The sequence below is a fragment of the Paenibacillus dendritiformis genome (genome assembly GCF_021654795.1).
Classification (GTDB): domain Bacteria; phylum Bacillota; class Bacilli; order Paenibacillales; family Paenibacillaceae; genus Paenibacillus_B.
This window is the reverse complement of the sequence record NZ_AP025344.1, coordinates 1,307,121-1,364,791: the sequence shown is the minus strand read 5'-3', so window position 1 is coordinate 1,364,791 and position 57,671 is coordinate 1,307,121. Positions and strand designations below refer to the sequence as shown.

The following is a 57,671-nucleotide window of genomic DNA, read 5'->3' as shown; positions in this document are numbered from 1 at the left end:
AAAGCCGGCGCCGCCAGCCTTGCCTATTGTATTCGTTCCCGCCGGCTTCTTCATTTCTCCTGACCGCTATAATTCATTCCGGTACTGCTTCGGAGTGATGCCGGTATATTTTTTGAAGATATGCGCGAAATATTTATAGTCATTATAGCCTACCCGCTCGGCAACCTCGTATACCTTGAGCCCGACATCCTTCAGCAGCTGCTTCGCCTTCTCCACCCGCAGCTTGTTCAACCATTCCGAGAAATGCTCCCCGGTCTCTTCCTTGAAGACGCGGCTGAAATAGTTCGGAGTGACGTATACTTGGCCCGCCACGTCCTCCAGCTTCAGATCCTGGGCATAATGCTCCTGCATATACTGAATCGCCACCGCGACGATATTACGGTAGCGTCCGGTCTTGTGGCGGGTAAGATGATCGACGAAGGAATCGAAGATTCGGCCGACCCAGCTTCGCAGATCGAAGATCGTCTCGTACTTGTGAACCTCCTCGTACGGCCGCAGCAGGACCGGCTCCAGTTCGCCGCGCTGGACCCCCATCTGCTCCACATGATTCGTCGCCAGCACGATCAGCTTCACGCACAGCGATCGGACATGCGGATAGGATGCGCCCGCTTCCGCAAAATGCCGGAACCAGGTGTCGAGCCGTTCCTGTATGCCGGCGGTATCCAACGCCGTCAGACATTGAAGCAGCTCGGCTTCCTCTTTGGCGGAGACGAACACCGGTTCATCCTTGTCCGCGTGCTTCTCCGGCTGGAAGAGGATGACCTGCCCTTTGCCGCGGTACGCCTTGCCCGACAGGGCGCTAAGCGCCTCGTTCATGCTCTCGTTCACCTGATGAAGCGAAGGAACGACGCCTCCGACGCCAATGGTGACAGATACTTTGACGAAGCGGCGAATGCAGTCGCTCAGTTCCTCGCACACGGGGAGGATACGGTGCCTGTTCATCCGGTCGACGTTAAGCAAAATCGCGATCGAGCTTTCGTCCATCTGGCAGATAGCGCTCGGATACCGCTCCGCCAGCAGCTCGTCCGCTACATTATATAATGCGAACATCAGCAGTTCCTTCTCCCGGTCGGACGATTGCCCCATCAAGAGCAAATAATCGTCAATATCGACGACGGCGACCGCATATTCCGGGCCTTCGAGCGTAATCTGAAGCTGGCGCGCCCGATCCGCCAGTTCTTCATCCAGCTTCGCCTCGCCCTGCAGAAGCCGGAGCAGCCATTTGCTCTGGATGAACGGCAGGCTCTCGCGCAGCAGCATGCCCTTGTTCCGCTCGTCATCCGATCGGTCCCGCTCCTCATGTATCTGATCGCCCAGCTTGAGCATCAGCCTCGTCAGCTCGTCGGCGCCGACCGGCTTGGTCAGATATTCGCTGACGCCGATCTTGAGCGCCTGCCGCGCATAATCAAAATCATCATAGCCCGATACGATGATAATCTTCATATGCGGCTGCCGTTCGCGCAGCACCGCGGCCAGGGCGAGCCCATCCATGACCGGCATCCGGATATCCGTCATGACGATGTCGGGCTCCAGACGGCCGGACATCTCCAGGGCCTCCTGCCCGTTCTTCGCTTCGCCGACGATCTCGATGCCGAGCTGCTCCCAATCGATGGAAGTTCGAATCCCTTTGCGGATAATCAACTCATCGTCCACGATCAACACTTTAATCCTATCCCTGTTCATGCTGGCTTGCCCTCCCCGTAGCGCCAAGGCTGGATGATCTCTGCGATCGTTCCGCCTTCCTTCCTGTTCATGAAGGTTACCCCGTAATCCTGACCGTAATAGAGCTGGATGCGGTCGTTCACGTTCTTGATCGCGAACCCGCGGTTATTGCCGCCGCTCTCGCGCATCAGCCGTTCCATCTCCGCGATATCGACCCCGGTGCCGGTATCCTCGATGCGGAAGACGAGCTGCTCGTCCCGCCGGAAGATGCGTACCCGAATCGTTCCCGGCTCGCCCAGCTTCTCGATGCCGTGAACGATCGCGTTCTCCACGAACGGCTGCAAAATAAGCTTCACGGTCATCCCGTTCAGTGTATCTTCTTCATCGACTTCCAACGCGAAATCGATTAGTTCTTCATAGCGCTTGCGTTGAATAATCATATAATTCGTTACGTGATTCACTTCATCCCTCACCGTGGACAGCTCCTTGCCGCTGTTCAGGCTGAGACGGAACAGCTTGGAGAGCGCCTCGACGAGCTGCGCCGTGTCGTACGCCTTCTCCATGCGGCTCATCCAGTAGATCGTATCGAGCGTATTATAGAGAAAATGCGGGTTAATCTGCGCCTGGAACGCCTTGAGCTCGGCTTCCTTCTTTTTCAGCTCCGCCTCATAGACAAGCTTGATCATCTGATGGAGCCGCTCGTTCATGCGGTTGAAGCTGCGTCCGAGCAGCGCGATCTCATCATTGCTCCCGATCTCGACCCGCCCCTGGAACTGGCCCCGCTCAACCTTCAGCATCAGGCTGCGAAGCTGCCGAATCGGGCGGATTATGCGCCGGGAGAACAGAAGGGCCGTAATGACGCAGAGGACGAAGGAGATCACCATCGCCAACAGCATCAGCTGCGGAATCGCGCTATTCTCCTGGAGCACTTCATTCAGCGGCACCGCATGGACGATCTGCCATCCCGATTTGCCCATGCCGGCGTACGTTACCAGATACCGTTGACCGTCCATGGCGACCGTATAGTATCCGTGCCCGCCCTGGGCCTGGTTGTCATAGTCGAATGCCGCCGGAAGCCGGGAATAGACATGCGCGTCCCCGGTCGAGGCGAGCACAAGCCCCTCTTCATTGAGCAAATAATAGTTGTCCTGCGTGCCGATGCGCTGCTGCTTCATCAGTTCGCGCACATACGGCAGATCGATGTTGATCTGAACCATGCCCAGCCGGCGGCCGACATTATTCACATCGCGGATCTCGCGGATGAAGGACAGCGTCTCATGTCCGCCCCGTCTCTGCACGAACCAGAGCGGCTTCCCCCGCAGCCGCTTCACCTCGTCAAGCATCAGCCCGTCCAGACCGACGGCTTCGGGCGAGGTGGAGAAGGTCATCCCATTCTCCCCCCGCAAATATATGGAATGAATAAAATCCTTCATATTGATAAGATGCAGGAAAAAGCGTTCCATGACCGCCTGCTCCTTCGCAATATTGTCCTCCGAGCGGTTGGCGCTGAGCAGGAAACGCCGCACCTCATCCGATTGAATCAGAAATAACGATGTATCATGCACATAGTCCGTCATGAATTGAATATTCAGCCCGACCTGGGTAACGGCATTCAGATCCGATGCCGATACTTTTTGCTCGACGATTTCGGACGATTTCCAATAGGAGAACAGACCGATGAGCAGAATGGGAATACAGACGAGCAAGACGGTAAATCGCAATATTTTCGACTGCAGACTGACAAAGGGCCTGATCCGCCCCATATGCATCGTCTCCTTTTCCTGGCTTGCGCCCGAGCCGCCTCCTTCTTCGGCGGCCCGGGATACGCATCAACGGTTCCCATTATACAAAAAGGTTGACAACTTTGCCTAGAAAGCGTCATCTTGAACGTAACGCTGAACTGATAAAGGAGATCATATCGATGCCGAATGTGTGGGCGCATTTGCTGTTCGGCCAGGAGGCGCTCGCCGCGGCGGGCCTTGGCCGTTCCATTGAAGAGGACCGGAGCCGGAGGCTGTTCAATCTCGGCTGCCAGGGACCTGATTTTTTATTCTACCATCAATTTTTCCCGTGGCAGCCCGTGAGCGTCATGAACGAATTGGGAAGCGCGATGCATAATGAGCACTGCGGCCCGTTCCTTGCCGGTCTGATCCGCGCGGCCAGCCCGGACCTCACCGCCGGGGAAGACAGCCGCTTATACGCGCTCGGCTTCCTGCTTCATCATGTCCTGGATCGGAATATACATCCGTATGTGTTCTCCCGCTCCGGGTTCCGGAAATGGGATCACCAGCGGTTCGAAGTCTTGATGGATACGCATGTGCTGCGGGAAAAAAGGGGCCTCCCCTCGTGGAAGATTCCCGTATGGAAGGAGATTGAGGCAGGCCGCGCCTTGCCGGCGGATATCATACGCCATCTGTCCGGGCTGTCGCGGACCTATTATCCGAAGCTGGCCGCAGACGTCGCGCCCTCTTCGTGGAACGCCGCTTACCGGGCGATGATTCGCGCGCAGAAGCTGTTCCATGATCCGACCGGCCTGAAGCGCCGCCTCGCCGGCAAGCATCTTGATCCGTTCGTCTACCGCAAGGCGACGCCGCCTTACGACGTGATGAATCTTGCCCGCCGCCCCTGGCTTGACCCGACGGGAAGCGGCGAGCGCTATGCGACGACGGTATGGGAGATGTGGGATGCCGCCCGGACCGATGCGGCCTCCGCCTTGGAGGCCGTGAACAACTATTGGCAGGCCCGCAGGACGGAGGGGGCCGACAGCGCCGGCGCACGCCAGGCGGATGCCGCGCTGACGGCAGCCATCGGCAACCGCTCCTACGAGACCGGGCTTCCGCTGGATCAGAACCGGGCAATTACCGTCGAGGATCCGATATGGGATGACGACGGCCGCGGATGAGGGGCGATCGCATACATATTTTACCGCATGTTCTCTCACACTAGCCTTGATAGGAGCTGAGGAACATGAAGAAGGAAGAAGAACATCAAGCGGCCGCTTTTCATACCTTGACCGCCGAAGCGGCCCTGCAGCGGCTCGGTTCGCGCCGGGAAGGCCTGACCGGGCAGGAGGCGGAGCAGCGGCGGCAGCAATACGGGCGCAATCTGCTTCAGGAAGCCGCCGGCCCGTCCGTGCTGGCGAAGCTGCTGGCCCAATTCAAGGACGTCATGATTCTCATCCTGCTGGCGGCCGCCATCGTCTCCGGCCTGCTGGGCGAATGGACCGACTCTATCATCATTCTCGTTGTCGTCGTCCTGAACGCCGTCCTTGGCGTCATTCAGGAGCATAAGGCGGAGCAGGCGTTGAGCGCCCTGAAGCAGATGTCCACTCCCCATGCCCGCGTCATGCGCGGGGGGCAGGCCCTCGATATTAAGGCCGAGGAGCTTGTCCCCGGCGACATCGTCCTGCTGGAGGCCGGCAATGTCGTGCCTGCCGATATGCGAATAATCGAATCCGCCTCGCTGAAGATTGAAGAAGCCGCCTTGACCGGAGAGTCGGTCCCGGTCGAAAAAGGGACCGAGCCGCTGGACGAAGCCGATCTCGTCATCGGGGATCGCATCAATATGGCGTATATGACGAGCCAAGTCTCCTACGGCCGCGGCCTCGGCGTCGTGACGGCCACCGGCGGCGCCACCGAGGTCGGTTCGATCGCGGGATATCTGTCGCAGGAAGAGGACGAGGTTACGCCGCTTCAGCGCAAGCTGAATGAGCTGGGCAAAACATTCACTATCATTATTGTCGCCGTCGCGCTCGTCATGTTCGCCGTCGGTCTTATCGAAGGCAGAGAGCTGTTCGACATGCTGCTCACCTCCATCTCGCTCGCGGTCGCGGCCATTCCGGAAGGCTTGCCTGCCATCGTCACGATTATTCTGGCGCTTGGCGTGCAGACGATGGCCCGGCGCAAAGCGATTATCCGCAAGCTGCCTGCGGTGGAGACGCTCGGCAGCACGGATATCATCTGCTCGGACAAGACAGGCACCTTGACGCAGAACCGGATGACCGTCAAGGAGATCTATGCCGAGGATGCCCTCCGTTCGTCCGAGGAGGATTGGATTCGGACTCCCGCGGCCGAACGGCTCATGCAAGTGATGGTGCTGTGCAATGACGCCCGGCTGGCGGAAGCCGGCGGCGGGCAGTCGGCCGGGGCGATCGGCGATCCGACCGAGACCGCGCTTATCGACTATGCGCTCGTGAACGGCATCGACAAACGCGAGGCCGAACGGCGCTTCCCGCGCATCGCCGAGCTGCCGTTCGATTCGGACCGCAAGCGGATGACGACCGTCCATCAGCTTCCCGCGGAAGAGAATGGGGAGGACGGAAGCCAATGCCGCATTATGACGAAGGGCGCCCCTGACGTGCTGACGGCCCGGTGCACCCATATTCTCCGGGACGGCCGGGTCGAGCCGATGACAGAGGAGCACCACCGGAACATCGCCGCCGCCAATCAAGCGATGGCCGGGAAGGCGCTGCGCGTGCTGGCCCTCGCCTACCGGGATGCGGAGCGGGTGCCGGACAGCCTGACGGCAGATGCGCTCGAGAACGATCTCGTCTTCGCCGGCCTCGTCGGCATGATCGATCCGCCGCGCGAAGAGGTGAAGGAAGCGGTGCGCATCTGCAAGCTCGCCGGCATTCGCCCGGTGATGATTACGGGCGATCACGGGGACACGGCCGCCGCGATCGCGAAGGAACTGGGCATCATCGACAAGGAAGGCGCCGTGCTGACCGGAGCAGATCTAAGCCGCCTCGATGACGCAGAGTTCGAGGCGAAGGTGGAGCAATATTCCGTCTACGCGCGCGTGTCGCCCGAGCATAAGGTCCGGATCGTGAAGGCGTGGAAGAAGAAGGGCAAAATCGTAGCCATGACGGGGGACGGGGTGAATGATGCTCCGGCCTTGAAGGCGGCCGATATCGGCGTCGGAATGGGCATCACCGGCACCGATGTGGCGAAGGGCGCTTCCGATATGGTGCTGGCGGACGACAACTTCTCGACGATCGTTATCGCCGTCGAGGAAGGGCGTAAGGTCTACAGCAACATCCGCAAGACGATTCAATATTTGCTGTCTGCCAACCTCGGCGAAGTCGTCACTCTGTTCGTGGCGACGATGCTGAACTGGAAAATTCTCTTTCCGATCCATATTTTATGGGTCAATCTCGTCACCGACACGCTGCCCGCGCTGGCGCTCGGCTTCGAACGGGCCGAGGAGGACCTGATGAAGCAGGCGCCGCGCCAGGCCTCGGCCAGCATCTTCGCCGGAGGAATCGGCATCAGCCTCGTGTATCAGGGGCTGCTTGAAGCCATACTGACGCTTCTCACCTATTACTGGGGGCATACGCATTATCACGAGGATGCCGCCATTACGATGGCCTTCGCCACGCTCGGCTTGATCCAGCTTACGCATGCGTTCAATGTCCGTTCCGCCAAGCAGTCGCTGTTCCAAATCGGATGGTTCACGAACAGGAAATTGAATGCCGCCGTGATAATATCCGGGCTGCTTATCGTGCTCGTCATCGCGCTTCCGTTCCTGCGCGATCTGTTCAGCGTCGTAGCGTTGAACGGCGAGCAGTGGCTTATCGTCATCGCCGCATCGCTGTCCATGATTCCGATCGTGGAGATCGTGAAGCTGTTCTCCCGCAGACGGACAGACACAGCGAACCGGGCGTAATCCCGCCTCCCGCCAGTTCCCGGTGTCCGAAGCGGCCGGCCCGCATCGTCAGGCCGACAGGACGCGGCCGCCCGGCATCAGGAACGCCGCCAAGGGCGTCTGCCGCACCCGCGGCATGACGCCCTTCTCTTTTGTCCTCGCAAGGCAGTCCCTTACCGTTACGGCCACCCGGCCCGCTCCGGCTCAATTCACCGGAATGCCGGCGGAATTGACGGGGCCGCCCGTGAACAGGCTCTCTTCTTTTTCCGCCTCTCTGCGTCCTTTCTCGATATCGACAAAGACGAGGAGCAGAATGCCGATGACGAAGAACGCGAGAATCGATAGGATCGCCAAGCGGGTGGAACCGGTAAGCAGGCCGACCATCCCGAACACGTCCGGGCCGATGGAGGCGGATACTTTGCTGGACAGGCTCAGGAAGCCGAAGAACTCGGACGCCCGGCTTCGCGGAACCATCTGGCTGAAGACGGAGCGGGCCACGGCCTGGCTTCCCCCTTGAACCATGCCGACGAGGAAGGCCAAAATATAAAAATGGAGCGCCGAAGTCATAAAGTAGCCGAGGAACACGATGACGATATACGTGCTGAGCGAAAGATAGAGCGAACGCTTCGAGCCGAGCTGTCTGGCGAACTTCGCGAACAGGAAGGTGAACGGAATGCCCACGAATTGCGTAATGAGCAGAGCAATAATCAGATGGCTCGTCTCGATGCCGATCTCGGCGCCATAGATGGCCGACATGGCGATGATCGTCGAGATTCCGTCATTGAAGAACCAGAAGGACAAAATATATTTCATCAGCTCCGGATAATGCTTCACCCGCTTCAAAGTGTAGTAAATGCGGCCAAACCCATGCTTCGTGTAGTAGAGTGCCGAGCGCCGTTCGGTTCGGGCCGGATCGCGCAGCGTGCGGAACAACGGCAGCGAGAACAGGAGCCACCAGACACCTACCGTGAGGAACACCGCCTGGGTCGCCGCCACCTTGCTGGCGAAGCCGAACGTCTCCCACATTTCCAGCATTGCGATATTGACGGCCAACAGGGCTCCGCCGCCGATATAGCCGTACATATAGCCTTTGGCGGAGATCTCGTCCCGCGCTTCGGGCGGAGCGATATCCGGAAGGAGCGAGTCATAGAATGTATTGCCGCCGGAAAAGCCAAGCGTGGCGAAGACGAACAGCACCGATACATACAGCCAATCTCCCTCACCCGCGAATACCATCAAAAGGCAGGCCAAGGCCCCCATCCAGGCAAATACGCGGAGGAACGCCATCTTCCGCTGCGAGAGATCGGCCACCGCCCCCAGTATCGGCGAGAGCACCGCGACGAGAATCATGCCCGCCGTCTGCGTGAAGGCCCAATAGCTGGTCGCCTGATGTCCGGGCAGATTCGAGGCGGCGACGGTCTGATAAAAAATCGGCAGCACCGCCGCCAGCATCGTGGTCGCAAAAGCGGAATTCGCCCAATCGTACATCATCCAGCTGCGAACTTCTTTCGTACGCATTGCGTGTCCCCCTAGTTTCAACTTATCTTCTCCGTATTCTCCGCTCCGATGAGAGCGTCTTCATTCATTGTGAGGCATCGCAGGCCGGCGGGTCAACGGTTTCAAATATTAAGTTTTCGCAACAGAATCGGCGCCTGAGCGGCAGGCCTCATATTTTTTTGCCCGGCTGGTTGTATTCCATGCTCTCGCACTGCCTATATAGATGAAGGCCTGAGAACATAGAAGCCAAGGAAATGGAATTGGGCGTTCGAATCCCCCTGCAGCCTGCCGCAGCCTTGCATTGAGTCTAGACCGCAGCAGCCCGTTCCATGGACTGGAACGGGCTTTTTGACTCGTGCCGCAACAGAGATGGCGCTAGGCCGGAACGCCATACCGCCATACTTTTCCGGCAGAATCATAATGCGCGTTATGGGGAAAAATTCGGACATACCTTCTTGCGCCAGCATGGGAACAGGAGCAAACATTGCTCCGGCCCGCCGCTTCCTCTATAATCTAAATTATATAATGACAAAACAAATTTATTGGTCTGTTATTATTGATAAATATTTTTATAATTGCGGCAATTGTGATTCATCTCATTGCACGGGAAAGGAGAGCTTCAATGAATTTGAGCCAATTGGAAACGCTCATCACGATTTCCAAGACAATGAGCTTCCGCAAAGCCGGCGAATTGCTGAACCTGACACAGCCCGCCGTATCCGCGCAGATCAAAAGCTTGGAAGATGAGTTCAAAACCATTCTCATTGATCGCAATCAGCCGGTTACGCTGACGGACAGCGGCCGATTGTTTCTGGAACATGCCGAACGCATACTCCAAATCGTCGATGATTTGAAGCAGAAGCTGACCGATTTGCAGCAGATTCCACAGGGACATATCGTGCTCGGAACGACGACATCGATAGCCATTCAAATTCTCCCGCGGGTGCTTTCCTATTTCCAGGATCAGTTCCCGCTTATCAAGACCACCATCTTGTCCATGTCCTCCACCCAGATCATGAGCCAAATCGAAAACGGCACCGTGGATATCGGAATCGGGTATTTGAATGAGCAGAATCCGAATCTTGTCTCATCCGTTCTCTACTACGATACGTTCGAACTTGTGGTCAATCCGAACCATCCGCTTGCAAGGCATAAGCACGGCACGATGGATCTGCTGCGGGATATCCCTCTCATTATGCTGTCCACTGACACGCTTGGCCGCCGGTTCGCGGATGAGACGTTCCGCCGTCACGGTATTCAACCTCATATTGTCATGGAATTGAACAGCAGCGAGGAAGTGAAGCGGATGGTGGAGTTGAACCTGGGCGCGGCCATTATTTCGAAGCTGTCCGTGAGCAACGAGCTGAAGCGGGGGACGCTTCAGATTGTACATATCCATGAGCTGGAGATCGCCCACCCGGTCGGCGTCATGTACCGTACGGGCCGATATTTGAATTCCGCGATGCAGCAGTTCCTGAATGACCTGAAAGGCATGCCGGAAACGCAATTCATCGGGTCTGAATAGGAGGAAAAGAAGATGAAATTTGACTTGCATACCCATCATTTCCGCTGCGGGCATGCGGACGGCAATATCCGCGATTATATCGAAGCGGGGATCGCGAACGGGCTGAACGTGATCGGAATCTCCGATCATACCCCGTACTTCGGCAGGGAGGAAGATCAGGCCTTTCCCAATATCGCGATGGCCAAGAGCGACTTCGAGAACTACGTGAACGAAGTGCTGGAGCTGAAACGGGAATATGAAGGACGCATCGACGTGCTGCTCGGCATCGAGTCCGACTATTTCCCTCCGCATGCGGAGACCTACCGGCGGATGCTCGACCGGTATCCGTTCGATTATATAATCGGATCCGTTCATTATACGAATGGAATCAGCATTTTCAACAAAAACCGGTGGAAGAAGCTGACCGAGGAAGAGCGCGTCGCCCAAAAGATTGCGTACTATGAACTCATCCGAGATTCGGCCCGCACCGGCATGTTCCAGATTCTCGGACATATCGACGCGATGAAAGGCAATTATCCGGAATTCTCGGATATCGTTGCCGCCGAGGCGATCGATGAGACGCTGTCCGTCATTGCCGATTGCGGCGTGGCGATCGAGATCAATACGTCCGGCAAGACGAAGCTGAGCGGCGGCTGGTATCCGTCCGACGATATTCTGGAACGGGCCCTTCACTACGGCGTCGATGTCACGTTCGGCTCCGATGCCCACACGCCATCCCGCGTCGGCGACGAATGGGAGCAAGTTCGCAAGCGGCTCCTTGAGCTCGGCTTCACGTCCTGGGTCTATTACAAGCAGAAAAAGAAACATGAAGTGCCGCTCGCGTAGAGCGGCTTTTTCGTTCCGGCCGCTTCTGTCACCCGAAGGCAAAAAAAAGAGGACCTGAATATTCAGGTCCGACTCAAGGGATATATATTCATCAAAAGGGGGTCTTGTTATCAATATACCCTCTCAACATTAACCTCCGTTAACAGAAATATTACCGTTGTGTAACAAATGATGAAAATTCGATGATCAAACCGCTTTTCACACAGAGTTGACGGTCCCTGAGTCCCTCTCTCACTCCTCGCTCCAGCGAAATTCATGGGCCCAATCGAACGAGGCCGATTCCTCCAGGCTTTGCGGCCAGTGAGCGCACCAATTCGGCACACGCGGGGTCTCCACCCTGTCGAGGCTTGGAGTATAAGGCTTCAGATCAAGGACCGGGCTGCCTTCATGCGCGTCAAGATACGCAAGCTGAATGATCCCGTTCTTCTCGTCAATCGACAGGATTCGAGCGGTCGACAGGCCGATTGGATTCGGTCTGTACGGGGAGCGGGTCGCAAAGATTCCAAGCGTGTCAGGCCCTTTTTGGTAGGGCTTCTCCGTTTCCAGCGTAGTTCTGGCACTTGCGTTGTCGCAGCCGTCGAACCACCACAGCATTTGTAGATGGCTGAATCCACACAGTTCCTTTAACGCCGGGGTATATTTCGGTTCTGTTTCGACAAACATTCCCTCACGGCCGATACGGATTTTTCCTACCGGATTCAACGTCAATGGCTTCATAGCATGTCCTCCTCGTTATATGATGCCACTTTACGTTATGCCCTCACATCGTGTGAGAGTCAACCCTGAGCATCGCCGGCGGGAGAAGCAAAATTTATTTCCCTTTCCGCATGACAGGCGTTTGAACTTCGGTGAGGTAATTTGCGGGATTCGGTTCGTTGAACGGGCCTTTATGGCAGATTTGCCGGGTCAATCCCGCCATTTCATACTGCTGGTGCTGTTCCAGCCAATGCGCGAAGGAATGATACGCTCGCGCGATGTTGCCGAACGGGCCATATACCATGACGCAAGCCATCATATCGATCGCTTCGGTCTCCCTGTATTGGAATCCGTCTCTCCCTTCGCCCAGTTGATTGACGATCAAGCCTACTTCCACATCAACATCGGCGTCCCTATGATCCGGGTCATGAAAAATGGCGATATTGCCTGCTCCTTTTGGTATGTCGATCCGTTCTTCCTCAATAAACGCAAATAGCTCCTTCCACAACTCGCCCTCCCGACAATGGTTGGGAATGACTCTTCGCAGGGACAAGATTTTGAAGCTCGGCACTCTCTTTAGCGTTACATTATAATGAACCGCCAGGTTTTCTTCCCGGATATCCCTCATCGCGGCGTCGATGTGGGCGATTCGCTCCAATTCCTGCCGGATTGCGGCTTGAATCTGTTTCTTTTTATTTTCCAACAGCCCGAGAATGAGGGTATCGTCCCAGTTGGCGAGGGCGAAGGCGATTTCAGCCACACTGAACTCCATATCCCGCAACAGGATAATTTGCTGCACCATCGGGATTTGTTCGATGGAATAGAGCCGATAGCCTGTAAGCTTGTCAACCCGGGCCGGCTTCAACAGGCCGACTTCATCGTAATATCGCAGCATTCGGATGGACACTTGTGTTAATTTTGAAAATTCTCCGATTCGGAACATAGATATCACCGCTACACAGCATAACATGCTCTGGAAAATGCGTCCATATCCTCGGGCGGGGCACGGCAAACAGGACAGGCCGTTCCGGGCTGTCCTCATCGTCCGATTCAGGCTCACGTATGGCTGGTGCCGCCGCCGGTTCCGCGGTCTAGGCTTCTCCGCTCTGAAGCCCCCGGTACACGCCGGTCCGCAGCTCCCGCACGTACGGCTGAAGGCCTGGAATATCCGCCTCCTGGGCAGCCCGAACGGCCCGTTCGATATCATAGGGCACCCGGTGAAAATGAATCGAAAATTCAGTTGTCGCCACCTGACCCAAGCTGCCTTGCAGCATAATATAGGACGCTTGGGTAATATCGAGCGGATTGCCCACGCTGCCGCAATTGACCAGCGTGCGGCCATGAAGATGCTGCAAATAAGCATTATGAATATCCCCGTATATGACCACATCCGGTGATTGGCACGGATGAAGAGGCTCGTTGAGGGAGGAGGTGAACTCGAACATGCCGAGTCTTCTCTCCTCCGCATCCCACGGCTGTACCCGATGATAGACGCTCTGCGGAGATGCGTGAACGAGACGGATATGCCGTCCGCTCATGATGAAGTCGTGAGAGAACGGCAGCGCGGCCAGCATGCTCCGGCGCTTCTCGCCCAGCCGTTCGGCATGCCAGCGGAATTGAATGTCCTCGTCCATCTTCAGGACCAGTTCATCCCAATTGCCGCGCACGATGACATCGCAATGGTCCCATATGAGATCGACAACCTCCGCCGGATTCGGGCCCTTCCCGACGACATCGCCCAGACAGTAGATCCGGTCGGCGCCTTGGCGCTCCACATCCTGCAGCACCGCTTCCAATGCCTGCAAATTCCCATGTATATCTGAAATGATGGCGATGGATTGCATAATGTTATTGTCTCCTCTCTAGACTATGAATGTCGGTGTCTTGTTCTGTGTTATGCACGGGCAATCCGAGTTATGATACCCTTTCTCGCTCCACAGTAAGCAGCCCACCCTCCCGGGGAACAGAACAAGCGGATCGGCAGCGGCGACGTCCCGACGCCGCGTATCCCTAACGAGCCGGGAGGAGGCAGGCGTTGCCTCGCCGCGCTGCAGTCATGATGAGACAACCAATCGACATATCATGTTATGTACTTTTATTATGAATCAGCCAGAAGTTCAATGCAAACCGCAATAAAATATGATGTAATAAGATCATAAAGCAATGGGTTTGGGAAGAGGAGGCGTCATTTCATGACAGATCCGGGTCTGCTTGACATGCAAAAAATGTATTACCGTGAAGGGCGCACTCGTGACGTGAAAGAGCGGCGCGCGGCCCTCGCCCGGCTCGCCGACCGCGTGCGGGAGATGGAACAGGATATTACCGCCGCGCTTCGGCGGGATTTGGGGAAAAGCGCGGCCGAAGCGTACATGACCGAAATCGGCATCGTTCTGGAGGAAGCGCGGCTTGCTGCGCGGCGCGTCAGCCGCTGGGCGAAACCGCGCCGCGCCAAAACGGCTCTCACCCATCTCGGGAGCCGGGGCATCATCATGCCTGAGCCGTACGGCAGCGCGCTCATCATCGCGCCCTGGAATTATCCGTTCCAGTTGGCCCTCGCTCCGCTTATCGGCGCCGTGGCGGCCGGCAATACGGCGGTGCTGAAGCCGTCTGAGCTGACGCCGCATACCGGCGCCGTGCTGGAACGGCTTGTCCGGAAGACGTTCGATCCGGGGCATGTCACCGTCGTGCAAGGCGACGCCGAGACGGCTCGGGAGCTGTTGACCTGGCCGTTCGATTATATTTTCTTCACCGGCAGCGTACCGGTCGGCAAGCTGGTCATGGAGGCGGCGGCCTCCCGGCTGATTCCGGTCACGCTTGAGCTTGGCGGCAAGAGCCCCTGCATCGTCCATCATGATGCCGATATGAAGCTCGCGGCCAGACGAATAGCCTTCGGCAAATGGACCAACGCCGGGCAGACCTGCGTCGCGCCGGATTACGTCTATGTCCATCAATCCCGCCGCGAGGAGCTCATCCGCGAGCTGGAGCAGGCGGTCCGCCAATTCTTCGGGCCGCGGCCGCTCGACAGCGAAGAGTACGCCTCCATCGTAAGCGAGCGGCACTGGGAACGGCTGCACGGCTTCCTGGACAACGGCCGCATCGCCTTCGGCGGCGAATCCGACCGGCAGCGGCTCCGCATGGCCCCGACCGTCATGACGGAGGCGGATTGGTCGTCGCCGGTCATGCAGGAGGAAATATTCGGGCCGATCCTGCCCATTCTCACTTACGAAGCATACGAGGAAGCCGAGCAAGCGATCCTTGATCGGCCGAAGCCGCTCGCGCTCTATCTGTTCACGGCCGATCGGGCCTTGCAGCAGCGCGTCGTCCGGCAGATCTCCTTCGGCGGCGGCTGCATCAATGATACGCTCATGCACCTGGCTACGCCGTATCTCCCGTTCGGCGGGGTCGGCGAGAGCGGAATCGGCAGCTATCACGGCGTTCACAGCTTCGAGACGTTCAGCCATCGGAAGAGCGTCCTCTATCAGACGACCGCCTTCGATTTCTCCTTCCGCTACCCGAGTGCCGCCCGGAGGCTGAATATCCTCAAGCGGCTCTTCCGCTGACCGGAGAGCCGGCATGCGCGCCCTGCCCCCCGATGCCGGTCACCGGCCGGGGGGCAGAGGTCTTGCCTCAACTCGAGACAGGCGGGCCCGCTGCCGTCAGCACACCTCGGTCGTATGACCGTGTCCGCGGTGAAGCCGCCAATCCTCATACCGCTCGTACAGCCATTCATCTTCAAGTAAGCGCTGACAAAATGTCCGGATGCCTCGCGTCCACACTTCTGCGCGCTCTGGCGGCATGGCTGCCGGACCTAGGCCGAATTGCTCCTCCATGTATCGCTCCAATTGCGCAGCCATGCCATCCGGCTCCGGACGCTTTGCGTACAGCAGCATAATATGCAAGGACAGGCTGTCGTACTCGTCAGATGGGGCGCCCAGCGCCAGCAGGCCGATAGGATCCCACTGATCGACCGCTTCCTTAATGTACGGGAAGAACATCCGGAAGCATGCCGTAGCGCCGCTTTCGCAGTTCGCATATGATTTACGCAATGAAGTTCCCTCCTGTCTCCGGTCTGTTCCAGACTCAAGGTGATCCCCAGAGGTGATGCTTATATTTACCATTACTATAAAGGAAATTGCTGTCTACGGAAACATGAAATTCACGGATTCGTCAAATTTATCCCTGCAGCCGGAAGCATCTTGCGCTGCCCATCCTGCAATTCCCGGGGCATACTCCTGTGGCCAAGCCAATACCCCAGTTGCAGTCCAGTACTGTAGCTACCTGGCCAATACCCCGGTTGAACATGCCAATACTCCTGTCACCAAGCGATTACCAGTTGCGGCCCAATACTCCAGTCGCCATTCCATTACCTCAGTTGCAGTCCAGTACTGCAAAAATGCAGCATTCCCGGTGAAGCTCCATGTTGAAAAAGCGAATCCTGCAAAAAGGCATCATTTTTACGCTTCGAGGCTTGGATTTGAGATTCGACGGGCGGAATGATGTATATTTGCAGGAATTCCTTCAAAAACAACCTCCAAAGAAGTAAAATACTGCAGTTTTGCAGGATTCATACGTCCACTCCTTATGCGCAGGGGCCTTATAGCTGATATGGGAGTATGCATTTCGCATTGGCCCCCTATAACGACTCGCTTTTCCGCAGTGGCCTCCTCTCACGCCCCACATACCGAGGCGATGATCAAACAGGGCGCCCCGTTCCGGGACGCCCTGCGGCCTGATGTCTGACGCCGCCCTAGTTACATTTTGAACCAGCGCTTGAACATCAGTTTGGTTGTGTCTTTATTCATTTCCGCGATGGAGGTCGTCAATGGAATCTCCTTCGGACAGGAGCGGACGCAGTTCTGCGAGTTGCCGCAGCCCTCAATGCCGCCATCGTCCAGGAGGGCCTCCAGGCGCTCATCCTTGTTCATCTCGCCCGTCGGATGGGCGTTGAACAGACGGACCTGCGAGATCGGCGCCGGCCCGATGAAGCTTGTCTTGTCATTCACGTTCGGACAAGCTTCGAGACATACGCCGCAGGTCATGCATTTCGACAGCTCATACGCCCATTGCCGCTTCGTCTCCGCCATGCGCGGTCCCGGCCCCAGATCATATGTTCCGTCAATCGGAATCCAGGCCTTGACGCGCTTCAGCGCATTGAACATCCGTTCCCGGTTGATGACCAGATCGCGCACGACCGGGAACGTCTTCATCGGAGCGAGGCGAATCGGCTGTTCCAGCTTGTCGATCAGGGCCGAGCAGGCTTGGCGCGGCTTCCCGTTGATGACCATCGAGCAGGCGCCGCACACTTCTTCCAGACAGTTCGATTCCCAGCAGACCGGGGCCGTCGCTTTGCCCGACGCATTGACGGGATTCCGCTGAATCTCCATCAGGGCGCTGATGACGTTCATGTTCGGGCGATACGGAATTTCGAACTCTTCGGTATAAGGAGCCGCATCAGGCGAATCCTGACGCGTCACAATGAACTTGATCTTCTTGGATGATGCCACTGCTTCCGCCATCGTTATTCTCCTTTCTTTTTACTTTTTTTATCCGTGGTATAATCGCGCTTCCGCGGTTGAATAAGCGATACGTCTACCTCTTCGTAGCTGATCTCCGGTCCTTCCGGGGTCCAGGCGGCAATCGTCGTCTTGAGGAAATCCTGGTCGTTCCGTTCAGGGAAGTCCGGCTTGTAATGCGCGCCGCGGCTCTCGTTGCGAAGCAGGGCGCTCTTCGTCATCGCTTCGGCCAGCTCGAGCATGTTCCACAGCTGGCGCGTGAAGCTGGCGGCCTGGTTGTTCCAGCGCGCCGTATCCGACATGTTGATGTTCGCATAACGCTGTTTCAGCTCTTTAATCTTCACGATAGTGTCTTCCAGCTTCGAATTGTAGCGGACGACCGTCATATTGTTCGTCATCCATTCGCCCAGCTCTTTATGGAGAACATAGGCATTCTCGCTGCCGTCCATCTTGAGCAGCCGATCGTAGCGATCCGCTCTCAGCTTGACCTCGCGGTCGAATATGCTGGAGGAGACATCCTCGACGGACTTATCCAGTCCGCGTATATATTCCACGGCCTTCGGCCCCGCGACCATGCCCCCGAAGATGGCGGACAGGAGGGAATTGGCGCCGAGACGGTTCGCCCCGTGATACTGGTATTCGCATTCCCCTGCGGCGAACAAACCCTTGATATTCGTCATCTGATTGTAGTCGACCCACATGCCGCCCATCGAGTAGTGGACCGCCGGGAAAATCTTCATCGGAATTTTGCGCGGGTCGTCGCCCATGAACTTCTCGTAAATCTCGATAATCCCGCCGAGCTTGACATCAAGCTCCTTCGGATCCTTGTGTGACAGATCGAGGTATACCATGTTCTCGCCGTTGATGCCGAGCTTCAGATCGACGCAGACATGGAAAATTTCCCGAGTCGCGATATCACGCGGCACGAGGTTCCCGTAGGCCGGATACTTCTCTTCGAGGAAGTACCATGGCTTGCCGTCCTTGTAGGTCCAGATCCGTCCGCCTTCGCCGCGCGCCGACTCGGACATGAGGCGCAGCTTGTCGTCTCCCGGGATGGCGGTCGGGTGAATCTGAATGAATTCCCCGTTCGCGTAGCGAACGCCCTGCTGATAGACGGCGCTGGCAGCCGTTCCGGTATTGATGACCGAGTTCGTCGTCTTGCCGAAAATAATGCCTGGACCGCCCGTCGCGAGGATGACCGCATCGGCCGCGAACGACTTGATCTCCATGGTGCGGAGATCCTGAGCCGTGATGCCGCGGCATACCTGATCGTCATCGATAACGGCAGACAGGAATTCCCAATGCTCATATTTGGTGACGAGGCCAGCGGTTTCCCAACGGCGCACCTGCTCGTCAAGCGCATACAGCAGCTGCTGGCCGGTGGTCGCCCCGGCGAACGCCGTCCGGTGATACTGCGTGCCGCCGAAGCGCCGGAAATCGAGCAGACCTTCCGGCGTGCGGCTGAACATAACGCCCATCCGGTCCATCAAATGGATGATGCCCGGCGCCGCTTCGCACATTGCCTTGACCGGAGGCTGGTTCGCGAGGAAGTCCCCGCCGTATACCGTATCGTCAAAATGCTCCCATGGCGAGTCGCCTTCCCCCTTCGTGTTGACCGCCCCGTTGATTCCGCCCTGGGCGCATACGGAGTGGGAGCGCTTGACGGGAACCAGAGAGAACAGGTCGACATGAACGCCTGCCTCCGCTGCTTTTACGACAGCCATCAGACCGGCGAGACCGCCGCCGACGACGATGATTTTCTGTTTAGCCATTATGCGTCCTCCCCCTTAACCAATAACCGATTTCACTGTATCCGTCATAACCGAAGCCGCCTGGAACTCTTCGCTGCGGAAGCCGATCAGCGACAGTACGAACAAAACGGACATGATCACGAACAAGCCCATGCAAATTTTGGCCGATACCTTCTGCGCGCGCGGCCCAATCGTGATGCCCCAGCTCACGAGAAAAGCCCATAGACCGTTCGTGAAATGGTACGACGCCGCAACCACCCCGATGATATAGACGGCGAACATGAGCGGCTGAGATACGATACCGTTCATATGGGTGCCCAGTTCTTCATGGGTTACATTGCCGAGCGTAATCTGGAAGCGCGTCTCGAACACATGCCATGTGACGAAAATAAACGTGATGACCCCCGTAATCCGCTGCCATAGAAATGCCACGTTGCGCCCGTAGTTGAAGTTCCCTACGTTGTTCTTCGCCGTATAGGCGATATAGAGTCCATACACTCCGTGATACAGAAGCGGAAGCCAGATGCCGAACAGCTCGAGAAAGAAAATGAGCGGCAGATCATTCAACATCTTGACGCTGCTCTGAAACGCTTCCTTCCCGCCGTCAAATGCCGAGAAGTTGGTCAGCATATGCTCCACAAGAAAGAAGCCGAGCGGGATAATCCCGAGAAGCGAATGCAACTTCCGCGAGTAAAAATAACCTCGTTTCATAAGCGTGCCGTTTCCCCTTTCCATGTACGTACCAGTAGATTTTGGTAATTGAAACAACCCTCATTTTACCCGTGCCTGTCGAAAGCGTCAACATTTTGTCATTTTTGCAAAACCGGGGGCGATCCATATCATTCCATGACAGCTGAATCTCTTGGGTCATGCCCATGTAACCGCTCTCCATACTTGTGACTAAGTTGTGACACTTCTCATGTTACCTCTTTTTCTCTTATAATGGTATTGCAATGTTTTTATAATTTTAATAACTTTTATGCATATCACTTCATTTATCTGGAATCCTATCTTTTTATTCCGTGACATAAGGAGGAATCCCGATGCTCGATCTGCTGGAATCGTTCGCTACCGTCGTTGAATTATCCACCTTGAATCAAGCGTCCAAGCGTCTCAACCTGTCCCAGCCCGCGCTCTCCCGCCAGATCGCGAAGCTGGAGAGCGAGCTCGGCGTCGATCTGTTCATCCGGAACGGCAAGCGGCTGGAACTGACCCGGGTCGGCCAGATTACGTATGAATTCGCGCTCGACATCCGCAACCGGCAGCTAGATTTCTTGAAATCGATTGCGGATTACAAGATCGAAGGCCATGCCTCCGTGACGATCGGGGCGAGCCTGACGACGCTCCAGACGACGCTGCCGCTATTTGTTTCATTATTTGTAGAAAAATATCCGGAAGCGCAATTGAAAACCGTAACCGGCAAGACGCACGAGATTATTTCCTTCATCCGCGATCAAAAGGTCGATGTCGGATTGGTTGCCGACGCGATCCGCGATCCGAGCCTCGTCTGCCTTCCCCTGTTCTCCGACCATTTGGAGCTCGTCGTGCCGCGGGAGCATGAGCTCGCCTCTGGCAATCCAGGCTCGATTACTTGGCTGAACGGGCTTCCTATGCTGCTGTTCTCCAAAGGCACCTGGTACCGCAAGCTGATCGACGATCTGTTCCGTCGCCACCGCATCGTGCCCGATATCCGGATGGAGATCGACTCCTTCGAAGCGATCGTCCGCCTGCTGTCCCCTTGCCATGCCGCGGCGCTTCTCCCCAAATCATACTTGCGCTCCGAATGGCTGGACGACAACGGGCTTGTCGCCATTCATTTGAAGGAGTTGGTCCAGACGGAGCGTATCACGTCGCTTGTCTATTCGAAGCAGGCCGCTCTCAGTCTGACCGCCAGGAGGTTCATTGAAGAGACGGCCCGGTCCGCCTCCGGGTGGAATGTCCAATCGAAGCAGGAATAAGGGAGGATGTGTCGAATCATATTTTGTTACATATAGAGAGACACGAGACCCGATATGTTCATGCATGATGGGGAAATCTAGGAGGTAGATACGATGAAAGTATGCAATCGATGCGGCGAACCGCTGCAGGAGAACGAGGTACATACGTGCCGCGTCCAGGACGGGCGGCCGGCGGAGGAAGGCGCTGCAGCCTCGCCGGATCGGCGTGAGACGGCCGCCGCGGCGGAGCAGCCATTCGCCGCCCGTCATCCTCAGGAGCCTGTCCAGGCGCCGGGGCCATCCGGGCCGAATATCGATATGGCACGCGTGGTCCGTCTGATGAAGGAGCCGCAAGCCGCAAGTTACATGACGACGGGAGCCGATTATTGGTACGGCGTCATCGGGGCTGCCGCGTCCGCAATTGGATTTGCGCTTTTCGGCTATCTGTTCCTGAACCAATTTGCGAAGGTTATATTCGGCTCCCTGCCGTTCGGTTTTGGCAGCACGACTCTGCCGTTTTCGTATTTCCTGCAGCTCATGCTGCTCCATCTCGCCGCCTTGGCCGCCCTCTTCGGCTCGCTCTACTTCGTGAACCGATGGAAAGGCGGGCGGAAGCTTGACGCCAAGACCTTCTTCGTGCAATTAGCCGCGATGCAGATGCCTTACGGGCCTATCTATGCAGTGGCCGGAATCATTGCGCTGCTGACATTCTATTCCTTGGCGCTCGCCATAGCCGGTCTGGCCTGGCTCGTATCGGTCATGATGACCATCTATGAATCGCTGGAGCAGGCCCAAGTGTCGCGGAACAACCGCTTCGTATATATGCTGGCCGGCCTCAGCGGCTACTTCCTGCTCTTATTGATCATGACTAAAATTCTGTTCTAATCCTGCCCGGAATATAACAAAGCCCTCCGCCGTAATGGCAAGGAGGGCTTTGTGGTATCTACTTGCGCTTCCCGATCTGATCCTCGAATTGATCGATCTGGGCGTTCGTCCCGATGACGACCATGACGTCCTCGTCCTGGAGGACATCCTCGGCCGATGGAGCAATAATGACGCCGTTCGGCTTATGCAGCGCCACGATGCTGCAGCCGTACCGGGCTCTCGGGTTGACATCCTTGAGCGTTTTGCCGCACAAGCTGCCGGGAACACTCAGCTCCGCAATCGTGTAGTCTTTGGACAACTCGATATAATCGAGAAGGTTCGGCGATACCAGCTGATGGGCGACCCGGATCCCCATATCCCGTTCCGGATAGATGACCCGATCGACGCCGATTCGCTCCAGCACGCGCCCATGCAGCTCCGAGACGGCTTTGGCCACCACTTTTTTGACGCCAAGCTCCTTCATTTGGATGCTGACGAGAATGCTTGTCTGCAGATCATTTCCAATCGCGACAATCGCGCAATCGAAGTTACGGATGCCGAGCGAACGAAGCACATCCTCATCCGCCGCATCGGCAACGACGGCGTGCGTCAAGACGTTGTTCATCTCCGACACCACCTCTTCATCCTTGTCGATCCCCAACACCTGATGGCCAAGCTCGACCAGCTCCTGCGCCAGACTCGACCCGAATCTGCCCATCCCCACGACTGCAAATTGCTGTAACTCCATGTTCGTATTGCTCCTTCGCCCATTACTCTTCTTCTATAGGTAACCCCGGAATGCAGACCGATTATCCAATCGTAATTTTGCCCTCCGGGTGCTTGTATAGCTCACGTTCGCTTTTCGGGCCTAAGGCATAGGCCAGCGTAATCGGACCGAGCCGGCCCGCGAACATCATCAGACAGATCAATATTTTGCCGACCACCGTCAAATCAGTCGTCAACCCCGCCGTCAACCCGACGGTGCCGAAGGCCGAGGTCGTCTCGAACAAGATCATCAAAAAGGGATGATCCTCAGTCGTGGACAAGACCATCGTTACTCCGATCACCATGAACAAGGCCATCAATGTGATCGTGACCGCCTTAAAGATCCGGTCTTTGCCCAGACGATGACGGAAGATGACGATGTCCTCCTTCCCCCGAATCATCGTGATGACGGCGCCGATCAGAATAGCGAACGTCGTCGTCTTGATTCCGCCTCCCGTGGAGCCGGGAGACGCGCCGATGAACATCAGCACGACAAGGAAGAACTGCGTCGCCTGCCGCATCGCCCCGATATCGACGGTGTTCGCCCCGGCGGTCCGCGGACTCACCGATTGGAAAAAGGCCGCCCACATCTTCTGCCAGCCGTTCAGACTGCCCAGCGTCGCCGGGTTCGTGAACTCGAAGACGAAAATGACGATGGCGCCCAATGCGATGAGCAAGCCCGTCATCGTCAACACGACCTTGGAATGCAGCGCCAGCCTGCGGGTGCGCCGATACTCCGTCACATCGGACAGGACGATGAAGCCGAGTCCGCCCAGAACGATCAGCAGCATCGCGACAATATTGACGATCGGGTCGCCCACATACAGGGTCAGGCTGGTGAACGGTCCAGATACGGAGCCGAACAGATCGAACCCGGCGTTATTGAATAGCGATATCGCGTGAAAAATGCCGAAGTACAATGCCTTGCCGAACGGCAAGTCACAGGCCCAGCGCAACGTGAACAGAACCGCCGCCGCCCCTTCGATGCTGAACGCGTACAGCAGTACCTTGCGAATCAGGCGAACGATCCCCTCCATGCTGCCCTGATTCAGCGCTTCCTGCAAAATGAGCCGTTCCTTCAGCGAAATACGCTTGCGGAAGGCAAGAGCGAACAGCGTCGCCATCGTCATGAAGCCAAGTCCGCCGACCTGAATCAGCGTAATAATGATAATTTGCCCGAATAAGGTGAAATGCGTGCCCGTATCCACCACGACAAGCCCCGTCACGCATGTGGCCGAAGTGGCTGTGAACAGCGCGTCGATGAAGGGGAGAGGCTGGCCGTCCGCATTGGCTATCGGAAGCATCAGCAGCAGCGCCCCGATGAGAATAATCGTCCCGAACCCCATAACCAGAATTCGCGGCGGGGTGAGCTGCCATCGGGATGCTTTTTTTATGGATTTCATCGAATTCACCTCATTTTCAGCACGAAAAAAAGCACTGGAGATCCAATGCTAACGCTGGTATCCTGACGTTCAATGCCTACGAGGTTAGCTGACGGATTCGGGCGCGTTCAGGCCGCCCTATTTGCATTCGATCCTTCATGCGGATCGCGCAAAATTCACCCCAATGATCGGGTCCCCCGCTTTCGTCTTCACGAAATTCGGCCGTATTGAATTCATAACGAGATTATATACGTTTCATGACAGGGGCACAAAGTCCATGCAGGCACAAAATGAACAAAAAATACAGGAAAAAGTCTTCAAATAGCGCTTACATCCTATCCCAATCTCCCACTGCGTCTTTCGCGCTTGCTATTTCAGCTTGTAGCTGATTTCTTCCACAATTTGCATGCCTGGACTTTCCGGCAAGAGAGTGGATACAATAATGATAAGCACCGGAATTGTGAACGGAGGTCGCGCTATGCCTGTGTCCCATCGCGTAACGAAACGCCTATTGCTGGCTTCGATCATTGGATTTATAGTGTTTGTGCTCCTGCAGATTGTTATTCCTTCGCTTCAGGAAGCGAGCCGGACCGGGCCAGAGCAAGAGCGAGCGCTTCTGACGAAGCGCCAGGCTGCCGAGCGGGCGCTAGAGTATGTGAAGGGCGAGCCGTGGAGAAGCCGGATCGTCCTGTCGGAACAAGAGCCTACCGTCGTCTACAAGACCGACAGACTCGCCTCCGGCTATATCAACCGGGAAAGGCTGGCGGACAGCTATGCTCCTTGGGACAACCAGGCCCCGATAGACATTTATCAAGTCCTGCTGGAAGCCGCGGCCCCGGACGGGAAAGGCATTTTTAAGGTTGACGTACATATGACGAGCGGCAGCGTAGTGGGATATGAATTGGCCGCCGTACCGGGAAGTCTGCGGCCGGAGGCTCCGGCGCTCGACGAAATGACGGCGCGGCCGCTTGCCGCCCGCGAGCTGAACGCGCTTGGCTGGGACCCATCCAAGCTGATGCCGCAGAGCGTCGACCCCTCTTGGCCGGATGAGCTTCGATATACCGTCAAGGAAGGCGAGATCGGCGCGGCCCGGCTAGAGCTGTCCGTTCGCATGCGCGGAGATCGCGTCGTGGCGCTGCATCCCGTCTGGAAAGTTCCGGGCGACTATGAGGCCCTAGATCAGGCTCAGGCCGAGACAGCCGGCTCGGTGTACCGCATCGGCTACCGGTGGATCTCGTTCGTGTTCAGCATACTCGCCCTATGGGCCTGCATCTACTACCGTCGGCAGATCCGCTTCCGCTCGGGCACGCTGATCGCGCTCTCGCTCCTGTCGTGCGCCATCTCTGTGCTTCATCTATGGAATATCATGCCCGGACTGGCCGTCCTGCAGTTCGGAGTGCCCCGCACGGAACTGAACCTTACTGCCGCGCTCGTAGTACAAGGGGCCATTATGGTCATTCAAGGACTGTTTCTTTATTTTTCGCTTGTGTCAGGCTCCTATATGTGGAGACAGGAGAGACGGGACGAGCTGCTGCCCACTTGGCGCGATCGGTCATTCGGCGCCGCCTTGACCGGCTCCTTCCGTCTCGGAACGCTGTATGCGGGCGTACTGCTCGGCGTACAGAGCGTCATCTTCCTGACGCTGGAGATCGGCTTCGGCGCCTGGGCGGCTACCGATGCCTCCCTATCTCCGCTCAATCTGACCGTGCCGGCCCTCTATCCGCTTCTCGCCTGGATGGCGGCGATCTCAGAGGAGGGCGTTTTCCGTTGGTTCGGAACCGGCCTGCTGAACCGCTGGCTTCGGAACCCGTGGGCAGCCGGCATCATTCCGACCTTGGTATGGGCCTTCGGCCATGTGACATATCCGATTTACCCGTACTATTCAAGGCCGGTGGAGCTGCTCATTATCGGCCTCCTGTTCCTCGCGATCATGCTGCGCCATGGCTTCTGGACCGCTATGTTCGCCCACCTCATGCTCGACAACGTGCTGATGAGCATATCGTATCTGCTGGAGGGAACGGCAGCCGGCCTCGGGCTCGGCGTATTCTATCTGGCGCTACCGATGCTTATCGTGTACGGCGTGCGCCATCTCCATCGGTATAGCGCAAGGTTGCAATAAAAAAGACGTGTGCGGCTTGAAACGGCCTTGCAGCGGTTCAACCGTACACGTCTTTTTTCACGCGCTTACTTGTTCAATTTTACATTTTTGAACGCTTCGGCTTGCTGGCGGATGCCAACCTCGGCGGCGAACCGCTCGATGCTCGAAGCGCCGAAAAATCCGTCGATGCCGGTCGTATGCTCGAAAATATAGCGGGCATCCTCCGGCTCCGCAATCGGACCGCCATGGCAAATGACCAAAATATCCGGATTGACCGACCGGCCCGCGTCAGCGATAGCCTGGATTCTCTTGGCGCAATCGTCAAGAGTGAGCGCGGTCTTCGCGCCGATCGTCCCTTTGGTCGTCAAGCCCATATGCGCGACCAAAATATCCGCGCCCGCCTTGGCCATCTTGATCGCCTGCTCCTCGTCGAATACATACGGCGTCGTGAGCATATCCAGCTCATGGGCCTTGCGAATCATGTCCACTTCCAGATCATAGCCCATGCCCGTCTCTTCCAGATTCGCCCGGAAGACGCCGTCGATCAGGCCGACGGTCGGGAAGTTCTGCACGCCCGCGAAGCCTTGCTCCTTCAATTGCTTCAGGAACACGTCCATGATGCGGAACGGATCGGTGCCGCACACGCCCGCCAGCACCGGAGCGCGCTTCACGACCGGCAATACTTCCGCCCCCATATCGACGACGATCTGGTTGGCGTCCCCGTAAGGCATCAATCCTGCCAGGGAACCCCGGCCGGCCATTCTGTATCTTCCCGAGTTGTAAATGATAATCAAATCGACGCCGCCCGCTTCGCCGCTCTTGGCTGAAATCCCGGTTCCCGCTCCGGCGCCCAAAATCATGTCTCCATTAGCGACTTGCGCTTTCAGTTGGCTGATGATTTCCTGACGAGTTCGTTTCATTTTGCATCCTCCTCTTGTGTGTGCTTCCGCATCAGTTCGACCAGCTTCCGGGCTGCGGCCAGCGCAAAGCTCTTGTCATTGATGTCCGCATCCAGTTCGATGAGCTCTACGGCATTGCGGTCAATCTCCTGTCTCAGCGTGTCGAACAACGCCCGATCCTCTTCCGGTCCGTAGAATGGCTGCCCTTCCACATCCAGACCGGATACGCCCTTCAATGGCAGCATGAGCGCGGTCGGGGCGGTCGCCTCATTCAACTTCCCGGCGATAATTTTGCCGAGCTCTTTATTTTCCTCCACGGTTGTTCTCATCAACGTGACGGTCGGATTATGCTTGTAGAACGTTCGATTCGCGAACTTCTCCGGCACCGTGTCGAAGGGGCCGAAGTTGACCATGTCCAGCGCTCCTGTCGATACCACTTGAGGCACATGCGCCCGCGCGGCCGCCTCAAGCCGGTTCGGTCCGGCATTGAGCACGCCGCCGACCAGCTCGTCGCACCATTCCGTAGTCGTAATATCCAGCACGCCATCGAAGAATCCGGAATCGATCAACCGTTCCATCGTCTTGCCGCCGGCGCCCGTGGCATGGAACACGACCACTTCATAGCCTTGTTCCTCCAGATATTCACGTGCTTGATTGACGCAAGGCGTCGTCAGCCCGAACATCGTCGCCGCGATGAGCGGTTTTTTCTCTACGGCATGCTCCACCTCGAACTTCAGCATACCGGCGATCGCCAAGGCCGCGTTCGTAAATATTTTGGTCGAAATCGAGTTCAGTCCCGACACGTCGACGATAGATGGATACATCATAATATCGCTCGTCCCGACATATTGCGAGACATTCCCGGACGCGACGGTCGACACCATTATCTTCGGCACGCCGATTGGGAGCGCTCTCATTCCGGGCGTGACGATAGATGTGCCGCCGCTGCCGCCGAAGGAGATGATTCCATCGAATTTACCTTCCGCATACAGTCTCGGAATCAGCTTTTCCATGCCCTTCGCAAGGACTTCCGTTGCTAACGATCGGTCCCGTTTGGAGGCGATTTCACGAATGTCCGCTCCAGCTTCCCGCGCCACTTCTTCATTCGAGACATCCGGGACGAACATTGGCTCGAACACCCCGCTATGAATCGTAAGCGTATTCAGCCCAAGACCTTGAAGCATATCTCTGACAAAAGAAAACTCGGTTCCTTTCGAATCAAACGTTCCGACTATCGCGACTGTTTTCAATGGCATAACCTCCTCGGAAAAGTGGAAGTGTTTCAAGAATTGCTGAACTTGCTTACAACTCAAGTATAGAGCTTTCAAAAGGGCAATTCATGTGAATTTGTACGGCGTTTATGTGTTTTTGTACTGACGTCGATATTCTCGGGGGGACACCCCCGTCAGTTTTTTGAAGGTTTTGCTGAAATGGGCGTAGTCATTGTATCCGGCGAGCGCCGACACCTCGGACAGCTCGATATGGTCCTGCTTCATGAACTCCATAGCCTTGTTGATTCGGAACCTCGTCACGTATTCGGGGAAAGTGCACCCAACCTCTTTTTTGAACAAATAGCTTAAATGCGTCCGCGAAATATGGGCTACCAAAGCGAGTTCCGCAAACGAAATCTCATTCATGTAATTCGCGGCCACATACTCCTTCACGAACTGCACATAATCATAATGCTTGGCCACGCCCTCCAGCATATGGCGAAGGAGCTTATCCTGCTCGGTCAGCCCCGCCTCCTTGAACTCGCTGGCCGTCTGCGTAATCGCCGCTTCGGAAGGAATTCGCTCGAAGGACGATCCGCCCAAATAACCCACGGCTCCGGTATTGTCGTACATATACTCCACATCGGAAGGCGTGTTGACCGGCCCGCCGTAGACCATTTTCATAACGCCGGGATTGACCTCGTCGCAAGCTTTAAAAATAGCTTTTGCCAACTCCGCCGCCGCTTTGAGCGACAATACTTTTTTCGCGCCGAGAACGCCGCCCTTCGTGAAGCCCAAATGCGCGCACACGATATCCGCTCCGGCCGCGGCCATGCGCCGGGCCTGATCCTCTTCGAACACAAACGCGATCGTAAACAAGCCTTTCCTATGCGCTATCCGAATCGCCTCGATTTCAGCGTCGAAGCTAGTCCCGTCTTCCTTCAAAGCCTCACCAAAAAGACCGCCCATTAATCCGACGGTCGGATAGTTATTTATGCCAGAAAAGCCCTGTTCCCGAATCCATTCGATATATTGCTCCAATTCAATGGTCGGATCCGTCGCGCAAAGTCCAAAGATAACAGGAACCTCTCTTACGATAGGGATAATTTCCCTGGACCCGAATTCCATCACGAGATCGTTACTGTTCGAAAAGGGAAGCAGCCCTCCGAGCGAGCTCAATCCCATCTGGCGGAACCGGCCTGAATTTAGGGCCAAAATGAAATCCGCTCCGCCCTTTACCGCATATTTCGCGGTGATGCCCGCTCCGGCCGCTACGCCGATAATATGCCCGTTCGCTTGAATCTGCGCTTGCAGCTTCGTTCTAATCGTCTCGCGGTCGAAAGACATGTCAACACACCCTTTGCCGGCTCAATGCTTATTCCTTGACCAACATCATAACATTCCCCGGAACGCCGGTCTATAAACGTGAGGCCGTGATCCCATACCGTCAGGATCGCTTATCGCTTTGCATTTGTAGTTCTGCTATCCCATCTAATCAGGAACATGTTTTATAGCGGTTCTTCGATTCTGAGCGGAGGGGAGATTGCTTATAAGGAGCTGCGAACCCTGCCTGGGAGGGTCCGGCCCACCGTTCTAAGCCCAAGCAAGGCCGACCCGCCCCGGCCAAGCGGAAGCCACTACGCTGGAACCGGCAAACCTGCAAATAAAAAAGAAGCTTTGCAGGAACGGCCTGCAAAGCTTCGCTTGTTTCATTTTATTCATCATTGCCTCCATCGGCCGTCTCCATGTCCGGGGCATCCGGCTCCGCTTCATGGGGTTCCTTCTCTTGCCGGAGCGAGGCCAATATCGTGTTCGCCAGCTTCTCGCCGATCCCGACTTCCCGGAACTCCTCGACCGAAGCTTCCCGAATTTTCTTCAAGGAGCCGAAATGCTTCAGGAGCCGTTTCCGCCGCTTCTCGCCAATGCCCGGAATGGAATCGAGCGCCGAAGTGACCATCGACTTGGCCCGCCGTTCGCGGTGGAACGAAATCGCGAAGCGGTGAACCTCCTCCTGGATGCGCTGCAGCAGATAGAACTCCTGGCTGTCCCGCGCAAGCGGAACGATGGCGGGCGGGAATCCGGCCATCAACTGCGCCGTCTTGTGCTTATTGTCCTTCACAAGACCGCATACCGGGATATCGAGGCCAAGCTCATTCTCGAGCACATCAAGCGCCGCCGACATCTGACCGCGGCCGCCGTCCACGATAATGAGATCCGGCATGTCGAGCTGCTCCTTCAGCACCCGTTCATAGCGTCGGCGGATCACTTCGCGCATCGTCTCGTAATCATCCGGTCCGACGACGGTGCGCACCTTGTATTTCCGGTATTCCTTCTTGTCCGGCTTCCCGTCGGTGAAGACGACCATCGCGGAGACCGGATCGGCCCCCTGGATATTCGAGTTATCGAAGGCCTCGATCCGGCGAAGCGCGCCGATCCCGAGCGCCTCCCCGAGCCGCTGGGCTGCCCGCTGCGTCCGCTCCTCGTTCCGCTCGACCAGCTTGAACTTCTCGTCCAATGCGACGCTCGCATTTTCCATCGCCATCGAGACCATCTGCCTCTTCAACCCGCGCTTCGGCAGCAGGACCTTCACCTTCAGCCATTGCTGGAGCGCTTCCGTCGTCGCCAAGCTCTCTTCGGCATGCGGGACGGCCTCCGGCCCCTTCGGTTCCTCCCCGTTTTCCCGTTCTTCTCCGTCCGCCGAGTCCTCTGCTTGGTCCGCATCCGCACCGCTGCCGGATTCATCTGTATCTCTGTCCGGCTCTTGTCCGGCCTTCATCGCAGCCGGATCGGCTTCAGGGGCCGCCGCCAGCGCAGCCAGCCCTTCCGGATCCGGAAGCAGAATTTCCTTTGGAACCGCCGGATTCTCGCTGTAATATTGCGTCACGAAGGACATGAAGTCGGCATAAGGCTCGCCGTAGAACGGGAATTGAGTCGTATGGCGCTCAATCATTTTTCCTTGACGGATATAAAGAATCTGTACGCACATCCAGCCCTTGTCCACCGCGAACCCGAACACATCCCGATCGGCCTGATCGGATGTATTGATGTTCTGCTTCTCCATAATCGCGGCGATTGCCATCAGCTGATCGCGGTATTCCTTGGCCCGCTCGAATTGCAGTTCTTCGGCCGCCTCCTCCATTTTCCGCTGCAGTTCGCGTTTAATCTCTTCGTGCCCCCCGCCGAGAAATTTGGTGATCTCCTGCACCATGTTTTCATATTCGGATTCGGTCACCTCGTACTCGCACGGCGCCAAGCATTGGCCGATGTGATAGTATAAGCAGACCCGGTCCGGCAGCGTGGAGCATTTACGCAGCGGGTAGAGGCGATCGAGCAGCTTCTTCGTCTGCTGGGCGGCGAAGCCGTTCGGATAAGGACCGAAATATTTGGCCTTATCCTTCAGCACCCGGCGCGTCACCTCCAGCCGCGGGTGGCGTTCATTCGTTATTTTGATATATGGGAACGTCTTGTCATCCTTCAGCAGCACGTTGTAACGCGGATGATGCTTTTTAATAAGATTGCATTCCAAAATGAGAGCTTCCATATTGCTGCCGGTGACGATATATTCGAAATCGCGGATTTCCGCTACGAGTCGTTGGGTTTTGCCGTCATGGCTGCCCGAGAAATAAGAGCGGACACGGTTCTTGAGCACCTTCGCCTTGCCGACGTAAATAATCGTGCCCTCTCTGTTCTTCATCAAATAGCAGCCTGGCGCATCGGGCAGCAAGGCGAGCTTATGGTGAATCTGCTCCAGCGCCTGGGCGCGTTCGGCCAACGCTTCGGCATCCAGCTCGTCTTCCTGTTCCGGGGCATAGCGTTCATTCCAGCGGGCCTTCCACCGCTCTGCGCGCCAGTTCGGGCGGTTCTTGTCCGAGTCGCTCACGCGAGCTCCCTCCTTACGATCATTGTTCCTGCACTGCCCCTTGCACACGGGCTCGTGGCGTTGCGCAAGGGGCATGACTTCTCTATTTTATCAAAAAAGAGGACGGCGCGCTCCTGCCTGACGCAAAGAAGCCTTCCTGATTCAGGAAGGCTTCTCTTCTATCCTATGTTCGCCCGGACGGATGCTTATTGATGCTTGCCAATCAAGCCTTTGAGGGCGTCCTTGGAGTTCAGGCCGACCACTTTGTCCACTGGCTGTCCATCCTTGAACACGATGATCGTCGGAATGCTCATCACGCCGAAACGGGAAGCGGATTCCGGATTCTCATCCACGTTCACCTTCGCGATCGTAGCTTGACCGCTCACTTCTCCGTCCAATTCTTCGAGAATCGGAGCCAATCTCTTGCAAGGGCCGCACCAAGGCGCCCAAAAATCGACCAAAACGACGCCTTGCTGACCTTCTACCTCGGTCTTGAACGTCTGGTCGGACACATTTACGATAGCCATGTTAGAGAACCTCCTTTATCGTGAAAAACAGAATAGCTGAGTCAACAAGTAAAGTATACCACAAGTCGGACTTTTATGTGAAATCGGAGGGCAATGCATTTTGTTAGGAATTTGTCACACGATAAGAAGGCCCGGACTTTACAGTTCCGCCGCCGTTCGATATACTAAAGGCGTAAAAATGGGTTTTACTACCTGTCTATGTTGTGATCCGAATCATTGCAACTTGACGGACAGATGGGAGGACGCGCCAATGGAAGCCAATACGATGGATCCTCGCGAACATGTCAACGAAGAGCCAAGAAATGATTTTTCAGACGTGTTGTTCGGGTTCAACGCCATGTTCGGGTTTATGTTCGTCGTCTTCTTCGGCATGGTGATCGTGAAGTTCATAATGTCGTAACATCCAATCGCCATACGACGTTCCGCGGGCAGGCCCGGATTGCTTCCGCCTGCCGGGAACCGCGTCAAGCGGGAGCCCCGTACCGTGCAATCCGTTCCTGCGCGAGCCATAGTGACGGTCAAGCATGCATCGCTGCATGCTTTTTTTGCTGCCTTTGAAGCCTTCCTCAACCCCGGGCAAGCCGGGCGGACGAAGGCGGTTCGTTGTCCTTCATCCTCTGACCGCAATGCGGCAGGCGGCGGCCAAGGCCAGCATGATGCCCGTATAGATGCCCCAGTCAAGCGAATCGCTGATGGCGATCAGCGCCCCGCCAATGCCTACGCTTAAGCCGGGTCCGAACGAATCGACGAATTGGAGCTGGGACGATACCTCTCCTGATCTCCCCTCCCCGCAACCTATTTGCCTTGATGATAATGGTCATGGCAACTATTTGTCCATAAAAATGAAGGACCGCGCTCACGCAACCAAGCTACAGATCCTTGACATTGTTGTACATCACCGCAAGCGTTCTTCGAAAGTTGTCTACTTCCTCTTCGGTCAAGCCGGCGATCGTTTTTTTATAGGCTTCAATCGAAGGCTCCATAATCTTGTCCTTCATATCCCGTCCTTTGGACGTCAAGTAGACGCGCAAAGCCCTCCTGTCCGCCTCATGGGTGACGCGGTGGATAAAACCCTTGTTCTCCAGCTTGAACAGCATCCGCGCAATGTTCGTCTGATCCTTGTACAACCGCTCGGCAAGCTCCTTTTGCGTGATGCCCTCCCGCTCCCACAGCACGACAAGGATTTCCCATTGATCGACGGTAATGTCGAATGGGCTGACGACTTTTTGATAATAATTGTTCAATTTCAAATCTGCGCGGTGCACGATGACGCCAATAAATTGATCTAAGTCCAAAGCGGGCCTCCATGATTGATATGACGATAGTTGCTATGACCATTATAGTTTCGTCCTTTTCATCCTGTCAATGCAGCATAAAAAAAGACACGCTCATCACGTGTCTGACATTCCCCGTTTGTTGCGCCCGCTCACATGGACTATGTCCGCAAACGGCTTTATCCGGTCCATGAGGCGCTCCGCCTTATAAATATCTTCCCCGTCGCGCGTGTAGCTGAAATGCTTCAGCAGCGAGTTGGTGTCGTAATTCGACGTATAGAAGGTCGGCTTCCGGTTCATCCGGTAGTTCAAGATCGAGCCCAGCACATGATCGCGCACCCAAGCCGACATATTTTCCGCTCCGATATCGTCAAAGACGAGCAGGTCGGTCTCCTTCATCAGCTCGATCGTCTCCCGCAGCTTCTGCGGCTCCTGGAACATCGATTTGAGCTCCTCGACGAATTCCGGCATATAGACAATGACCCCGGTATAACCGGCGCGGGCCAGCTCGTACAGCACATAGCTCATCAGGAAGGTCTTCCCGGTACCGAACGGTCCGACCAGATACAATCCGTGCGGCGTCAGTCCGGATTCCTTCGCCTGCATCACATATTCCATCACTTTTTTGACCGCCGGCACCCGCTCCATATCGATCTCCAGCATCTCCCGGGCGGAATATCCCTGCTTGAGGGCCGTCTCATCCACATAGAAGGAACGGACCCGGTTATGGATCGACTGCTGGCGCTCATGCGCAAGCCACTTCTGGCACGGGACCTTGCGGTCATAAATGAACGCCTGGCCGTTGACCGTCTCCGCGCTAAGCCGGGTGTAATGGCCATGGAAATCGTTCGGGCACTGCTCCAGGCCCGGACATTGGCTGCAATGCCCCGCCTCCTTCACGTATTGGTACAATTTGTTCATATTCATGCGAAGGCTGCGCTCGTCCAGCTCGGGATGGGAGCTGCGGAATTCGGCGACGAGCGGATGGTTCATCAGCTCGGCCATCTTCTGCTCCGCTTGCGCGCGCCGGCTGCCAAGCGGCAGCTGCTTCAACAGTTCGCCTATCGATTCCATGCGGGAGCCCTCCTTATCTTCTGTCTTCGATATTTAACGTATAGAAAGCCTGACAAGCACGCCTGCCTGTCCTAGGCTTGTCCGTCCAATCTTCGTGCGAGCGCCCGTGCGGCGTCGATCTCCTCCTGCGACAGCGACGAAGACCCCTCCTGCGAGCGGGTCACGATCGGGATCGCCGGCTTCGCCGCTTTCCCGTAGCGGCTGCGCGTGCGCTGTGAAGCGGCCTTCCCGCCTGAACGGGCAGCGCCCGCCTCCTGCAGCTGCGACTGCTGGCGGATATACATCACCGCTTGCTCATAGGTGCGGACCTGCTTCACCAGCATATTGGACACAATCGCCTCGACGAAGTTGCGGTTCAACCGCTGCTCGGCCCCCTGCACAAGCATGGTCATCAAATAATGAATGAGTACGTTAATGACTTCATCCGGCAGCTTATAATTGAGATCCATCTTGGTGAACATATCCAAAAAAGAGTCCGGCACCGCGCCCGGAAAAAAACGCTCCAGCAGTTGGGTGTACGGCGTGTTGCGAAGCATCATATTGTACTGGTGAATATCGCATTTGCCATTGAACTGCGGCGGGACCTCGACATAGAATTCCATCTCGACCGCGACTTCCTCTTGCGGGGCCGCCGACTCCTCCCCGAGATGGCCGATGCGCTGCTGCTCCCGCTCCTGCCATTCGCCGCGGCGCTTGTTCTGGCGAAAGTGGAGATGCGCCCGGTGCTGCAGCTCATCGATGATGATGCGGCCGTCTTCCCCAAAAATGCCGTCTTCATCGAGAAGCCGGACGGTCTCCTGCAGCGTGAGCCCGAACTTGCGGACGACATAATTGATGACGCCGAGTCCCTCCCGGTCATAGCGCAGCCGTTCGACGAAGCTGCGGTTCACCGACTGCTTCGGGAAGCGGATAATGATATCGGCGTAATTCAAGGCCGGCGCCTCCGCTTCCTCGGCCGCCGCCGCAGGGCGGACGGACGCCCGGCTAGGGGCCACTTCATCCAGCGCCTGCTCCAGCTCGACGTCAATCACCTGCGTATTCAGGCGGAACAGCTCATAGAACGGAATCGAAATATTTTCGCGTTCCGCCTCCTTCGCCGTCTCATCGAACGGCTCGCCCGTACTGAATTGCTCCCTTAGATTCAGCACGGCATACTTGCCTACGAAGTCGCGCAGCAGCAAGGTCAGATGCTGAGTCCGGAAAAACTCATGCGGCGAAAGCGGAGGCTGAAGCTCGTACTCGTACATATACTCCTCCATGTCCGGAAGCAGCATCCGCGACGTCTGGAGCAACCCTACCGCCTCCAGCTTCGAGGTCTGTTCGACGAAGTAAGTCCGCCCCTTCTCGCTCGGCTCGACACCGAGCAGCAGGAACAGGCGGCGCTGCGCGTCGACGCCCGAATAGCCGACGCGGTCCGCAGGGGCATGCTGATACAATAAATGATATAACCCAATCGCGAATGCTCCGACCATCGGCTGATAGACGTGGGACAGCATCTTCCGATCCAGTTCGCTGAGGCTGAATTCCCGGTAGGCCACATACCGATGGTGCTCTGTAAAATGATGCATGTTGGACATTCGCATGATACTCTCTCCTTTTCATCCGTGCACGTCACGTTCACCTATTGTAACATACTTGGGGACGGACCGTCCGGGGAAAAATCCGGTGTTCGGCCCTGGCGGACGCCCGTACACATGTCCGGTCCGGCCGCCGCGGCAGCGGCAGCCGGTTCGGCTATCCCGTTCATCGCATCGCCCGGCGCAGCTCGAGCAATTCGGCATAACGCCGCTCCAGCCGCTCCTTCTCGGCCTCCTCAAGGCGAAGGGGCTGGGACAGGCGGGACAGCAGCTCGGACCATTCCAGCTCGACCTTCATCCGCTGCTCTTCCGTCCAGGCCGCTCTCTCCCGGCCGGGGCCATCGGCTTGCGCGTCCTGCTGCGGCGGTGCTCCCTGGTCGGCGTGCAGCGCTTCGATCGGCAGCAGCTCCAGCGACTGTCCGCTGAAGCGGAGCACATGCGTGGCCGTCCGTTCCAACAGCATCCGGTCATGGGTCGCGAAGAGAAGCGTTCCCGGATAGGCCGCCAGCACCCGCTCCAGCTCTTCGCGCGCCTCGATGTCGAGGTAGTTCGTCGGCTCATCCAGCAGCAGCACATTGGCTTCGCTCAGGAACAGCTTGACGAGCTGCGTCTTGACCTTCTCCCCGCCGCTTAGCTGCCAGACCGGCTTCAATGCCTCGTCCCGGCGCAGCCGCAGCCGGGCCAGCGCCGTGCGAATGGCGGTCTGATCGTAGGCGCTCGATTTCTGGACGTTGGCCAAGGCGCTCTCCTGCAGGTCAAGCGAGTACAGCTTCTGATCGAAATAGGCGACGCGCGCATTCGGGGCGAACCGTATCACAGCGGAAGAAGCTCCCTCTTCCGGACCGCCGTCCGGCGCTTCGCTTCTCTGCTTCAGCAGCCGCAGCAGCGTCGTCTTCCCCGATCCGTTCGGCCCGAGCAAGCCCACCTTCATTTGCGGACGGATCCGGAAGCTGGCGTCCCGCACCAGCTCACGCTCCCCGGCGCACAGCCGCAGTTCTTTCACCTCGAGCGCGCTCTTGCTCCGAAGCGGCCGGTGGCACTCGGCATCGAAGACGACGGGCGGAAGCTCGAACGGGCGCTCCACCTGCGGCAGCTTCGCGAGCCGCGTCTCCATCGCCTTGACCCGCTTATCCATTTTTCCCTGCTTGCGGTTGAAGTGAGGGCGGGCAGACCGAATCTCCTTGCTGGTCAACCCTTTGCGGGGCCGCGGGGTGCCGACGCCCTGCGCCATGACCCTCGTCTGGACGATCATCTCCTGCAGCCGGTCCCGCTCGGCGATATACTGGTCATACTCGCGCTGCCGCTCGGTGCGCAGCCTTTCCTTCTCTACGCGGTAATCGTCGTAGCCCCCGGCAAAAATATGGAGGCTCCCGTTCTCCACCTCCCATATTTTCGTGCACACCCGGTTCAGGAGCGTCCGGTCATGCGAGATGAGCAGCACGGTGCCGGTCCGGGAGAAATCGAGCAGCCGCTCTTCCATCCGCTTCATCTGCTCCATATCGAGATGGCTGGTCGGCTCGTCGAGCAGCAGCAGCTCGACGCCGCCCTGCAGCGCCTGTTCCAGCCGCCGCCTCGTCCGCTCCCCGCCGCTAAGCGTCGCCTCGGACGAGGCCTCTTCCCGGGTATCGTCGAGCTGGGGGACGAAGGCGCAGGACGCCATCCGCCGGACGCTGCCTTGCGCCGGCTCCACTAGCCCGGCCAATATCCGGATCAGCGTCGTCTTGCCGGCGCCGTTCGCCCCGATCAATCCGATCCGTTCCCCGGAATAGACGCGCAGCGTCTCCGGAATCGTGAACAGGCGGCGGTCTCCGGCCTCGGCGGCCAAGCCGCTCGCCTCCAATACAAGCTTGCCGGTAGGGGCCAATGGCCTGCCTTCTGTATGTCTTGCCTGATTCATAAAAAAACCTCCCTGGGATTCCAGAGAGGATAGATGATACGGCAATGCTCAAGGATGTCCGGCGCCGGTCATGATGCCGGCAAGCCGCAAAACGGCGCAGGACCCAAAGGCAGCGTCCCTTCGCAAGCGGCCGGAGCCGCCTGCATGTCGCAGCGCCTGCGCCGCCGGACAGCCAGCCCGCCGCGCTTTCCGTGCGCAGGGGCCCACTGCGCCGAAGCGCCCGGCAGCAATGATATCCTTGAATTTCGGTCAAGACATAGCCGCTGAGAATCCGCCAGAAGGCAGATCTATCCTCTCTGAACGTACATTTTGAAATCGATATCGTCAAAATGATTCACGTCAGTTCGGATTAATTGATCATCGGCGGTATACCTTGCCCTTTCCTTCGAATGTTGGCCCGCCCGTCTCGCTGCGGCAGGCATATCATTATTTTATGCGATGCGGCCTCCTTCTGTCAAAAGTCCCCTCCGCCTGCCCTTTCCCCGCCGAAGGAGGATCATTTCAACTGATCCAAATAGGTTCGATGCGGATTGGAGAAGCCGAATTGATTGAAGCGGTCCCAATTGACCGACCACGTCATCAAGCCGCGGAGCCCGGGATAACCGGACGGGTTGCGCAGCGTGTAGCTTCCTCCGAACGAGCGGCCTCTGATAAGATAATCCAGCGCCTTATGCACTTCCGCGGGGGACGTATAGCCGTTGCCCGCCTGACTGGCGGCCGGCAGGCCGATGACGACCTGATCCGGGCGCAGACCCGGGAAGACCCGACTTGGATCTCTGGCAAGCGGGAAGCCCGTCACCAGCATGTCGGCCATCGCCGCATGGAAATCGGCGCTGCCCATCGAATAGAACCGATCGTCGAGACCGGTCACCGGTCCGGAATTGTAATGCTGCACCTGGACCCAAGCGATGATGTCGCGCAAGGCGTGAATGACGGGCAGGTACGCCCCGGCGCGCCGGTCGCCGCCCCATTGGCCGGCGCCGTAATTCGTGTACCCGACCTGGACGAAAAACGTCTCCGGCGCCATCGTCAGCAGGAACTCCGATCCGAAATGATCATGAATGGTTCGCAGCGCCTCGATCAGATGGACAACCGCCGGTGTCGTCGGGCGATCGAGATCCGTGTCCCCCTGGTTCAAATACAGCGATTGCCCTTCGAAATCAATGTCCAATCCGTCGAAGCCGTACTTCTCGATGATCGCGATCACCGATTGGACGAACTTGTCGCGGGCAGCGGGAGTCGTCAATTCGACATGACCGTTCTGGCCGCCGATCGAGAGGGTCACTTTTTTGCCCAGGCTCTGCAAGTAAGCGACATCTTCCTTGAAGTCGGCCTCTGCATATTGGTAAGGCGTGAATTCGATCTTCCCGCTATTGTCCGCCGGTTCGGCAAATGCGATATGGATGACATCGAAATTGCCCGAGACCTCCCGGAGCGGAAGGAAGCCCGCTCCGTTCACGAAGTTATGCCAGTAGCCGACCAATACTTTGCCGGGCAGCGGCCCCGGTTCGCCGGCAGAGGAGGTCTTCACGCTCAAGGCGGTGCTGGGCGGGGAGACATTGCCGGCCGCATCCTTCGCCTTCACGGTGAAGGAATACGTCGTCTCCGGCGATAATCCGGTCACGCCCGCGCTTGTGCCGCTCGTCGTCGCGGCCAATGTCTGATCCCGGTACACCTCGTAACCGGTCACCCCGACATTGTCCGATGCCGGGCTCCAGGCGAGCGACACGCTGGTCGCCGTCTTGCCGATCAGCCGCAGATCGGCGGGAGCGCTGGGAGGTTCGTTATCCTCCGGCGCTTCTCCCTCGCTGACGTAGCTCCACAGCGCCGGCACGTTAGGCGGCTCCCAGCCTGCCAGCGACGTGTGCGGCTGCTGGCAGCGGTATATCTTCCCTTGGTACGAGACGAGATCGTCGACGGCGTAGGCCACCCCCGGAGCCCATGCGGCCGCCTCGGCAAGGGCTTGGTCAGCAGCCGGCAGCGCTGCAGCAGCGGCTAGCGGCGCTGCGGCTGGCGATGGCGCTACGGCCAGCAGCGCTTCACCTGGCGGGGCGGCGGCGGCTGAAGGCAGCGCTTCAACTGATGGCGCTTCGGTTAGCCCTGCCGAGAGGATGCGGCCCGCCTGTTCCGGGCCAGCGGCAAGGCCGGCGGCGCTGCTTAATCCGTCGAAGGCCGACCGGACCTGATTGGCAAAGGCGTAGCCGCTCGTGGCGTCCCAATTGACCGACCATGTCATCACGCCGCGGAAGTTCGGATAGCCCCCGGCTTGCTGCAGCTGATACGCCCCGCCGTAGGATGTCCCCTTCACGATATAGCGGAGCGCCTTCGCGATATCCGCCCCCGAGGTGTAACCGCCCGAAGGCGCGGCGCTAGGCACGGCCGGCAAGCCGATCGCGACCTGATCTTCCCGCAGCGGCTCGAACATATTGTTCGGGTTGCGTCCAATCGGGAAGCCGCGCAGCAGCATTTCCGCCATGGCCACCTGGAAGTCGGCCGTCCCCTGTGTATAGACGCGGCCGTCCAGCGCCTCGTTGCCGCCGGCGTTATAATGCTGGACATGAATGAAATCCAGCTTGTCGCGCAGCCCGTGAATGACAGGCAGGTAAGCGCCCCATGGACCGGCATAGGCGACGATGCCGCCCTGGACGTAGGCGATCTCCGGCGCCATCGTCAGCATGAAGCCCGGGCCGACGCGATCGCCGAGCTGCCGGACGGCGGCAATGAGGTTGACGATTTTCGGCGTCGTCGGATGGCGGTAATCGGTGTCACCCGCGCCCAACGAGACGGATCCGCCCTCCAAATCGATATCCAGTCCGTCAAATCCATAGGTTCGGATGATGTTTTCCAATGAATTCACGAAATTTTGGACGTCCTGATTGCTGTGAAGCTCGACCGAGCCGTTCTGCCCGCCGATGGAGATCAGCACCTTCTTCCCCTGGCTGTGCAAATAAGCGACATCCGCACGGAATTCCTCCACCGTGGCGTTGTACGGCGTGAAGCTCAAGGTCGAGCGGTCTCCCCCTGTCGTCTCGGCGAAGGCGACATGGATGACGTCATACTGCGGCGATACGTCGCGCAGCTTCAGGGCGGTCGAGCCGTTGTCGAAGTTATGCCAGTAGCCGATCAGCAGCTTGCCGGGAACCGGATTCGGGCCCGGCCCGCCCGGCGCGGTCGTGGCGTTGACGGCCGCACTCGGTTCGGATGCATTGCCCGCCGCATCCTTTGCTTTCACGGTGAACGTATACCGTGTGTCCGGCGTCAGCCCCGCCGCGATATACGACGTGAGCGCGGTCGTTCCCGCGAGTTGCCCGTTCCGGTACACCTCGTACCCGGTGACGCCGACATTATCGCTTGCCGCGCTCCAGCTTAGCGAGACGGACGTGGCCGTGAAGTCCGTCACGGCCAGATTCGCCGGCGCGGTCGGCCGCTCGGTATCCGGCCCAGGCTCCGGGTTCGGTCCGGGGCCTGCATGCGGCGTCCACAGCGCCGGCGCGTTCGGCGGCTCCCATCCGTCCAGCGAAGTGTGCGGCTGGATACATTTGTAGTCGGCTCCGCCGTAGGCGACGACATCGCCGGTCCGGTAAGCGGTATTCGGCGCCCAGGCCGGGGCCGCAAATACACTTGCTGGGAAGACGGAACAGAGCAAGGCAATCACGAAGAGACAAACCAGTGCTTTGCGGTTCGCTGCCCTCATTTCATTACATTCCTCCTTTTTTTCATATCAGGATGAATTACGCCTTCGTGGAAGGCCAACGTCTTCACCTTCGCTGCATCACCTCCAACTTCGCTCCTCCTGCCCGCCGCAGCTTCCGCTGCCGCCAAGCAAAATATTCCCAGGAGCTCTCTATATTCCACTAAAACACCCCGGCGGGCCAGCTACAAGGATAAATATCTACACACAGGGATACTATTCTATATTCGGGATAACGAGGCTGGATAGGATCGATGATTGGGGGAGAAAAGTTGTAAGAAGATTATTCAAAAAAGGATAACAACATCATAGAACACTATCTCACAGATCTCTGCTGGTTTAGAGTTTACGACTTTAGACTTTAGACTTTAGACTTTAGACTTTAGACTTTAGACTTTAGAGTTAACGGTTTAGAGTTTACGACTTTAGCGATGACGACTTTAGCGATGACGACTTTAGCGATGACGACTTTAGCGATAGTTCTTGAAAATTGCCACTTTAGATATTTAACTTTATTGGAATTTAATGTAATTTTGTCCGATGCTTTTGAGGTTACTGCATTTTAGATTGGAATGTAACTGAAACTGAGGATCACCGCTTTGGAGACAGCATGTTTGGGGATAAAAGTGTCCTTTGGTTATCGTTACTTAGGGGAACTGTTTAGAAGACTCTCTTTTGAGGAGAAAACTCCTCTGAAGATGACAGCTTGGGAGAGCGCTACTCTGAGGACAACCGCTTTGGAGATGGCAGCTTGGGAGACAGCTAGTTCGAGGCTACCTTCTTTGAAAGAGAATGCGTGCGGAGAGATACACCGATTCCTGCGGCGAATGCGCCCGTTGCATTGCTGACCCTGACGCTGGGGCGAGCTCTCTATCCTTGAAGTTCTGAGAAAATAATGCAATTATGCAGCATTCCCACCGAGTCGGATGTTCGAATCATAAAATCCTGCAAATCTCAGGCTGTTGAGAAAGAAGTTTTGAGTAGGAAAATGGATATTTCCACCATCCTGAAAACTGTACCATTTCCCTAGACACGCCCATCCGGCAGGAGAAATCCGCAAACACCACGATTTTTCCAGGCACGCCGATTCGGTAAGCGAAATCCTGCAGAAATACAGCAATTCGATAGGGACGACTATTCCAGAAAGGGAATCCTGCAAAATTACAGGAATTTCCCCCGTTTCGCTTCGGTTTGAAGCAAAAGGGCCTAAAATGATGTAGATTTGCAGCAATTCCTCGGGATGGGGACTCATTAAGCCGAAATTCCTGTAAAATAGCAGCAATTTCCTCCGCACGTCCAAGCCCCAGGAGGCAACGATGCTTCCAGCAGGCCGATAGTGCTTCCAGCAGGCTGATAATGCTTCCTGAAGGCGATGATGCCCCCAGCATCCGACGCGGTCGGTTGGATCCCGTAAAATCAGGCCATTGAGTAGTCTATGGGACTTTTCACCTGTGATGTGGATCTCTTCTCCCGGTAGAAAAAATCGATTTAAAACGCTCTAAGAGCCAAAGTTTGGATGAGGAAAATGGACCTTCTCCACCCCTTCACAAAAAACAGGGGTTTTCCAACAGCCTGAAATCTGCATCAATTTCGCCCGCAAACAGCCTCAAATAGAGGAAAAGTTGTGAATTCCTGCATTTTCGCAGGAATTTCACAAAAATCCCCCAATAAACTCAAAAATTCCTGCACTTTTGCAGGATTTTAGGATTCGCGGCTCATCTGACGGTGTCTGAAGCACTTTCGCAAGGACCATTCCCATTCGTGCCTCGTCCGGGGGTGTCTGTGCCTCTCACTGCACTGCACTTTTGCATGATTCCTAGCATTTATGCCTCGTCCGGAAATGTCCGTGCCGCTCACCGCGCTCTGTGCGGGACCTTTCACATTCGCGCATCATCTGGCGGTGTCCGTGGGGCATACTTCGGCCGGAATAAGCGCACTCGCGCGCCCCCGGGCGATCCAAAAAGGCGCGGAACCCCGTTCCACGCCCAGTAAACCAAGTCAGAACATTTTGTAGCCGCTCTTGCGAAGCACGTCGATCGTCTTGCCGCTGACGAAGGCTCCCGCCAGCCCCGCCAATGCCGTCAAATAATCGACAAGACCGTAGCTTCCGATGTTGCCGAAAAAGGACAGCTCGCTCTTCCACAGCATCCAAATGGTCGCCGGCAGCACAATAACGATGTAAAATCCGATTGGGAACCAGGTCGTCTTCATCAGCATGTTCAAAATAAACCCGATGCCGAACATCATGACGAAGAACAGCATCATCAAAATGATGACCATTATCCATCCCATCATGTCTATCATCATCCCCCTGTAACCTATCTCCGCCTGGATACTCCGACGGCCTGCCGCATATCCAAAATTCACTAATTTGCCTTGATTAGTATTAGTGTACTGGCAGAGAAGCCAAAAATCAACGAACATTCAGTGACATTTGTCACCCCCAAGTTGCCCCTGGGCCGATAGTTACGCTACAATGGCCTTGTGTATGTTTGACGATGAAGACATTTTCATATAATAAAGCATTGGAGGTTCACGACATGAATGAAGCCGCATTAACATTGGAAGGCTGGTATGCGCTCCATGATTTTCGCTTAATCGACTGGACGAAGTGGAACAAGGCGGATGACGAGGAGCGAGCGCATGCGCTGGACGAGCTGCAATCGCTCTGGTCCGCTTGGACCAAGGCGGAAGAAGAGAAGCGGGGAAGCACCGCCGTATACAGCATCGTCGGGCAGAAGGCCGATCTCGTTCAATTCCATCTGCGCGAGACCTTGGAAGAATTGAACGCGATGGAGCATGCCTTCAACAAAACCTCCTTCGCACAATATACGATTCCAACTTACTCGTACGTGAGCATTGTCGAGCTGAGCAATTATATGGCGAAGCCCGGAGCGACCGGCGATCCGATGGACAATCCGGAAGTGGCGGCCCGCCTGAAGCCGGCGCTGCCGAAGAGCAAGCATATCTGCTTCTATCCGATGAACAAGAAGCGCGATCTCTCCGACAACTGGTACATGCTGTCCATGGACGATCGCCGCGCCATGATGCGAAGCCACGGCATGATCGGCCGCAGCTATGCCGGGAAGGTGAAGCAGATCATTACCGGCTCCGTCGGCCTCGATGATTGGGAATGGGGCGTCACGCTGTTCAGCGACGACGCGCTGCAATTCAAGAAGCTGGTCTACGAGATGCGCTTCGATGAAGTGAGCGCCCGCTTCGGCGAGTTCGGCTCCTTCTACGTCGGGAACCTGCTTACGCCGGAGAAGCTGAACGACATCATGAAGGTATAGCGTTCTTTACGCTAGCCGGAGAAGCACAGACCGGGAAGCCCGCAGGGGGCTTCCCGGTTTGTGCATTCCATGCCTATGCTCCTGAAGCCAGCGCCCGCTCCTCATGCTGCCTCCCGATTCGCGGACAGGACGCTTAGTTCGGGGCAGACAGCACGGCTGCCGGAATATAGGCGTCGCCGGCCATTAGCCTGCGGGCGGTTCGGCCGCAAGCCGCTCGCATGACCAGCCAATCCGATGCTGTGCTGGCGACGGCGGCTTCCGCATACATCGTGCCGGACGGGTGCCCGATGCGCACGGCCGAACCCGAGGATGCCGCCAACCGGTTGGGGAGCGTCCCCGGGATTTGGCAGGCGGCCGCAAGCGCCAACGCACCGCCGACAGCATGGGCCCTATGAAGGCCCCCCATCGAAATATAGCGCGATAAAATATCGATGTCCGCCGCGCGTATCATCTCATGAGCCGACGTGACATAATCGGCCGGCTTCGCGACGATGACGAGCTTGGGGAGCGAATGGGTTCCCGGGCCGACTGGTTCGTCCGGCCGGATTAGCCCGGCCAGAATGCCGCCCTCGACACGAATCTGCTCCAGCGTGTCCAGCAGCGCCGCATTGCCGTTGATGTCCTCCCGAAGCTCCGTGCCCGCAAGCCCGACATCCCGCGCGTTGACAAAGACAATCGTGTTGACGCAGTCCACGATACTGATCTCCATCCGCCGCCCGTCACCCGCTTGCACCGTGTCGACGACATTTCCTGTCGGGAGCGTTTTGCGCGTAAACGTCCCGCCCGCATCGGGAAAATTCAGCATAATCCTGGACGATTCGCCCGGAACGCCAGCGATCGAGAACTGGCCTTCATATTGAATGGCCCCGTTCTTCACCGGAATTTCGGCAATAACCAGTTTATCGATATTGGTATTGTATATCTTCACTTCCGTAATCGGTTCAGCCAAGGGGACGTAACCTTCTTCCGCGGCATACAGCCCGACCGCCGCCGTCAGATTCCCGCAAGTGACTTTATAATCGATAATGTTCTTGTCAAGGCTGACTTGCCCGAAGGTATAATCGATATGCGCCTCCGGATGAGAAGGAGGGCCGATCAGGGCCAGCTTGCTGGTCAGACTGCTCCCCCCTCCCAGCCCGTCGATCTGATTGCTGTCCGGGCTTCCGAACATGCGCAAAATAACCTGATCCCGCAGCGCGCCGTCTGACGGGAGATCGCAGGTCCGCAATACGAGCCCTTTGCTTGTCCCTCCCCGCATCATCACTGCCGGTATGCCGACCACTTGTCCGAAGCCATACATTACCCCTCACTCCTTATCTATCGCTGCCGTTGATTCATTGACTTTTTAATTTCAGTGTATTACTGTATTTGCAATAAATAAAATATCGAACTTTTATTGTTTTCGATAATTTTTTTCGATATCTGGAGCGAGGAGGATATGATGGAGGAGAAAGATTGGATCATTTTGGAGACACTGCACCATGAGCAGAACATTACCAAGGCCGCGGAGAAGCTTTATATTTCTCAGCCGGCGCTAACGTACCGGATACAACAGCTGGAAAAAGAATTCGGCGTCAAGATCGTCAACCGGGGAAGAAGGGGCATTCAATTCACGCCTCAGGGGGAGCATCTGGTCAAGTACGCCAAAGATATGCGCCTGCAGCTTCGCCAGACGAAAGAATTTCTGCGAAATATGGACAATAAGGTCACGGGAATCCTTCGCTTGGGCGTAGCCAGCAATATTGCGACTTATATTCTCCCCTCCATTCTCAAGCAATTTCTGGAGCAGTACCCGGATGTGGAAGTGAGGGTCATGACGGACTGGAGCTCGAATCTCGTTCATTCCGTCTACAGCCAGCATGTCCATATCGGCATGATTCGGGGCGATTACGATTGGCCGGACGAGAAGCATTTAATGATGGAGGAGAATATTTGCATCGTCTCCAAGCACGAAATTCGTCTTCAGGACCTGCCCAGCCTCCCGCGAATCAATTATAAGACGGAGCCCTCCCTGCAAAATACGATCGACCTCTGGTGGAAGGAGCGGTATTCCCTGCCCCCGAACATCGCGATGGAGGTGGATAAGATGGAGACCGGCAAAGAAATGGTGTTGAACGGGCTCGGATATGCCATATTGCCGACTATCGTGCTCGGCGGCCAAGAGGATTTATACAAAATTAATTTGACCACACAGCACGGCGAGCCATGGAAACGGAAATCGTGGATGATTTATCGGAAAGAGTCGCTTAACTTGACGCTAATTAAGGAATTCGTGGATTTTATGAAAAATAGAGACTTGGAAACGCCAAAAAGAAGATAGAGCGAAACCATCGCGGTCTCTCTATCTTCTTCTCTTCCCTGATTGCTCAATCGTTCTTGGCCATCGCCGTCATCGCCCGGGTTCGCTCGAATGGTCTGATCTCATCCTCGCCGCTCTCGAAGTCATCCAGGCTGCGCCGGTTGGTGGCGGGACCGAAGCTCAAGGCGATCGCTGAACCGACCCAGCAGAGCGAGATGAACGCGAAGACGCTGAAGCTTCCGAACTCAAGCAGCAGCAAGCTGATCAGCATCGGCCCAAGCACATTGGAGAACCGCCCCAAGCCGTACGTTAGCCCATAGCCCGACCCGCGAATCGATGTCGGATACATTTCAGACGTATAGGTGTAAAGGTTGGAGGAATAGGTTCGCTCGATTAGATTCACGAGAAAGCCGAACGCGATAAGGAACAGCGGATTGACCGTCATGCCATAAAAGAATACGGATATTGCGATAAAGAGCGATGAAGCGACCAAATTCCACTTCCGTTCAAAACGGTCGGAGATCATCGCGCCCAGCAAAGCTCCGAGCGGAGCCCCGATCGTAATCAACGTGCTGTACAGCAGTGATTTATCGAGCATAATCCCGTTCTGAACGAGCAGCGTCGGAACCCAGGAGCCGAATCCGTAGAAGCCCAGTGTCTGGAAAATCCAGGCCATAGCCAGGATAAGCGTCCGGTGGCGATATTTTCCCTTGAACAATTCGCGGTAGCCCTTGGCTGCCGTATGCGCTTGCGGCCGATAAGCAGGCTCGGGAACGGGAGGCAGCTCTCCTTTTTCGCGGAGCACCTGCTCTTCCACCTGCCGGACGATCGCTTCCGCTTTTTCCGTTTCTCCCCGGGATACATGCCAACGAGGAATTTCATGAAGATGGCGCAGGAACCATACACCTGCGATCCCCATTCCGCCCCAGACGAAGACGAATTTCCAGCCGAAGGGGCCTAACCCGATAAGCAAGGTTGAAATCCAGCCGGTGACCGGAATGCCCAGCAAGCCGACGACGAGTGCGATGCCCTGAAATTTGCCTCGGGAAACGGAGGGGAAAAACTCGCTGATATATGTGCTCGAATTGATCAGGGCCGCGGATACTCCCATGCCGGTCAAGAAGCGGAAAATTCCGAGGATGACCGGATTCCATGCCACAGCCGTAAGCATAGAGAACACGGAAAAGAATAACGTCATTAACATAATGGCCCGCTTTCTTCCGTATCGGTCCGCGAACCATCCGCCAATTACCGAACCGATGAACATCCCGAGAAAAGAGCTTGATGTGATCCAGCCGATCTCGGTGACGGACATCCCCCACTCCTTTTTCAATACCGGGGCCACGAAAGAAAACGTATTCAAATCCGCATATTCAAAAAAATAAATGATCGCCAGCGTCACTAACGTCTTGCGATGAATCGAACTGACAGGCAGCCGATCCAGGCGGCCCGATAAGTTATTGGCACCGCTTTCATTTGGCGTGATACGCAAACCGCTTCCTCCTCCGAATTGAATTTCCGCCTCATGGGCAATCGAAAAGCAGGATGAACCCACAGGCGTCAACTGATTGGTTACACTATAGCACGGACGATTGGCATCAAAAAAATAGTTGTTTTAAATCATTATCAATCAAAAATATTTATACCTAGCCACAAAAAAGCCGCCGCATCGAGCTGCGGCGGCGGTGTGCCCATCTTAAATCACTCTTCTTCATCCTGCAATGAAGCCAAATATTCCGCCGTCATGCGATCCCGCATGCGGCCTTTTTCCTTCAACCGTTCGATCGCCGGTTGGATGAGCAGATCGACTTCTTTTTGAACCGTATAGGCCAGATCGTGGCGGTTCTGCTGCTCCAGATACGATCCGACCTCCATCAAGGCGTTGTAGCGATCCAATTCGGGGCGGGTCAACAGTCCGCGCACCTGCACGCTGCAATGACGCATCGCTTAGAAGAACTTTCCTTTGCGAAGCGCCAAGGAAATGCCGCCGATGATGAACAGCCAGCGAATGTCGATCACTTTTTTCAGCTGCGCCGCCCAGAAGCCTTTCAGCTTCTTCGAGCCGACGACGCCGATCGCTTCGCCTTTGCCCAAGGATGCTACGGTCCCTTTATTATGGAACTCGAATTTCTTAAGCGGTTGATTGCGAATGGAAGCGACGATATTGCTTGTGCATACCGGACCTTGCTGCATCGCCATTTGCGCCGTCGGCGGGTATGGACGATCGTTGGCCGGGTTAATAATCAACGAGTTGTCACCGATAATAAAGATGTTGTCATGGCCAGGCGCCCGCAAATATTCATCGACCTTCACGCGGCCGCGCATCGCTTCGAAGCCGGCTTGCTCGATAAGACGGTTGCCGCGGATACCCCCGGTCCATACGACCGTGGACGCCTTGATCTCTTCGCCGGTTGCGAGCACGACGCCTTCCGGCGTGCATTCCTTAATGGCCGTCGCCAGCTTGAAGGTGACGCCCTTCTTCTTCAGCACGTCCATCGCGTATTCGACCAGCTCCGGATCGAAGCCCGGGAGCGCTGTCGGCGCCGCTTCAATGTTATAAATATGGACCATCTGCGGATCGACATCGAACTGCTTGCACAGTTGCGGAATGCGATCGGACAATTCGCCTACGAACTCGATCCCGGTGAAGCCCGCACCGCCGACGATGAAGTTCAGGCGCTCCTTCTTGCTCTCGTCCTGCTTGAACAGAGCGAATTGATGCTCAATATGCTCGCGGATAACGCGGACCGAGTTGATGCTGCGAATGCTGAACGCATACTCGCCCAGACCCGGAATGCCAAATGTCTCTGGCTCGCCGCCCAGACCGATGACCAAATAATCAAAGGACAGCGTTCCGTCTTCCAAAATGACTTTCTTGTCTTGCACGCGGATTTCTTTGACGGTCGATTTGACGAAATCAATCTTGAACTCGTCGATCAGCTTCGAAATCGATACGCGCGCATTCTCATAGGAGTCCGTACCGGCAGCAGGCATATGCAAATGAGTCGTGAAGTAATGGTAGTCATGTTTGTTGACCAGCGTTACATCCGCTTCATTGTAATTCAGTTCTTTTTGCAGCCGCTGAGCTGCCATGATGCCACCGTAACCCGCGCCTAAAATGACGATTTTAGGTATGTTGCTCATCGTAATTTGCTCCTTCCAGTCGGGTAAATCAACTTGAGCCGACTCTGTGAACCCGCAGGAAAAGAATCGGCTGTGCTTCGACGCCCATTTATAATAAGTCGTTGTGGAAATGTGAAAATCCCCACAAAAAAAAATAAACTAGTGCCTGCGCAATGTTGTATAAAAGAAGCGCCGCTATGAATTGCATCATCGACAATTTATCGAACTTTGTATACAATCCACATGCAATGATATCGAGTTTCCAGCTAAAATACAAGCATCATTTTTACCGAATTCAATTTGTAAGCGTTTAACAGGTTTGTTTTTTTGAACTGGAAAATAACGGACGCTATTTTTCGTCTTCTTCCTTCTTTCCTATATTGTACCACATTTCATTTGTGAAAACCGCTGCCATGACTTGAAACATTTTCAATTGCATTGTTTCCTTCTCTCCGCACTAGGTTTATAATGGATAATGTGCCGGATTGCACAATGACCATGATCACGTGGTCTGACATCGTCATTTTGGAGGTGCTCTGCCTTGGATTCACAGCCAGCTTCACAACAAGATATTGTAGATATTCTTATTATTGGTGGCGGTCCTGCCGGAATGTTCGCCGCCTTCTACGGCGGCATGCGTCAAGCATCCGTGCGGCTGCTTGAGAGCATGCCTCAATTAGGAGGACAACTGGCAGCCCTGTACCCGGAGAAATACATTTATGACGTAGCCGGATTCCCGAAGGTTACGGCCCAGGAACTGGTCAATCAGCTCAAGCAGCAGATGGATCATTTCCATCCCGATGTGCGCTTGGAAGAGAAGGTTCTTAAGGTCGAGAAGCTTGATGAGCGCCTCTTCGCGGTGACGACCGATAAGCAGGTCCATCACGCCAAGGCCGTGATTATCACCGCGGGCGTGGGCGCCTTCGAACCTCGCCGGCTCGAGCTGCCGGAAGCCGCGCAGTACGAGAAGTCGAATCTGCACTACTTCGTCAGCGATCTGCAGCAGTTCAAAGGTCAGCGCGTCTTGATCAGCGGCGGCGGCGATTCCGCCGTAGACTGGGCCTTGATGCTGGAGCCGATTGCGGAGCAGGTGACCTTGATTCACCGCCGCGACAAGTTCCGCGCCCATGAGCACAGCGTCGAGCAATTGATGAACTCGAAGGTGCAGGTGCTGACGCCGAAGGAGATTACCGCCCTGCACGGTGACGCGGGCCGCGTGGAACGGGTAACTATCGCCGACACGAAGAGCAAGGGCTCGATGGATATCGATGTCGATGCGGTCATCGTTAACTTCGGATTCGTATCCTCGTTGGGGCCGATTGCCGAATGGGGATTGAACATTGAAGGCGGATCGATTGTCGTCGATACCCGGATGGAGACCAACATACCGGGCATATTCGCGGCAGGCGATATTACGACATATCCCGGCAAGCTGAAGTTGATTGCGGTCGGCTTCGGCGAAGCGCCTACTGCGGTGAACAACGCGAAGGTGTATATCGATCCGACGGCCAAGCTGTCCCCGGGCCACAGCAGCAACATGAAGATGTAAGCGGCCTGCCTGGCGGGGCAGAATGGCGCAGCTTGAGCAATATAACGTTGTGTCATGATAAAAGGAAAGAAAGGGTATCCTACTCCTAATCTGTATCTAACGGAGGAGGATACCCTTGTTTCATGTTTGTCCACTATGCAACGGCATAACCAGTCACATGCTTTTTCAATGTCCGAACTGTTTGAACCCAGCCGTCGACAGCGGCAAACTGGAAGATTATTATGGACCTTACTCTCCTTATAATCCAGTGGAGGACGCCAATGAGACGCTCCCGATCCATATCAAGGATCGTTCTAGCAGGCGGCTGTGTGTGCATATCTTATATTGTGAGCACTGTAATACGTCCTCAACCGTCAATGGCCTGTCTTGGGAGTAAGGATCACGAATAACCGGCTATTCTATCTGCGCACCGGTTTGTGGAAGAGGGTCGGATGCAGGCGGCGTTTCTGAATTTCGGCAAGCAGCAGCGCGATGAAGTCATCATCGAGTCCCAGCTTGATTGCCTGCTCATAGGAATCCATAAGCAATTCATCGGAGAGCAAAGCCATCCTAATCACAACCTTTCCTAAAAGTTTCCTTAATGCCCCATCATCATATCATGGTTGTTTTCTAAGGAACAAGCGTTCCGTTATCCACAGACAATTGTGGAAGATATGTGTTTAACTTGTTGATAACCGTCGAAAAAGGACTTGAATCATTGGGGATGATGTGGATAGCTTTATTCACATCTATTTTTGTTGAATTTTGGATAAAAATCTTTAATCATAATCCTGTTCATCCCAAATGAAATCTATCACCCGATTATCAGCCAGCGCGGAAGCCGCCCGCATCGCGATTTCTCGCTATTGCGGACGGGTATTCACTTCAAAAATCCAGATATGTCCGGCTTTATCGATCCCGTAATCATAACCGAGCTGGCTAATGCCCGGGTACTTTCGCTCCAATATTCGAGTGCACCTCCGCGAGAGGTTCAGCATCTCTCTTCTTTTCGTCCGGACCAGCCGGCCGGACAAAGAGCGGCGAATGCCTTCCGCCCCGCCTATCTGCGTCCCGCCCCGGCACAGATTCGTCACGAAGAGGCCCTGCCGCGCCAGCCTGCCGACGACGCCCCGGCAGATCCATCTCCCCCTCGTCTTCACGAATTTGACCCGGTAATCAATCGGCCGCCCGTCAATCGTAGCAAGCCGGATGCCGCGCTGAATAATGTAGCTGCGCTTCTTCTTCACCGTGGAGAGCGAACGGACCATCGCATCGAATCCGGTAAAGGAGCGCGTCTTCGCCATATAGGTGTACGCATAATTGCCGCCTTCCATCGTGACTTTGATGACGCCGGTTCCGCCGCCGCCAACGATCGGCTTGATGACGACAAATCCGTACTGGTTCAGCATTTGATGCAAATTGGAAGTGTTGTACACCCGCGTGGCCGGAATATGATCCGCAACCCGCGAATTTCCAAGCAGGGCTTCCGTCTTCAGCCATTTGCTGGCTAACTGTCGTCCTTCCATGCGTCTATCCCCTTTCGTCTACGAGCTTCTAGTTTATACATACTCAATGACGCCCGCTCATTCTTGGATGATTGTCCACGGCACGCGCCCTTATTTTGGGGACATATCTTCTCCGCTCCGCCGTTCCGGAACGCTGCAATTCGACACATTTCACGGTCCTCGTCGTCTTGTCATTGCACATGCGGGATGGTATCGTAGTGGATAAGGTTGGAGAGGGATTGCAATAATGAAGATGGGAGCGACTTTCCATGACGACGGCCGCCGTATTTGAAGTGCTGTATTGGATTGCCATTGTCGGCATGTCCGTGGTGCTGGTTCTGGCCAATGCCGGAATACTGGCACTCGGCTTTCAATTTTGGAAAAAGCAGCATCGATTGCTGGGGGCAGGATGCTGGCTATTTTCCTTATTTTGCTTTTATTTGATTGCGATAATGATCGACAAAACCTTTCTGTAGCGAACAACGAGATCCTTGGAAGCCGCCGTCCGCGGTTCCAAGGATTTGCTATATGGAGAGCCTCTTCTCCGGATTATGTGAAAATTATTACATTCAAGGCGGTGCATACGGATGCGCATTCGAGTGCTTATCGCGGACGACGATCCGCATATTCGGGCCCTGCTGCGCTTGATTCTCGAACGGGAGCAATATGAGGTGATCGAGGCGGCGGACGGCGCGCATGCTTCCCTTCTGTTGGAAAAAGAAACGATTCATATCGCCGTTGTCGATGTGATGATGCCCGGCGTGGACGGCTGGACGCTCTGCGCCGAGATCCGCCGGCTTTACGATATTCCGGTCATTCTGCTCACGGCCCGGGGCGAGCTGGAGGATAAGGCAGCCGGATATGAAGCCGGCACCGACGATTATCTGGTCAAGCCGTTCGAGCCGAAGGAGCTTCTGTTCCGGATGAGGGCGCTCCTGCGGCGCTATCAGCTTGTCTCGGCCGCAACGATTCGCTTCCACGGCACCATCATCGACAGGGCGAGCTATATCGTGACGGCCGGCGGACAAGAATGGGCCTTGCCCCGCAAGGAATTCGAGCTCCTGGCGCAGCTGGCCGCCCATCCCGGAAGATTGTTCACCCGCGACCAGCTTCTCGATCAGATCTGGGGCGCCGACTACGCCGGCGACAGCCGGACGATCGATGTCCATATTAAACGTCTCCGGGAGCGGCTGCATGAGGCGACGGACGACTTCCGCATTGTCACCGTCCGGGGACTCGGTTACAAGCTGGAGGTTCGCGGCGGATGAAATCCTTATATGCGACGATCGTGACCAGTTCCGTCGTCATCGTGCTGCTCAGCTTCGCGGTCGGCCTTCTCACGGCCAATCTGGCATACGGGCATACCCTCAACCTCCATTATGAGGAGAAAATGCGGGAGATCGGGCGTTCCATCGCCTTTTTCGCCGAGGAATCCGCGCCGGACAAGCTCGCCTCCTATATGGAGCATCTCGCCGGGATGGGGTACCAGTTCTATTTGTTCAGTGAGGACGGGCAAGCGGCTGCGTTCGGCCGCGACTTCAAGGACTCGTCCTTGCCGGAGGGAGCGGTGCAGCGCGTGCTTGACGGCGAAGTCTACACAGGCCTGCTTGAGAACAAGCAGCGGTGGTTCATCCCGAATATTTTCGAGAACAAGCTGGAGTTCAGCTATGGCCTTCCGCTGGAAGCGCGGAACGGCGGCCGGTACGCGCTGTTCATCCGCCCGGATATGGTGCGGCAGACGGAGGAGATACGGCTGCTGCTCGCCGTGCTTCTGGCCGTCACCTTCGGCTTCAGCCTCGTGCTTATCGCCATCAAATCCCGGTATATCGTCCGCCCGGTCAACCGTCTGGCGAGAGCAACCACCGAGCTGGAACGCGGACAATATGAGGTGCGGCTTGACGTCCACCGCCAGGACGAGATCGGGGAACTGGCCCGACGCTTCACGCGCATGGCCCAATCCATCGAGCAGGCCGACACGATGCGGAAGCAGTTCGTCGCGAACGTATCCCATGAGATCCAGTCCCCGCTTACGTCGATTCGCGGGCTGGCCGTCCAATTGCTCGAACACCCGCTGCCTCCGGAAGAGGAACGCAAATATCTCCATATTATCGCGGTGGAGAGCGAGCGCTTGTCCGGGCTAAGCCGGCAGCTGCTGACGCTCGCGTCGCTCGATCGCGGCCAGGAGGCGCTCAGGCGGGCGCCGTTCCGGCTCGACGAGCAGCTGCGGCAGCTGTTGATTACGCTGGAGCCTCAATGGTCGGAGAAGAAGCTGGAGCTCCATCTCGAATTGGAGAAGACGGAGATGTCCGGCGATGCCGGCTTGCTTCATCAAGTGTGGATGAACCTGCTCTCCAATGCGATCAAGTTTACAGATACGGGCGGAACTCTTTCGGTACAATGTGGAATAAATGGGAACGGAAGCGCCGAGGTGGTGATTCGCGATACCGGCAAAGGAATCCCGGCGGAGGATCTTCCCCATATCTTCGACCGCTTCTATAAATCAAGCTCTCATGAGCGAAGCGCGCAAAGCGGAACCGGCCTCGGACTCTCCATCGCCGAGCGCATTGTCCGCTTGCACGGCGGCTCGATCCAGGCCGCGAGCGAAGTCGGAAAAGGGACGGCATTCACCGTGCTGCTCCCGGCCAAGCCTTCCGCCGCTTCCTCTTAGCGCATGCCTGGCCCGTCCGCTCCCTTGAAGGAAAGCGGCACGCCGTGCGGCGGGGAGGTTCCGATCCTCTGAATTTGTTACCTTCCGTTCATATTCCGTTCATATGGGACAGGTACACTGTCTCGTAGAGACGAGCAAAGGCAATCTGGGAAGAGCCCCTGAAGCCTCCTGCCATCATGGCGCGAATGCAGAGGCGATGGGAGCTCCGACGGCCTGCTCCCGCCTCGGCCGCCGCCCGTCTGCTTGCTGCGGCCGGGCGGCCAGCAGCTCCCCAAAATGACATAGAGAGAGGGAATGCACCATGAAAAAGCTGTATGTGACATCATTTATTTATGCTGTGCTCGGGCTGATAGCCGGTGTTTTTTACAGAGAGTTCACCAAGTTGAACGGCTTTACGGACTATACGATGCTGAAGCCGCTCCATACCCATATGCTCGTGCTCGGCTTCCTCTTCTTCCTCGTGCTCCTCATCCTGGCTCGCTTGTTCCGCGTGCACGAGGTCCGCTCGTTCACGGCATGGTACTATGTCTATAATGCCGGCATGCTGATGACGATCGGCACGATGGCGGCACGCGGCATCCTGCAGGTGCTCGGCCGGGACATGAACGGCCTGAACCATATGGCCGGACTGGGGCATGCGGTTGTGGGCGCCGCCATCATCTGGCTTATGGTCCTGCTCGGGAAGACGATCAAGGAGCCGGCCCGGCCATAGCGCCTCCCGGCCGCAATTCTGCGCCGGCACGACGCCAAGAACCTCCAGCCCTTTTAACGGGAATTGGAGGTTTTTTGCTTCATCTGAACAAAAACCTCCCGAGCGCGCTGCCCCCTCGGGAGGCGACGTGGATATGCACTGGCCCTAAATAAAGTAGAAGTTTAAAAACCGCTATGTTCTCATATTAATAGAAAAGGGCCGTGCGGTAACACGACTCCAGTGCAATAGCCGCTTCAAAAGCGGGGGCTGCGGAAACATTACAGAAATAGACCGTTAAACTTTTCCGGAGGGCGGCCTATTTTCTTTGTGTGAGGTATAGAAGCAGCGTTATTACGAACATCAATAACGCGAATATCCATATTCCAAACTGGAATAT

The 57,671-nt window shown here is 56.3% G+C and carries 49 protein-coding genes and 1 riboswitch (1 of these 50 only partly in view); of the genes, 18 read left to right on the top strand and 31 right to left on the bottom strand.

Annotation, left to right across the window (positions count from 1 at the left end; genetic code table 11):
• Window positions 1-66: 66 nt before the first annotated feature.
• Together L6439_RS05990 and L6439_RS05985 are read right to left on the bottom strand one after the other, a co-directional pair.
• A complete protein-coding gene (locus L6439_RS05990; RefSeq protein ID WP_213468849.1) occupies window positions 67-1,683 on the bottom strand; it encodes a response regulator transcription factor in 1,617 nt (538 codons plus the stop codon).
• Window positions 1,680-3,425, bottom strand: a complete 1,746-nt coding sequence (locus L6439_RS05985) for a cache domain-containing sensor histidine kinase (protein ID WP_213468848.1) — start codon at window positions 3,423-3,425, stop codon at window positions 1,680-1,682. The genes L6439_RS05990 and L6439_RS05985 overlap by 4 nt, the downstream gene beginning before the upstream one ends.
• A gap of 158 nt (window positions 3,426-3,583) precedes the next feature.
• On the opposite strand from L6439_RS05985, the gene L6439_RS05980 reads away from it, so the two are divergent.
• Both L6439_RS05980 and L6439_RS05975 read left to right on the top strand, forming a co-directional pair.
• Window positions 3,584-4,564: a zinc dependent phospholipase C family protein gene (locus tag L6439_RS05980; protein ID WP_213468847.1), complete on the top strand. Its 981-nt coding sequence runs from the start codon at window positions 3,584-3,586 to the stop codon at window positions 4,562-4,564.
• A gap of 65 nt (window positions 4,565-4,629) precedes the next feature.
• Window positions 4,630-7,326 (top strand): calcium-translocating P-type ATPase, SERCA-type, encoded by a 2,697-nt coding sequence (locus L6439_RS05975; protein WP_237096760.1) that lies wholly within the window; start codon window positions 4,630-4,632, stop codon window positions 7,324-7,326.
• 183 nt (window positions 7,327-7,509) lie between these two features.
• On the opposite strand, the gene L6439_RS05970 is transcribed toward L6439_RS05975, so the two are convergent.
• Complete coding sequence (locus L6439_RS05970) at window positions 7,510-8,823, bottom strand: MFS transporter (protein WP_213468846.1); 1,314 nt, start codon at window positions 8,821-8,823, stop codon at window positions 7,510-7,512.
• A 601-nt stretch (window positions 8,824-9,424) separates the two neighbouring features.
• Between L6439_RS05970 and L6439_RS05965 the strand changes: the two genes are divergently transcribed.
• Together L6439_RS05965 and L6439_RS05960 are read left to right on the top strand one after the other, a co-directional pair.
• The gene (locus L6439_RS05965) at window positions 9,425-10,327 is read left to right on the top strand and encodes a LysR family transcriptional regulator (protein ID WP_168180905.1); all 903 of its coding nucleotides are present in this window, start codon (window positions 9,425-9,427) and stop codon (window positions 10,325-10,327) included.
• Between the two features lie 12 nt (window positions 10,328-10,339).
• The gene (locus L6439_RS05960) at window positions 10,340-11,152 is read left to right on the top strand and encodes a histidinol-phosphatase (RefSeq protein WP_168180904.1); all 813 of its coding nucleotides are present in this window, start codon (window positions 10,340-10,342) and stop codon (window positions 11,150-11,152) included.
• 231 nt (window positions 11,153-11,383) lie between these two features.
• Here the strand turns inward: L6439_RS05960 and L6439_RS05955 are convergent, their stop codons facing one another.
• From L6439_RS05955 to L6439_RS05945, 3 genes are all read right to left on the bottom strand, one after another.
• A complete protein-coding gene (locus tag L6439_RS05955) occupies window positions 11,384-11,869 on the bottom strand; it encodes an SAM-dependent methyltransferase (RefSeq protein ID WP_213468845.1) in 486 nt (161 codons plus the stop codon).
• A gap of 94 nt (window positions 11,870-11,963) precedes the next feature.
• Window positions 11,964-12,743, bottom strand: a complete 780-nt coding sequence (locus tag L6439_RS05950) for a MerR family transcriptional regulator (protein ID WP_237096759.1) — start codon at window positions 12,741-12,743, stop codon at window positions 11,964-11,966.
• Window positions 12,744-12,939: 196 nt separating this feature from the next.
• Window positions 12,940-13,692, bottom strand: a complete 753-nt coding sequence (locus L6439_RS05945) for a metallophosphoesterase family protein (RefSeq protein WP_213468843.1) — start codon at window positions 13,690-13,692, stop codon at window positions 12,940-12,942.
• Between the two features lie 348 nt (window positions 13,693-14,040).
• Between L6439_RS05945 and L6439_RS05940 the strand changes: the two genes are divergently transcribed.
• On the top strand, window positions 14,041-15,408 hold the full coding sequence (locus tag L6439_RS05940; protein ID WP_213468842.1) for an aldehyde dehydrogenase: 1,368 nt from the start codon (window positions 14,041-14,043) through the stop codon (window positions 15,406-15,408).
• Between the two features lie 96 nt (window positions 15,409-15,504).
• Here L6439_RS05940 and L6439_RS05935 read toward each other — a convergent pair whose 3' ends face one another.
• On the bottom strand, window positions 15,505-15,894 hold the full coding sequence (locus L6439_RS05935) for a hypothetical protein (protein ID WP_172879192.1): 390 nt from the start codon (window positions 15,892-15,894) through the stop codon (window positions 15,505-15,507).
• A 52-nt stretch (window positions 15,895-15,946) separates the two neighbouring features.
• Here L6439_RS05935 and L6439_RS05930 point away from each other — a divergent pair, with 52 nt between their 5' ends.
• Window positions 15,947-16,345 carry a hypothetical protein gene (locus tag L6439_RS05930; RefSeq protein ID WP_213468841.1) on the top strand — a complete coding sequence of 133 codons (399 nt, stop codon included), beginning with the start codon at window positions 15,947-15,949 and terminating at the stop codon, window positions 16,343-16,345.
• Between the two features lie 254 nt (window positions 16,346-16,599).
• On the opposite strand, the gene sdhB is transcribed toward L6439_RS05930, so the two are convergent.
• Genes sdhB through L6439_RS05915 form a run of 3 tightly spaced genes read right to left on the bottom strand, consistent with a single transcriptional unit; the run spans window position 16,600 to window position 19,823 of the window.
• Entirely contained in the window at window positions 16,600-17,364 is a 765-nt protein-coding gene (gene sdhB, locus L6439_RS05925; protein ID WP_168180898.1) for a succinate dehydrogenase iron-sulfur subunit, read from the bottom strand.
• 2 nt (window positions 17,365-17,366) lie between these two features.
• The gene (sdhA, locus tag L6439_RS05920) at window positions 17,367-19,133 is read right to left on the bottom strand and encodes a succinate dehydrogenase flavoprotein subunit (protein ID WP_168180897.1); all 1,767 of its coding nucleotides are present in this window, start codon (window positions 19,131-19,133) and stop codon (window positions 17,367-17,369) included.
• Between the two features lie 15 nt (window positions 19,134-19,148).
• Entirely contained in the window at window positions 19,149-19,823 is a 675-nt protein-coding gene (locus L6439_RS05915) for a succinate dehydrogenase cytochrome b558 subunit (protein WP_213468840.1), read from the bottom strand.
• A gap of 332 nt (window positions 19,824-20,155) precedes the next feature.
• Here L6439_RS05915 and L6439_RS05910 point away from each other — a divergent pair, with 332 nt between their 5' ends.
• Together L6439_RS05910 and L6439_RS05905 are read left to right on the top strand one after the other, a co-directional pair.
• Window positions 20,156-21,070 carry a LysR family transcriptional regulator gene (locus L6439_RS05910; protein ID WP_168180895.1) on the top strand — a complete coding sequence of 305 codons (915 nt, stop codon included), beginning with the start codon at window positions 20,156-20,158 and terminating at the stop codon, window positions 21,068-21,070.
• Between the two features lie 93 nt (window positions 21,071-21,163).
• Entirely contained in the window at window positions 21,164-21,934 is a 771-nt protein-coding gene (locus L6439_RS05905) for a hypothetical protein (RefSeq protein ID WP_213468839.1), read from the top strand.
• 58 nt (window positions 21,935-21,992) lie between these two features.
• Here L6439_RS05905 and L6439_RS05900 read toward each other — a convergent pair whose 3' ends face one another.
• Complete coding sequence (locus L6439_RS05900; protein ID WP_168180893.1) at window positions 21,993-22,661, bottom strand: potassium channel family protein; 669 nt, start codon at window positions 22,659-22,661, stop codon at window positions 21,993-21,995.
• Window positions 22,662-22,722: 61 nt separating this feature from the next.
• Window positions 22,723-24,081 carry a TrkH family potassium uptake protein gene (locus L6439_RS05895; RefSeq protein WP_213468838.1) on the bottom strand — a complete coding sequence of 453 codons (1,359 nt, stop codon included), beginning with the start codon at window positions 24,079-24,081 and terminating at the stop codon, window positions 22,723-22,725.
• 58 nt (window positions 24,082-24,139) lie between these two features.
• Window positions 24,140-24,294: riboswitch (cyclic di-AMP (ydaO/yuaA leader) on the bottom strand.
• 244 nt (window positions 24,295-24,538) lie between these two features.
• Here L6439_RS05895 and L6439_RS05890 point away from each other — a divergent pair.
• The gene (locus L6439_RS05890; protein WP_213468837.1) at window positions 24,539-26,179 is read left to right on the top strand and encodes a CPBP family intramembrane glutamic endopeptidase; all 1,641 of its coding nucleotides are present in this window, start codon (window positions 24,539-24,541) and stop codon (window positions 26,177-26,179) included.
• 65 nt (window positions 26,180-26,244) lie between these two features.
• Here L6439_RS05890 and L6439_RS05885 read toward each other — a convergent pair whose 3' ends face one another.
• From L6439_RS05885 to trxA, 5 genes are all read right to left on the bottom strand, one after another.
• Window positions 26,245-27,078, bottom strand: coding sequence for a phosphoenolpyruvate hydrolase family protein (locus L6439_RS05885; RefSeq protein WP_213468836.1), 834 nt, complete (start codon window positions 27,076-27,078; stop codon window positions 26,245-26,247).
• Window positions 27,075-28,307 carry a Tm-1-like ATP-binding domain-containing protein gene (locus tag L6439_RS05880; RefSeq protein WP_213468835.1) on the bottom strand — a complete coding sequence of 411 codons (1,233 nt, stop codon included), beginning with the start codon at window positions 28,305-28,307 and terminating at the stop codon, window positions 27,075-27,077. The genes L6439_RS05885 and L6439_RS05880 overlap by 4 nt, the downstream gene beginning before the upstream one ends.
• A 108-nt stretch (window positions 28,308-28,415) precedes the next feature.
• Window positions 28,416-29,615 carry a phosphoenolpyruvate hydrolase family protein gene (locus L6439_RS05875; RefSeq protein WP_168180888.1) on the bottom strand — a complete coding sequence of 400 codons (1,200 nt, stop codon included), beginning with the start codon at window positions 29,613-29,615 and terminating at the stop codon, window positions 28,416-28,418.
• Between the two features lie 367 nt (window positions 29,616-29,982).
• Window positions 29,983-32,148, bottom strand: a complete 2,166-nt coding sequence (gene uvrC, locus L6439_RS05870; RefSeq protein ID WP_168180887.1) for an excinuclease ABC subunit UvrC — start codon at window positions 32,146-32,148, stop codon at window positions 29,983-29,985.
• Window positions 32,149-32,333: 185 nt separating this feature from the next.
• Window positions 32,334-32,654 (bottom strand): thioredoxin, encoded by a 321-nt coding sequence (trxA, locus tag L6439_RS05865; RefSeq protein ID WP_168180886.1) that lies wholly within the window; start codon window positions 32,652-32,654, stop codon window positions 32,334-32,336.
• A gap of 250 nt (window positions 32,655-32,904) precedes the next feature.
• On the opposite strand from trxA, the gene L6439_RS05860 reads away from it, so the two are divergent.
• Both L6439_RS05860 and L6439_RS05855 read left to right on the top strand, forming a co-directional pair.
• Window positions 32,905-33,054 (top strand): YqzM family protein, encoded by a 150-nt coding sequence (locus tag L6439_RS05860; protein ID WP_087440790.1) that lies wholly within the window; start codon window positions 32,905-32,907, stop codon window positions 33,052-33,054.
• An 84-nt stretch (window positions 33,055-33,138) separates the two neighbouring features.
• Window positions 33,139-33,381, top strand: coding sequence for a hypothetical protein (locus L6439_RS05855; RefSeq protein ID WP_168180885.1), 243 nt, complete (start codon window positions 33,139-33,141; stop codon window positions 33,379-33,381).
• Window positions 33,382-33,523: 142 nt separating this feature from the next.
• On the opposite strand, the gene L6439_RS05850 is transcribed toward L6439_RS05855, so the two are convergent.
• The 7 genes from L6439_RS05850 to L6439_RS05820 form a co-directional block, all read right to left on the bottom strand.
• Window positions 33,524-33,949 (bottom strand): MarR family winged helix-turn-helix transcriptional regulator, encoded by a 426-nt coding sequence (locus tag L6439_RS05850; RefSeq protein WP_168180884.1) that lies wholly within the window; start codon window positions 33,947-33,949, stop codon window positions 33,524-33,526.
• Window positions 33,950-34,045: 96 nt separating this feature from the next.
• Window positions 34,046-35,002 (bottom strand): primosomal protein DnaI, encoded by a 957-nt coding sequence (gene dnaI, locus L6439_RS05845; RefSeq protein ID WP_213468834.1) that lies wholly within the window; start codon window positions 35,000-35,002, stop codon window positions 34,046-34,048.
• Between the two features lie 71 nt (window positions 35,003-35,073).
• The gene (locus tag L6439_RS05840; protein ID WP_168180882.1) at window positions 35,074-36,585 is read right to left on the bottom strand and encodes a DnaD domain protein; all 1,512 of its coding nucleotides are present in this window, start codon (window positions 36,583-36,585) and stop codon (window positions 35,074-35,076) included.
• A 160-nt stretch (window positions 36,586-36,745) separates the two neighbouring features.
• Entirely contained in the window at window positions 36,746-38,476 is a 1,731-nt protein-coding gene (gene abc-f / locus L6439_RS05835) for a ribosomal protection-like ABC-F family protein (RefSeq protein WP_213468833.1), read from the bottom strand.
• Window positions 38,477-38,972: 496 nt separating this feature from the next.
• Window positions 38,973-42,170 (bottom strand): chitinase, encoded by a 3,198-nt coding sequence (locus tag L6439_RS05830; protein ID WP_237096758.1) that lies wholly within the window; start codon window positions 42,168-42,170, stop codon window positions 38,973-38,975.
• Between the two features lie 898 nt (window positions 42,171-43,068).
• On the bottom strand, window positions 43,069-43,419 hold the full coding sequence (locus L6439_RS05825; RefSeq protein ID WP_213468832.1) for a hypothetical protein: 351 nt from the start codon (window positions 43,417-43,419) through the stop codon (window positions 43,069-43,071).
• A gap of 746 nt (window positions 43,420-44,165) precedes the next feature.
• Window positions 44,166-44,459: a YuiB family protein gene (locus tag L6439_RS05820; protein WP_168179868.1), complete on the bottom strand. Its 294-nt coding sequence runs from the start codon at window positions 44,457-44,459 to the stop codon at window positions 44,166-44,168.
• A 248-nt stretch (window positions 44,460-44,707) separates the two neighbouring features.
• On the opposite strand from L6439_RS05820, the gene hemQ reads away from it, so the two are divergent.
• Window positions 44,708-45,460: a hydrogen peroxide-dependent heme synthase gene (hemQ, locus tag L6439_RS05815; RefSeq protein WP_213468831.1), complete on the top strand. Its 753-nt coding sequence runs from the start codon at window positions 44,708-44,710 to the stop codon at window positions 45,458-45,460.
• A 133-nt stretch (window positions 45,461-45,593) separates the two neighbouring features.
• On the opposite strand, the gene L6439_RS05810 is transcribed toward hemQ, so the two are convergent.
• Window positions 45,594-46,760, bottom strand: a complete 1,167-nt coding sequence (locus L6439_RS05810; RefSeq protein WP_213468830.1) for a 2-methylaconitate cis-trans isomerase PrpF family protein — start codon at window positions 46,758-46,760, stop codon at window positions 45,594-45,596.
• Window positions 46,761-46,901: 141 nt separating this feature from the next.
• On the opposite strand from L6439_RS05810, the gene L6439_RS05805 reads away from it, so the two are divergent.
• The gene (locus tag L6439_RS05805; protein WP_213468829.1) at window positions 46,902-47,780 is read left to right on the top strand and encodes a LysR family transcriptional regulator; all 879 of its coding nucleotides are present in this window, start codon (window positions 46,902-46,904) and stop codon (window positions 47,778-47,780) included.
• A gap of 46 nt (window positions 47,781-47,826) precedes the next feature.
• On the opposite strand, the gene L6439_RS05800 is transcribed toward L6439_RS05805, so the two are convergent.
• The 3 genes from L6439_RS05800 to L6439_RS05790 form a co-directional block, all read right to left on the bottom strand.
• Window positions 47,827-49,251 carry an MFS transporter gene (locus L6439_RS05800; RefSeq protein ID WP_213468828.1) on the bottom strand — a complete coding sequence of 475 codons (1,425 nt, stop codon included), beginning with the start codon at window positions 49,249-49,251 and terminating at the stop codon, window positions 47,827-47,829.
• Between the two features lie 209 nt (window positions 49,252-49,460).
• Window positions 49,461-49,703 (bottom strand): hypothetical protein, encoded by a 243-nt coding sequence (locus L6439_RS05795; RefSeq protein ID WP_168179784.1) that lies wholly within the window; start codon window positions 49,701-49,703, stop codon window positions 49,461-49,463.
• A gap of 3 nt (window positions 49,704-49,706) precedes the next feature.
• Complete coding sequence (locus L6439_RS05790; protein ID WP_168179785.1) at window positions 49,707-50,903, bottom strand: NAD(P)/FAD-dependent oxidoreductase; 1,197 nt, start codon at window positions 50,901-50,903, stop codon at window positions 49,707-49,709.
• Between the two features lie 520 nt (window positions 50,904-51,423).
• On the opposite strand from L6439_RS05790, the gene L6439_RS05785 reads away from it, so the two are divergent.
• Window positions 51,424-52,431 (top strand): NAD(P)/FAD-dependent oxidoreductase, encoded by a 1,008-nt coding sequence (locus tag L6439_RS05785; RefSeq protein ID WP_168179786.1) that lies wholly within the window; start codon window positions 51,424-51,426, stop codon window positions 52,429-52,431.
• 398 nt (window positions 52,432-52,829) lie between these two features.
• Here L6439_RS05785 and sda read toward each other — a convergent pair whose 3' ends face one another.
• Together sda and L6439_RS05775 are read right to left on the bottom strand one after the other, a co-directional pair.
• Complete coding sequence (sda, locus tag L6439_RS05780) at window positions 52,830-52,979, bottom strand: sporulation histidine kinase inhibitor Sda (protein ID WP_006676062.1); 150 nt, start codon at window positions 52,977-52,979, stop codon at window positions 52,830-52,832.
• Between the two features lie 294 nt (window positions 52,980-53,273).
• Complete coding sequence (locus tag L6439_RS05775) at window positions 53,274-53,936, bottom strand: YheC/YheD family protein (protein WP_213468827.1); 663 nt, start codon at window positions 53,934-53,936, stop codon at window positions 53,274-53,276.
• A gap of 248 nt (window positions 53,937-54,184) precedes the next feature.
• Here L6439_RS05775 and L6439_RS05770 point away from each other — a divergent pair, with 248 nt between their 5' ends.
• The 4 genes from L6439_RS05770 to L6439_RS05755 all read left to right on the top strand — a co-directional run bounded on the left by L6439_RS05770 (window position 54,185) and on the right by L6439_RS05755 (window position 57,295).
• On the top strand, window positions 54,185-54,391 hold the full coding sequence (locus L6439_RS05770; RefSeq protein WP_168179788.1) for a hypothetical protein: 207 nt from the start codon (window positions 54,185-54,187) through the stop codon (window positions 54,389-54,391).
• 111 nt (window positions 54,392-54,502) lie between these two features.
• A complete protein-coding gene (locus tag L6439_RS05765) occupies window positions 54,503-55,183 on the top strand; it encodes a response regulator transcription factor (RefSeq protein WP_168179789.1) in 681 nt (226 codons plus the stop codon).
• Window positions 55,180-56,583: a sensor histidine kinase gene (locus L6439_RS05760; RefSeq protein WP_213468826.1), complete on the top strand. Its 1,404-nt coding sequence runs from the start codon at window positions 55,180-55,182 to the stop codon at window positions 56,581-56,583. The genes L6439_RS05765 and L6439_RS05760 overlap by 4 nt, the downstream gene beginning before the upstream one ends.
• Window positions 56,584-56,884: 301 nt before the next feature.
• A complete protein-coding gene (locus L6439_RS05755; RefSeq protein WP_213468825.1) occupies window positions 56,885-57,295 on the top strand; it encodes a DUF2871 domain-containing protein in 411 nt (136 codons plus the stop codon).
• A 295-nt stretch (window positions 57,296-57,590) separates the two neighbouring features.
• Here L6439_RS05755 and L6439_RS29620 read toward each other — a convergent pair whose 3' ends face one another.
• On the bottom strand, window positions 57,591-57,671 hold the 3' portion of the coding sequence (locus tag L6439_RS29620; RefSeq protein ID WP_366925986.1) for a putative holin-like toxin. It continues 21 nt past the right edge of the window; the window shows 81 of its 102 coding nt (coding positions 22-102); the start codon falls outside the window, past its right edge; it ends in the stop codon at window positions 57,591-57,593.

Bases quoted from the DNA above. Each gene is read 5' to 3' on its own strand.
- L6439_RS05840 (WP_168180882.1), bottom strand. From the start codon at position 36,585: ATGCGAATGTCCAACATGCATCATTTTACAGAGCACCATCGGTATGTG.
- L6439_RS05890 (WP_213468837.1), top strand. From the start codon at position 24,539: ATGCCTGTGTCCCATCGCGTAACGAAACGCCTATTGCTGGCTTCGATC.
- L6439_RS05985 (WP_213468848.1), bottom strand. From the start codon at position 3,425: ATGGGGCGGATCAGGCCCTTTGTCAGTCTGCAGTCGAAAATATTGCGA.
- sda (WP_006676062.1), bottom strand. From the start codon at position 52,979: ATGGCTTTGCTCTCCGATGAATTGCTTATGGATTCCTATGAGCAGGCA.
- abc-f (WP_213468833.1), bottom strand. From the start codon at position 38,476: ATGAATCAGGCAAGACATACAGAAGGCAGGCCATTGGCCCCTACCGGC.
- L6439_RS05830 (WP_237096758.1), bottom strand. From the start codon at position 42,170: ATGAGGGCAGCGAACCGCAAAGCACTGGTTTGTCTCTTCGTGATTGCC.
- sdhB (WP_168180898.1), bottom strand. From the start codon at position 17,364: ATGGCGGAAGCAGTGGCATCATCCAAGAAGATCAAGTTCATTGTGACG.
- L6439_RS05940 (WP_213468842.1), top strand. From the start codon at position 14,041: ATGACAGATCCGGGTCTGCTTGACATGCAAAAAATGTATTACCGTGAA.
- L6439_RS05820 (WP_168179868.1), bottom strand. From the start codon at position 44,459: ATGGGATGGATAATGGTCATCATTTTGATGATGCTGTTCTTCGTCATG.
- L6439_RS05770 (WP_168179788.1), top strand. From the start codon at position 54,185: ATGACGACGGCCGCCGTATTTGAAGTGCTGTATTGGATTGCCATTGTC.
- L6439_RS05910 (WP_168180895.1), top strand. From the start codon at position 20,156: ATGCTCGATCTGCTGGAATCGTTCGCTACCGTCGTTGAATTATCCACC.
- trxA (WP_168180886.1), bottom strand. From the start codon at position 32,654: ATGGCTATCGTAAATGTGTCCGACCAGACGTTCAAGACCGAGGTAGAA.
- L6439_RS05875 (WP_168180888.1), bottom strand. From the start codon at position 29,615: ATGTCTTTCGACCGCGAGACGATTAGAACGAAGCTGCAAGCGCAGATT.
- L6439_RS05960 (WP_168180904.1), top strand. From the start codon at position 10,340: ATGAAATTTGACTTGCATACCCATCATTTCCGCTGCGGGCATGCGGAC.
- L6439_RS05810 (WP_213468830.1), bottom strand. From the start codon at position 46,760: ATGTATGGCTTCGGACAAGTGGTCGGCATACCGGCAGTGATGATGCGG.
- L6439_RS05775 (WP_213468827.1), bottom strand. From the start codon at position 53,936: ATGGAAGGACGACAGTTAGCCAGCAAATGGCTGAAGACGGAAGCCCTG.
- L6439_RS05900 (WP_168180893.1), bottom strand. From the start codon at position 22,661: ATGGAGTTACAGCAATTTGCAGTCGTGGGGATGGGCAGATTCGGGTCG.
- L6439_RS05795 (WP_168179784.1), bottom strand. From the start codon at position 49,703: ATGCGTCATTGCAGCGTGCAGGTGCGCGGACTGTTGACCCGCCCCGAA.
- L6439_RS05895 (WP_213468838.1), bottom strand. From the start codon at position 24,081: ATGAAATCCATAAAAAAAGCATCCCGATGGCAGCTCACCCCGCCGCGA.
- L6439_RS05825 (WP_213468832.1), bottom strand. From the start codon at position 43,419: ATGAGTCCCCATCCCGAGGAATTGCTGCAAATCTACATCATTTTAGGC.
- L6439_RS05980 (WP_213468847.1), top strand. From the start codon at position 3,584: ATGCCGAATGTGTGGGCGCATTTGCTGTTCGGCCAGGAGGCGCTCGCC.
- L6439_RS05975 (WP_237096760.1), top strand. From the start codon at position 4,630: ATGAAGAAGGAAGAAGAACATCAAGCGGCCGCTTTTCATACCTTGACC.
- L6439_RS05915 (WP_213468840.1), bottom strand. From the start codon at position 19,823: ATGAAACGAGGTTATTTTTACTCGCGGAAGTTGCATTCGCTTCTCGGG.
- L6439_RS05760 (WP_213468826.1), top strand. From the start codon at position 55,180: ATGAAATCCTTATATGCGACGATCGTGACCAGTTCCGTCGTCATCGTG.
- L6439_RS05765 (WP_168179789.1), top strand. From the start codon at position 54,503: ATGCGCATTCGAGTGCTTATCGCGGACGACGATCCGCATATTCGGGCC.
- L6439_RS05950 (WP_237096759.1), bottom strand. From the start codon at position 12,743: ATGCTGCGATATTACGATGAAGTCGGCCTGTTGAAGCCGGCCCGGGTT.
- dnaI (WP_213468834.1), bottom strand. From the start codon at position 35,002: ATGGAATCGATAGGCGAACTGTTGAAGCAGCTGCCGCTTGGCAGCCGG.
- L6439_RS05955 (WP_213468845.1), bottom strand. From the start codon at position 11,869: ATGAAGCCATTGACGTTGAATCCGGTAGGAAAAATCCGTATCGGCCGT.
- L6439_RS05970 (WP_213468846.1), bottom strand. From the start codon at position 8,823: ATGCGTACGAAAGAAGTTCGCAGCTGGATGATGTACGATTGGGCGAAT.
- hemQ (WP_213468831.1), top strand. From the start codon at position 44,708: ATGAATGAAGCCGCATTAACATTGGAAGGCTGGTATGCGCTCCATGAT.
- L6439_RS05945 (WP_213468843.1), bottom strand. From the start codon at position 13,692: ATGCAATCCATCGCCATCATTTCAGATATACATGGGAATTTGCAGGCA.
- sdhA (WP_168180897.1), bottom strand. From the start codon at position 19,133: ATGGCTAAACAGAAAATCATCGTCGTCGGCGGCGGTCTCGCCGGTCTG.
- L6439_RS05860 (WP_087440790.1), top strand. From the start codon at position 32,905: ATGGAAGCCAATACGATGGATCCTCGCGAACATGTCAACGAAGAGCCA.
- L6439_RS05790 (WP_168179785.1), bottom strand. From the start codon at position 50,903: ATGAGCAACATACCTAAAATCGTCATTTTAGGCGCGGGTTACGGTGGC.
- L6439_RS05885 (WP_213468836.1), bottom strand. From the start codon at position 27,078: ATGAAACGAACTCGTCAGGAAATCATCAGCCAACTGAAAGCGCAAGTC.
- L6439_RS05905 (WP_213468839.1), top strand. From the start codon at position 21,164: ATGAAAGTATGCAATCGATGCGGCGAACCGCTGCAGGAGAACGAGGTA.
- L6439_RS05805 (WP_213468829.1), top strand. From the start codon at position 46,902: ATGGAGGAGAAAGATTGGATCATTTTGGAGACACTGCACCATGAGCAG.
- L6439_RS05755 (WP_213468825.1), top strand. From the start codon at position 56,885: ATGAAAAAGCTGTATGTGACATCATTTATTTATGCTGTGCTCGGGCTG.
- L6439_RS05990 (WP_213468849.1), bottom strand. From the start codon at position 1,683: ATGAACAGGGATAGGATTAAAGTGTTGATCGTGGACGATGAGTTGATT.
- L6439_RS05965 (WP_168180905.1), top strand. From the start codon at position 9,425: ATGAATTTGAGCCAATTGGAAACGCTCATCACGATTTCCAAGACAATG.